This is a genomic window from Pseudomonas paracarnis (genome assembly GCF_904063055.1).
Lineage (GTDB): Bacteria > Pseudomonadota > Gammaproteobacteria > Pseudomonadales > Pseudomonadaceae > Aquipseudomonas > Aquipseudomonas paracarnis.
This window is the reverse complement of sequence record NZ_CAJFCN010000022.1, coordinates 1-55,536: the sequence shown is the minus strand read 5'-3', so window position 1 is coordinate 55,536 and position 55,536 is coordinate 1. Positions and strand designations below refer to the sequence as shown.

The following is a 55,536-nucleotide window of genomic DNA, read 5'->3' as shown; positions in this document are numbered from 1 at the left end:
TCTCGGCCACGCTCATTTCCGGCACCAGGTGCAGCTCTTGGTGAATCACCGCCACACCGCTGGCGATGCTGTCGGCGGCGCATTTGAAGGCCATGGTCTGCGCGCCGATCTGCACCGTGCCGCTGGACGGAATGTAGGCGCCGCCGAGGATTTTCAGCAGCGTCGACTTGCCTGCGCCGTTCTCGCCCATCAGCGCGTGCACCGAATGGGGCCGCGCTTCAAAGCTGATCTGCGCCAGGGCTTTCACACCGGGAAACTCCTTGCCGATGCCATTGAAACGCAGGGCTGCGCCGCTCATTTCCACAGGCCGATCTTGGTCAGTTCTTCTTGGAAATTGGCGCGGGTGATCAAGGTCACTTCGTCCATGGCGGTGTATTTGGCCGGTTCCTTGCCGGTGGTGACCCACTCGTACATCGCCAGCGCGGTGTTGTAGCCCTCGATATGCGGGCTGGGCAGCATGGAACCGAAGAAGCCGCTGTCGGCTTTCTTCAATTCGCCAATGGCGTCGGTGCCATTGATGCCGATGCCGATCACGTTGGCGGCCTTGAAGCCGGCGCTCTCAGTAGCGCGCACGCCGCCGAGTACGGTGTTGTCGTTCATGCCACCGATGATCAGGTTCTTCGCCCCGCTCGGCAACTTGACCAGGGCCGAGTTGGTGGCGTCCATGCTGCCGGGAACATCAAGGGTTTTCAGCGCAGCGGTGAGGATGTGGTCCTTGGGAATACCGGCCTCTTCCAGTGACTTGATCGAGCCGTCGGTGCGTTTCTTGCCGGTGTCGAGTTCGTTGAAGGTGTTGATCACCGCATAGGTGTCCTTCCAATCCCAACCGCGTTTTTTCGCTTCGGCGGCCATGGCGGCGCCCTGCTTCTGGCCCACCTCAAACGCGGCCATGCCCAGGTAAGGCACGTCTTCCATGAAGTTGCCCTTGGCATCGACAAAGCGGTCATCCACGGCCATCACTTTCAAGCCGTTGACCTTGGCCTTGGCGACAATCGCAGGGCCCAGGGACACGTCCGGCGGGCAGATCACGAAGCCTTTGGCGCCGTTGGCGGCCAGGCTGTCGATGGCCGACAAGGTCTTTTCGCCATCGGGCACGGCGATCTTGATCACGGTGAAACCATGCTCCTTGCCGGCTTTTTCCGCGAATGCCCACTCCGTTTGAAACCAGGGTTCCTCGGCCTGCTTGACCAGAAAACCGATCTTCACTTCTTCAGCCGATACCCAGCCGCAGAACGCCATCGCCAGTGCCACGGCACCGAGTGTTTGCTTGAACATGGACCACCTCCTTCTTGTTATTGAAAAACGCTTTAGTCGTGGTACATCACAGACCGCCCGCCATCGATCATCAGGCAAGTGGCGTTGATAAAGGGCGCCTCGTCGGTCGCCAGAAACAGTGCTGTCATGGCCACTTCGATGGGCTGGCCAATGCGTTTGGGCGGGTGCAGGTCGAACGCACGCTGGCGTTCGGCGTGGGGGTCAGGGAAACCGTTCCAGTAGTCGACGTTGAGCTGGGTTTCGATATAGCCGGGGGCGATGGCATTCACGCGGATGCCTTTGGGCGCGTACTCGATACCCAGGGCACGGGTGAGGCCGAGCAGGCCGTGCTTGGCGACAGGGTAAGGAAAGCAACCGGGAATGATGTGGCTGGAATGGGTGGACGCGATATTGATGATGTTGCCGATACCTTGCTCGATCATGTGCGGCAACACCGAGCGGCAGCCGTACCAGGCACCGTCGAGGTCGATGGCGAAACAGCGGCGCCAGTCCTCGTCGCTCATCTCCAGCGGGTCACGGAACACGTTGACGCCGGCACAGTTGACCAGCACATCCACACGGCCAAAGCGCTCGATGGCCAGGTTGACCAATGCCTGCCACTGATCCTTGGAAGTGATATCAACCGCGTGGGCGTAAACCTGCGCACCGTGTTCGCGCCAATGAGCGGCGATCTTCTCGACTTTGTCGCCCTGAATATCGGCAATGATCAACCGCGCCTGCTGGGCCTGGAAACAGGCAACGATGGCTTCGCCAATGCCTTGGGCGGCGCCAGTGACGATCACCACCTTGTTCTTCAGCCGCTCGCCGTAAGTCGGCTCGGGCACGGCGGGTAGGGACAACGGTTGCGCCTGCATCGCTTCACCTTTTTATTTTTTGTAGTGAGTGCTGATGCTGGCGACTATAAACCCATCGCCTGAAATATCTCAATATATAAATTATCGTCCCATATAATGGGCGGCGCTTGAAAAAATGTGGGAGCGGGCTTGCTCGCGAAGGCGGTCTGTCAGTTAAAGCATGTGCTGACTGATACACCGCATTCGCGAGCAAGCCCGCTCCCACATTCGATCTTTAGTGACTGTACGAAAGAAGTTTCAGCCCAGGGCGAAGTCGCGCAGGGCATCGCCTTCCATGCGATAACGTACCCATTCTTCCTGAGGCTGGGCGCCGATGGATTTGTAGAAGGCAATCGCTGGCTCGTTCCAGTCCAATACGCTCCATTCAAAACGCCCGCAACCATTGTCAAAGGCAATTTTGGCCAAGTGGCGCAGCAACTTCTTGCCGGCCCCGCCGCCGCGTTGCTCCGGGTTGATGTACAGGTCTTCGAGGTACAGGCAGTTACTGCCCAGCCACGTCGAGTAACTGAAAAAGAACACCGCAAAGCCAATCGGCAAGCCGTCGCGCAAGCAGATCAGGCCATGGGCCGTGGCGCCTTCGCTGAACAGGCTGCGCTCGATGTCCACCACGCTGGCGATCACTTCATGCCGGGCTTTCTCGTACTCGGCAAGTTCAGTGATAAAGGTCAGGATCTGCGCAGCATCGCTGGGCACGGCGGGGCGAATCTCGATGGTCATGGGCGAGCCTTGGGCAAATTCAAAGGCCACATACTAAGACGGTTTGATTGCCGTTTGCAGTGCAATTGATGCCAATAAGCGCGTTTCACTCCGGCGCGGGGTGATGCAAGCATCAGCAACCACAGAACAAAGCCTGCGCACGCCCATGGTAAACAATGAGCATAAATCCAACGATCAGAGACCTGCTCATGCACGTTACGCCACCCGTGGGCACGAAGACATTCGCGCTGTTCTGCCTCGCCAGTTTTCTGTTGTCGCTGTCTTACGGCTCGACCTTTTTGTTGTCACTGCTGATCCATGCCCGTGGCGGTAATGAACACGACGCGGGCAGTGTCATTGCCACGGCGATGCTCAGCACCTTTGTAGCGGTCGTGCTTTCCGGGCATCTGGCTGACGCGCTGGGCGCGGCGCGGGCCATTGCAAGCACCGGCGTATTGTTGGTGGTGGCCTGCCTGGGGTTTGCCCTGACGCCAGGGTTTGGCCAAGGCTTGATGCTGTTTGGATTGTCTCTTGGTTTGGGCTGGGGCGTGTTCTATACCCTGGGCCCGATCATCGTGACGCTGCTGGTGGAACCGCGCCAGCGGGCCAAATATTTCGCCTTGCTCTCGGGCAGTATGTTGAGCGGCATAGGTTCCGGCCCTTTGCTGGGACGCGCCGCCACTGCGCTGGACCTGCCCCTGACAACCGCGTTCTATATCGCCGGGCTCGCCAGCCTCGCCGGTGTGGTGATGTTCTGGCGCATGGGCACTCGGTTGCGACAGCACGCGAATGTGCCAACCGCCAGGATTTCCTGGCGCGCAAGCCGCCGCGTCCTGTCTTCCAAGGCGGCGTTCGCCATCCTGATGGTCGGACTGGGCGGCTGCGTATTCGGGGGGCTGTCTTCGTTCCAGACCAGCTATGCCGTGGCCCATAAGCTGGACTATTCACTGTTCTTCGCGGGTTTCCTGACAGCGGCTATTACCAGCCGCCTGCTGATCGCCGGTTTCGTGGTCAAGCGCGATGCGTACCAGGCTGCCTGCGTGTTATCCGGGGTAATGTTCGGCGCGATCGCGCTGTTCGCGTTTGGTGTCAGCGGCAACCTCAGTTATGTGCTCGCCGCCGCCACGCTAGGGATCGGGTATGGCCTGACGTATTCGGTGATCAACGGCCTGGTGGCCAACGAAGCGCCCAGCGGCACCACTTCCCAGGCGTTGTTGCTGTTCAGCCTGGCGTACTTTATCGGCGTCTTCGGGTTTCCCTGGCTCGCAGGCAAGATCATCGTCGACTTCGGCCTTGCGACAATGATGCTGAGCGTACTGGTGATCGCCGCACTCAATTGGGCGATCACGGTGGCGCGCTTGATAGCGCGTCGGGTATCGGCACACAAAGTGATACAGGTGAGCTGATACCGTTCGTCGCCATCCCGGCACGATCAGCAATCGCGGGCAGACCAATACAGGGTAAGGACATTAATTATATGGAGACACCCTGATGAAACATTCCAAATTTGCTGCCCTCGCCCTCACCGGCCTGTTGTCTGCCGCGTCCTTGAGCGCCTTCGCGGCTAGCTCGACCACTGGCCCCACCGATCCAACGCCGGACGCCACTACCGAATCGCAAAAATCGATGGGCACCGGCATGGACACCAACGGTGGCGCGATCATCGACAACAGCGCTGACCCGCGCACCAAAGGCAACGACACCCAGCGCCAGGCACCGGCGGCCGTGGGCAACGGCAAGATGGGCCCTGGCACGAGCAACAATGAGCCGAAGATCAACAAGGGCGACGACTCGAACATCCCCGGCGCGCAGAAACAACCAGCGCCTTGATGCCCCCTTGGTACGACCAACGCCCGACCATTTCCCCGTGAAGAGGTACGCATGAACGTCGATAGAAACCTTGAAAAAGAAGTCCTCACCCGCCTGCTGCACGCCCACCCGCAAGGCTTGGGCAAGGAGGTGCTGGACAATTACCGCGGTGAAAAAGAGGTCGCCAGTGTCTTGGCGTTCCTGCAGGACCGCGGGCTGATCAAGGATGGGCATGTGACCACCGACGACGCCGGCGAATACGCGTTGAACCTGCCGATCAAGCTCACCGCTTCGGGTGTGGATGAGGCGCGCAAGCTCGACGCTCAAAGCACTGAGTAATCCATTTCTGGCCTGGCCCCGCGACCGGGGCCAGAAGGAGTTTTAGCGATGCCTCGTGGAAGCAAAGCCAAATACACCGACGAACAGAAACGCAAGGCCGCTCATATCGAAGACAGTTATGAGCACAAGGGACTGCCCAAGGACGAGGCCGAAGCCCGCGCCTGGGCCACCGTGAATAAACAGTCTGGTGGTGGTGAAAGAGCCGGCGGATCAGGTCGAGGCAAGGCGCCGGCCAAGAAGGCCCAGGACCGGCAGGAATCGGCCAAGCGTGCCGCTGCCAGCCGTGAAGGCCACCCACGCAGCAGCCGTGCTTCGCTGAGTACGCAAACCAAGGAAAGCTTGATGAAAGAGGCGCGGGAAAAGAATATTCCGGGACGCTCGACCATGCGCAAAGATGAGTTGATCCAGGCCCTGAAAAAAGCCGGTTAAACGCAGGACCCATTGTGGGAGCGGGCTTGCTCGCGAATGCGGTGTATCAGTCAGCACATGCTTTAACTGACACACCGCATTCGCGAGCAAGCCCGCTCCCACATTTTTGGGCCTCGTTTATTCAGTCACTAATGCATCGACCTCAGCAGTGCCAGGTGAAGTGGCCGGTCCCCAGCGGGTTACCGCCAATGCCGCCGCTGCGTTCGCTCGACGCGCCGCCTCAACCGGTTTCAAGCCCTTCGCCAACCCGGCAATAAATACCCCTGCATGCGCATCCCCCGCACCATTGCTGTCCACCGCCTTAACCTTGAAGCCAGGTACATGCTCAGTCTGTGCCCCACGCCCTACCCAGCAACCATTTGGCCCATCACGCACAACCAGCAGTGCCTGCACGTGCTGACTCAGCATGGGCAGCGCCTGACTCATACCCGCCGCCCCGGTAAACGCGAGGGCTTCAGGGCCATTGCTGGTCCAGATGTCGATACGCGGCAACAACGCGCGCATCAACGCCGAGTCCGGCGCCTTGACCAGCGGACCTGGGTCGAACACCACCACGATCTCTCGCGGCAGCGCCAGCAGCCAGTCAAGCAACGGCTGTGCCTTACCTTCAAGCAGCAAGCTGTAGCCACTGACGTACACATAATCATCAACACGCGGGACGATCTGAGCCAAGTCGTCGGCGCTCAGCTCACCCTCGGCGCCGAGATGGGAAATGAAGGTGCGTTCGGTGCTCGCTTCAGTCAGCGACACGCACAACCCGGTATCTTTGCCAGCGCTGGCCGCCAAGGTCATTTCAATACCTTCGGCCTGCATCGCGGCGCGCGCCAGCTCGCCAAAGCGCCCTTCGCCATGGCGACCCAGGTAAACCACCGGCAACCCATTGCGCCGCGCCGCAGCCATTACGTTGAAACCGCCACCGACCTGGAAACTGGCGGAGTTGGCCAGCACGTCACCGCCGCTTGCCGGCAGGGTGTCGAGGCCCATGACCAGGTCGACAATGACCTGGCCGGTATGCAGCAATCTAGACATTGGCGCTCTCTGCTAAAGCAGGACGACGGTCAGCCGCGCCGCCCAGTACTGCATATAGTCCGCCGGCTACCAGGAAGGTCACGATCCAGCCCAGGCCGTTATGGCCCAGCCAGGAGTCGGACAACGGCCCGGCAAACCAGATGTTTTCGGCGGTGGTGCCGATGGTGGTGAAGCTGAACCCCAGCACAATGGCCACGGCCCAGGCGCCAAATGCACGCCACTCCACACCGCCGCGATACCAGTAGGCACTGCTGGGGCTGACGTCCAGCAGGTCGGTGGGGCTGTAGTAATGACGGTGAATCAAGTCGACCACGAAGATCCCGACCCACGCCGTAATCGGCACCGCCAGCAGCGAAATGAAGGTGATGAACGGGCCATAGAAGCTGTCGGCGATCAGCATGAAATAGATGGAGCCAGCAAAGATCGCGACGATATCGACAATCACCGCGTGCACGCGTTTGACCTTCAAGCCCAAGGTCAAGGTAGTGAGGCCGGCCGAATACACCGACAGGTTGTTTGACAGCAACAGCCCGCCGAACGCGGTGATCAGGTAAGGCACCGCCATCCAGGTCGGCAGCATGTCGCGGATTGCGATGATCGGATCGGTGGCCGACGCCAGGTCGTTGTTACCCACCGACAGCAGGCCGCCCAAGGTAATCAGCAACACCAGCGGAATACCCGCGCCAAAAGCGGCGCTGGCCACCAGGCGTACAGCCTTGACGCTGCGGTGCTGGTAGCGCGACATATCGGCACCGGCGTTGGCCCAACCAATGCCGGTGCCGGCGGCCATGGTGCCTACGCCAATGATCATCGCGCTCAACGGCGCCGGGGTGGCGTTGAACACCGCGCTCCAGTCGATGGTGGCACACAGAAAGCCGCCCACCAGAATGTTCAGGCCGCCGAATACGTAGGTGGCCCACTTCTGGATCACCAGCAACGTGGCGTGGCCCAGGCCCGATACGGCCAGGGTCAGCAGCACGAAGATGGCAATGAAGATCAGGGTGAGCAGCGGCGCGCTCTTGGCCTCCACTGCCGAGCCGAACAGGATAGAGCTCAACGACAACAACACGAAGGCTGCGGTGGTGGTGTTGACGGTTTCCCAACCCAGGCGCGACATCAGCGACACCAAGGTCGGGCCGATATTGCCGCGCACGCCGAAGATGGCGCGGGACAAGGTCAGGCTGGGCGCGCGACCACGGCGACCGGCAATGGAGATAATGCCAACCACGGCAAAGGAGCCAGCGGCGCCAAGAATCGCGACGATGATCGCCTGCCAGATGGCCAAGCCACGAAACGCCACCAGCGTTGCACCAAGGGGCAAACCGAGGATGCTGATATTGGCCGCGAACCACACCCAGAACAGTTGCAGCGGATGGCCGTTGCACTCACCTTCCGGGACCGGCTCGATGCCGCGTGTTTCCAGTTGCCCGGCGCTTTGGCCGGAAGAGGGACTGCTCATGAAAGGGTGCTCCTGGTGCCTGTATTGTTGTGGTTGTGGCAGCGAGTCGAATCTTTATCCAGTCTTCCTGACTCAACGCTTTTGAATGTGGGAGCTGGCTTGCCTGCGATTGCGGTGGGGGCAACCCGCCCAGCGGCCACTGGAAAACCGCTATCGCAGGCAAGCCAGCTCCCACATCAGATTTGTGTTTATCGCAAGGCCAACAACCCTTGGACCAAGGGTTGCACATCCAATCCATTGACCCGCTTGACCTGTTCAACCAACGCCTCAGGCCAGCACTGCATGCCCAGGCACGCCCCCAGCATGGCGCCGAGGATCGCGGCAATGGTGTCGGTGTCGCCGCCCAGGCTGGCCGCCAGGCACAGGGCTTCGAAGGCATTCATATCACCTGACGCCACTTGCTGGGCCAAGGCAAACGAGACCACCACCGATTCCTGGGAAGCCACCGAAGTACCGATCAACTCGTAAAGCAGGTCGGCAAACAACGCTTTGTCGCCGCTGCCGACGCTCAAGGTGCGAGCCCAACTGATGCGGGTAGAAATGCGTCCGCCCGCGATCCAGTGACCATGGCTTTCAGCCTGTCGGGCAATCTGGGTGCCGATATTCAGGGCTTCCCCCAGGTCCACGCCATTGATGCCTGCCGAGACCACCGCCGCCACGGCCGCAGCGCTGGAAATACCCAGGCTGGTGTTATGCGTGACCTGGCACGCCTGGATCACCGCCTGGACAAACCCCCCCGGGTCGCCAACATCGGCGGCGATGCCCACCGGGGTGATGCGCATGGCCGCGCCATTGGTAGTGCCGTAGCGCCCGGATTCTTCCGGGGTATGGCCGGCGAGGATCATGTCGATCGCGCGCTTGGTGGACGGCCCGAGCAAGTCCTGGGAACCCTTGGCGCGCATCCCCGCTTCCCAGTCGATCAGGCGCTGGGCAAGCACGGCGGGCTCGATCTGGCCCTGGCCTTGCACCAGTAACTCGGCAACCAGGATGGCTTGTTCGGTGTCATCGGTGATGGAACCGGCAGGCATGTTGGGCGCAATGGGCTGGTCCGCGTCGGCGTCTTCCAAGGCGGTGATAGCACCGAAGCGCTGTTGAACCTGTTCGCGGCTCAAGGATTGGGTGGGCATGCCCAAGGCATCGCCCAGGGCCAGGCCATAAAAGGCGCCAAGTGCGCGATTTTCTCGGGTCATTTTGGCGCTCCAAACTGCAGATGCAGGCGAAAGTGCAGCGGGTCGAGCAGGCTTTCGACATGTTCCATGAAACGCTCGCGACGATCATAGGTAGTGCGCGAGGCCTTGAGAAATACCGTGCCGCTGGGGCGCCCGAGTAATTCGGCGTCTTCATCACCCAGGGGTTCGGCACCGATCCACTGGTCGCCGTCGGCCCCGACATAGCCGTAGGCGGCCAGGGTGATGGTCAGGGAGTTGTCGATCAGGCCCATGCGCGGCAGGCTTTCCAGATCGCCAACGGCCGGCATCAGCGAGCGTTCCAGGGACACCGCTGTGCCGTCAGCCGTGCGCCGCAGGCGCTCGAGGGTAATGAACTGGTCGGTGCCGAAACGGCTGAACAGATCCGGGCGCGTGACGGCCTCGAAACGCAGGATGTCGGTGCTTACCTGGGCGCCCGTATCGGCCAAGGCCTGGGCCCAGCCGCTGCGTTGGTCGAGCACCATGCCGTCAAAGGTGACAATCGAGCCGACACCGCTCTGGGTGGCGATGTAGTTGCGACGCTTGAGCTCGGCCAGCGCCTCGCGCAGCGTGCCACGGCTGACCGCAAACTCCTCGGCCAGTTGATGCTCGCCCGGCAACAGGAGGCCGTCGGCCATGACCCCACCCTCGATACGGCGGATGAGTTCGTCGACGACGCGTTTTTTCTTATCAAATCGAACATGTCTAATCATGTACAAATTGATAACCGAAAGCCCGCGTTTACCGCAAGAGGATTATTTCAGGCTGAAGACAAAAACCGCCTCAGGGCTCCAGGCCGATGGGGAAAAACTCCCCGCCGCTCCAGACACCAAGCCAGTTCTGACCGTTGATCGGACGGCTCACCGCCAGCTCCACCAACTGGTAAAAAACGTTGCGATGCACGAGGGCTTCGAGGTTGGTGCGAACGCGCACATAGGGGGCGGGTTCCTGGGTGATGGGGTCGGTCACCACCCGCAGCGGGTGTTCGAGGCCTGCCTCGAGCTGTTCGTCGACGTTGGTGGTAAAGCGCAATACCTGGCTTTCGCCCTGCCCTTGCACATCCAGGGTCACTGCGACAAATGGCGCATCATCCACACGGATGCCGACCTTCTCCACGGGCGTCACCAGGAAATAATCATCGCCATCGCGGCGGATGATGTTGGAGAACAGCTTGACCATCGGCTTTCGCCCGATGGGTGTGCCTTGGTAGAACCAGGTGCCATCGCGGGCGATGCGCATGTCGATATTGCCGCAGAAATCCGGGTTCCACAGATGCACCGGTGCCGGCCCCTTGCCCTTGGGCAGTTGGGCCAATAAATCATTGGCCTTGGCGGAATCGGTCATGGCGGGCTCCTCTGTCTTACTGATCACTCATACCCAGTAAACCGCGGGCGTATTGCGCCAGGGGGCGGGCGATCAAATCTTGTGGCGATGTGTCGTGGAACGTCAGTAAACCGCCACGACTGCGAATACGTGCAGTATCAATCAAATACTGGGTGCTGGTCTCGATCAACATGACTTGGATCACCCCGCTGTCCAGGCCAAGGCGGTCCAGGGCTTGTTGGTCGGTCCACTCGTCGGCGTTGCCGATACGGTCATCGGCTGCCGCAAAGCGGCAATACAGCAGGTAATGAGCACCGGCGGCACGGGCTTCGGTCATGGCCTGTTCAAGACCTTCCGGCTGGCGGGCGCGACGCACCATGGGGAAATATTCGACGAAGCCATTGAAGGCTTCCTCGGCCACCACATTGGGCCGCGGGTAGGCGCTGCCCGGCGGCACGAAGGCGCCTTGGGCGATAAACACAAAGGAGTCCGGCTGTATGCGCACCGAGGCAGTACGGCGCGTATCGCTGTGATCGAGCAGTCCGGCATCGCTCATCTGATAGCGGGTGCCTTCGGCCATATCACTGACGGTCATGCAACCACCCAGGGCCAATGACGCCAGCAGCAAAACCAGACTACGCATCCTAATCCTCCAGAGGCCGGTGACAGGAAACCGGCGAATGGGGCGTGGGATGCAGAATCCGCGCCAGTCAGCTGCGCCACAAATCAAATGTGTGAACCCGCAATGTCTACCTTAGCCACCAATGATCTTCATGATCGTGGCACCGCCGGAGAACGCCACTTCCTGCTTGTCGGCCAAGGCTTTCATCAACAAGCCCTGCAACGCTGGCAACGCTTGATGGCGCGGCTGATCGAGCAAGTCACCGACATAATGGCGATTGCTGGACGACAGGCAGCCATGCAGCCAACCAGTAGAGGACAACCGCAACCGCGAACAGGTGCGGCAGAAAGGTACGCTCTCGTTGGCGATCACACCGAAGAAGCCCTTGCCTGGCACTTCGTAGCGTACCGCCGTCGCATCGACGGGTGCATTGGCTTGCAGGTATTCGTGTTGCTCGCCGATCAAGCTGAGCAGCTGTTGCAAGCTGACAAACTGTTGCAGGAACGCGTTGGAGTCTTTGGCCAGGTGCCCCATGCGCATCAGTTCGATAAAGCGCAGCTCGTAGCCTCGCGCCAGGCAGTAATCGAGCAGCGGCATCACCTGGTCCAGGTTCTGGCCGCGCAACGGCACCATATTGACCTTGATCTTGATCCCGGCAGCACTGGCCTGGTCCATGCCATCGAGCACGGTGGCCAGGTCGCCGCCACGGGCGATGCTGCGGAAAGCGTCGGCATCCAGCGTGTCGAGGGAGACATTGATGCGTCGTATACCAGCGGCCACCAGCAACGGCAGTTTACGCGCCAGCAGTTGGCCATTGGTGGTCAGACTGATGTCGCTCAGGCCCATCTGCCCTACCGCCCCCATGAAGGCTTCCAACTTGGGGCTGACCAACGGCTCACCGCCGGTAATGCGCAAGCGCTCGATACCCGCCGCTTCGATCAGGTAAGCCACGCCTCGGGCCATGGCCTCGGCCGACAGTTCATCCTGGGCAGCCACCAGCCGCTTGCCGTCAGGCACGCAATAGGTACACGCATAATTGCAGGCTGAAGTCAGGCTGATCCGCAAATTGCGAAAACGCCTGCCTTGACGATCAACGATCATGGATCACTCCGGCAGAGGATAATTCGGGCGCGCTAAAAGCTGACTCATAACTCAGCTTTTAGCAAGGTCCTTGCCTGAGTATATTCCTGGGTTACTGCGCCTGGCAGTAAATCATTGCGCCATCACTGTGGCGAATGACTTAGGTGGCAGGGGTTTCGCCGCTCTTCTCGGCGCCCGGCAGTTCAGGACTGTGCTTGCGCTTGTTGCCCATGCGCACGCCGATGTCCATCAGGAACTGGAAGAAACCTTCCTGGTCTTCCAGCACATTGCTCCAGAACGGCGAGTGGTACAGCGCCACAGCGCCATGCACCAAGGCCCAGGCGGCGCAGTAGTGGAAATACGGTGGCACGTCTTCAAGCTTGCCTTCGCTGATACGCCCCTTGATCAGCAGGGTCAGGCGTTCGAAGTTCGAGGCGCGGATCTTGTGCAATTCCTCGACCATCTCCGGCACCTGGTGACCTTTGACCACCTTCTCTTCCAGGCGGTCGAACAGGCGGTAGCGCTGCGGATCACGCATGCGGAACTCGAAGTAAGCGCGGGACAGGGCTTCCTTGTCTTTGTCGACATCCGCCGAGTGCAGCAACTCGTTCAAATCACGCTCGTAGTCGAGCATCAGGCGCAGGTAGATTTCGGCCTTGGATTTGAAGTGTTTGTAGATCGTGCCTTTGCCGATACCCACGGCATCCGCAATCATCTCGACGGTGACGCTGTCTTCACCTTGTTCGAGGAACAGCTTGAGCGCGGTGTCGAGAATTTCCTGCTCACGGCGGCGAAATTCACGGACCTTACGGGGTTCTTTGTGCATGAGGAAGAGTCTGCAAAGGTCGGAAATAGGGAGGGTTGCGCAGGGCCATGGATACGTGGCGATACGATTTACCCGGTGCGAGGGATTATCCCGACTGAACGGTCGTTGGGCAATGTCTATGTGAACCCGCCAGGCACATAACTTTCAATGCGCCAACGATTTCGCCGTTATCAGTCAGAAATAATACGCAACACCTGAACCTGCCCATCAGCGCAATGAGAACTCAAGCGAAGGCCGCGTATTCCAAATCTGTTTAAAAAACGATCAATCACGACTGGACTGAATAGGATAGTGGTCAATACTTCAACTGTCGGCGCGACATCTCCCCCAAGTGACGCGTCGACCTGGGTACCGACGGACTGCGTGCCCTTGTTTTACTCCTAATGGTCTTAGCCCGGATTCACCCCCCAGAACCCGGGTTTTTTTTGCCTGGAATTCGGCCGCTCTAACCGGCTAGGTGGGCCAGCGGGAACAGGCGCTTGAAGTTCTCGGTAGTCTGCTCGGCAAAGCGTTCGTACGACTCGCCGCGCAGCATCGCCAGGTAATCAGCCACATCACGTACATATTCGGGCAAGTTCGGTTTGCCGCGATGGGGGATGGGCGCCAGGTACGGCGAGTCGGTTTCCACCAGCAGGCGGTCGGCAGGCACCTGGCGGGCCACATCGCGCAGCGCGTCGGCATTGCGGAAGGTGACGATACCCGACAGGGAAATATAGAACCCCAGGTCCAGGGCCGCCTTGGCCATGTCCCAGTCTTCGGTAAAGCAATGCAACACGCCAGCCTGCGGCAACGCGGCTTCACGTAGCAAGGCCAGGGTATCGGCACGGGCACCTCGGGTGTGGACGATCACCGGCTTGCCCGTCTGCTGGGCGGCTTGCAGGTGCAAGCGGAACGAGGCCTGCTGCAACTCGGCAGCTTCAGGCTCGTAGTGATAGTCCAGGCCGGTTTCGCCAATGGCCACCACTCGCGGGTGGTTGAGTTCGCCCAGTAGCCAGTCCAGAGCCGGCGCTTCGCCAGGCTTGAGGTCCAACGGGTGAATACCCACCGAGCAGTCTACGTCGGCATAGCGATCAGCCAGGGCTTTGACGTCGGCGGCGTTGTCGGCGCTGACGCCAATGCACAGGAAGTGCCCTACCCCACGCTGGCGGGCAGCTTCAAGGGCGGCGTCGAGGGAGCCACCGTGCTGGGCAAGGTCGAGGCGATCAAGGTGGCAATGAGAATCTACGAGCATAGGAATCTGAGCTTAAGTCACAAAAGAGGTAGGGCCAACGATACACCCGTCAGCCACGGAATTTAACGGCGCCCGAGCAGGCCGACCCACTGCACCAACAATGCCTCGAGCAACAGCACGCGGTTGAGGTTGGCCTTGCCGAGGACTTTCTGGCGCTGGGCGAGGATCCAGTCCTGGACGTTCAGCACTTTGTCCTGGGCACTTTTTTGCGCCAGGTATTGCACGACCTTGCGCATATCCGCCGGGCCCAGGCCTTGCTCATCCTGGGTAAGCTGGTAGCGCAGGATCAGGCTGGACCAGTCGCAAAACCAGTCGAACAGCAGCAATAGCGGAATGTCCTTCCAGGCGCTTTCGGCCAGTTGCGTGGCGGACAATTCCTGCTTGAGCAGTTTCTTCACGCCATCCACGACCAGTGCACGCTGTCCGCGCACGCCCTGAGCCTGCAGCTTCACTGCCGCCAAAGGCGAACCGGCCGCCAGGGTCAGCAACTCGCCTCGTTCTTCTGCGCTGCATTCCGGCAACGCCTGCGCCAGCCATTGCAGGCTCATGTCCTCGCTGGGCAACGGGCAAGCCTGCTGCACGCAACGGCTGCGAATGGTCGGCAACAAGCGGCTGGACTGGTGGCTCACCAGCAACAGCACGGTATCGCCGGACGGCTCTTCAAGGCTTTTGAGCAAGGCGTTGGCCGCGTTGATGTTCATCGCCTCGACCGGCTCGATCAGCACCACTTTGCGCCCGCCCATTTGCGCAGTCTGCACCACGAAGCTCACCAGGTCGCGCACCTGGTCGACCTTGATGGCCTTGTCCGCTTCCTCGGGTTCCAGCACATAATTGTCCGGGTGACTGCCAGCCTTGAGCAACAGGCAGGACTTGCACTCGCCACACGCCTCCAAGTTGACTGGGCGTTGGCACAACAGGCTGCCCATCAGGCGTTCGGCGAGGTGGCGTTTACCGATGCCCACCGGCCCATGCAGCAGATAGGCGTGGGCGTGCTGGGCGCGCCCTGCCAGTTGCTGCCAGAGGCCGTCCTGCCACGGGTAGGACTCAGCCACGGCTACGCTCCAACAGAGTGGGCAGCAGCGCGTCGATAGCCTGTTGCACCTGACTCAGCGGCTGGGCGGCGTCCAATAGGTAATAACGTGTGGGCTCAGCCTTGGCGCGCTGCAGGAAAGCGCTGCGCACTGCATCAAAGAAGGCTTGGCCTTCCAACTCGAAACGATCCAGACGACCTCGCGCACTGGCGCGGGCCATGCCCACTTCCACCGGCAGGTCGAACAACAGGGTCAGGTCGGGGCGCAGATCGCCTTGCACGAAGGTTTCCAGGGTGGCGATGCGCTCCAGGGACAAACCCCGCCCGCCACCCTGGTAGGCGTAGGTGGAGTCGGTAAACCGGTCGCAGATCACCACCGCACCCCGCGCCAGGGCCGGGCGAATCACTTCGGCCAGGTGCTGGGCACGGGCAGCAAACACCAGGAGCAACTCGGTGTCCGGGTTCATCGGCTCGTCACCCGGGGCCAGCAGGACTTCACGGATGCGCTCAGCCAAAGGCGTACCGCCCGGCTCACGGGTCAGCACCACCTCGATGCCCTGCGCACGCAGGCGCTCGGCCAAGTAGTCACGGTTAGTGCTTTTGCCGGCGCCTTCCGGGCCTTCCAGGGTAATAAACAAGCCAGTCACAGGCAGTCCTTAGTCAGAGTCATTGCGGGCTTTGCGGCGCGGTAGTGTCCGGCGCGGGCTCGATCGGTGCGTCGGGGGTGGGTGCATCACTGGCAGGTGCCGAATCTTCCAGCGGTTTCACCACAGGCGTCGGACTGGAACGGTAATCGGCACGGCGCTTGAGCTGGAACTCACGCACGGCGGCATTATGCGCATCCAGGTCATCCGAGAATATATGGCTGCCATCACCACGGGCGACGAAATACAGGCTGCTGCCCGGTACCGGGTTCAGCGCTGCATGGATTGCCTCGCGACCGACCATTGCGATGGGCGTGGGCGGCAGGCCGGCGACCATATAGGTGTTGTAGGGGTTGGCTTCCTTGAGATGGGCACGGGTCAATTTACCGTTGTAGCGCTCACCCAGGCCGTAGATCACGGTGGGGTCGGTCTGCAGCAGCATACCGATCTTCAGGCGACGCACAAACACACCGGCAATCTGCCCGCGCTCCTGAGGCACACCGGTCTCCTTTTCTACCAGCGACGCCATTATCAGTGCTTGGTAAGGGTCGGTGTAGGGCGCGTCGGCGGCACGCTTGCTCCACTCCTGGGCGAGTACATCGTCCAGGCGGTTGTAGGCTTTTTTCAGGAACTCGACATCCGTCATGCCGCGGACAAAACGGTAGGTGTCGGGGAAGAACCGCCCTTCAGGAAACACACCTGGGTGGCCGAGCTTATCCATCACTTCGCTGTCAGTCAGGCCCGCGAGGGTCTGCACGATCTTTTCATGCTTGGCCAGGGCGGTGCGCACCTGACGGAAATTCCAGCCCTCCACCAAGGTCAGGCTGTACTGCACCACTTCGCCGCGCTGCCACAGGCCGATCAAACCCTCGGCGGTAAGGCCCGGGCTCATGCGGTACTCGCCGCTGTGCAATGGCTGGCCTTCGAGGTTGAAGCGCCAGTACAGACGCAACCAGAATGCATCGTCGAGCACGCCGTCGGCTTCCAGACGGTTGAAGGTGCCCGTCGGCGTAGCGCCAGCAGGTACGTCGAGCAACTGCTCCTGAGGCAGCTTCAGGGGCTGCTTGAGGGCAGAGTCGAGTTTCCAGGCCGAAAAGCCCACGAGCAAAGCCGCCGAGACCAGGCTGATCTGCAGCAGTAACACCAGTTTTCGTATCAACTCAAATATCCAATAGCGCGCGAACAATGCTTTGCAGTTTACGGGTGAGCGGCCCAACCGGCCAGCTCATCGCAGCGCAACCACGCACCGGCCAAATGCCATATACGCTGTTGCAGACGAAGACTTCATCGGCCTGTTGCAACTGCTCAACACTGATGTCGGCCACGGCCACCGGGACGCCCAGCGCTTGTGCCTGGGCCAGCACTTCGGCGCGCATTACGCCGGCAACGCCACAACGGCTCAGATCAGCGGTTAGTAACAAGCCGTTGCGTACCAGGAAAAGGTTGCTGAATATGCCTTCGATCACCCGACCAGACATGTCCAGCATCAGGCCTTCGGCATGTTCGGTATCTTGCCATTCGGCACGCGCGATCACCTGCTCCAGGCGATTGAGGTGCTTGATACCGGCCAGCAACGGCTGCTGCGCCAAGCGCGTGGCACACGCGAACAGGCGCACGCCTTCGACTTCATGGATGGGTGGGTAAACAGCGGGCGCACTGCCCTGCAAGATGCGGCGCACCGGGGCGCCAGGGTTGATGCCGTAACCGCGCAAGCTGTCGCCACGGGTGAGGATCAATTTGAGAATACCGTCGCCAAGGGCGGCGGCGAAGCTCAGCACTTCGTGGCGAATCAACCCGTGATCCACTACCAATGCCAAACGCCTGCAACCCTCTTCCAGGCGTTGCAGGTGACGGTCGAGCAGCAACGGCTGCCCGGCCTTGACGGCGATGGTCTCGAACACCCCATCGCCATAGGCCAGGCCGCGATCTTTCAGGGGCACGCTGTCCGCTGGCTGACCGTCGACCCAGCTGTGCATCACTCGGCGAACCGGCGGAACACCAGGGAACCGTTGGTGCCACCGAAACCGAACGAGTTGGAAATCGCCACGTCGATCGGCATGGGCTGCGCTTCGTGGGGCACGAAGTTCAGGTCGCAGCCTTCGTCCGGCTCATCAAGGTTGATAGTCGGCGGAGCGACCTGATCCCTGATTGCCATCACACTGAAGATCGCCTCGACCGCGCCCGCCGCACCCAACAGGTGGCCGGTCATGGACTTGGTGGAGCTGACCGCCAGCTTATAGGCGTGCTCGCCGAACACCGACTTGATGGCCTCTGCTTCCGCCAGGTCGCCGGTCGGGGTCGAAGTGCCATGGGCGTTGATGTACTGCACCTGGTTGGGGTTGACCTTCGCATCGCGCAGGGCATTGGTGATGCAACGCGCAGCACCCGCTCCGTCGGACGGCGGTGAAGTCATGTGGTACGCGTCACCGCTCATGCCGAACCCGATCAGCTCGGCGTAGATGGTGGCGCCACGCGCCTTGGCGTGCTCCAACTCTTCAAGCACCAGCGCACCGGCACCGTCGGACAGCACGAAGCCGTCACGGCCTTTGTCCCACGGACGGCTGGCACGGGTCGGCTCGTCATTGCGGGTCGACAGCGCACGGGACGCGCCGAAGCCGCCCATGCCCAGGCCGCACGCGGCCATTTCGGCGCCGCCGGCGATCATCACATCGGCTTCGTCGTAGGCAATGTTGCGCGCCGCCATACCGATGCAGTGGGTGCCTGTGGTGCACGCCGTTGAAATCGCGTAGTTAGGCCCCTGTGCCCCCAGATGGATGGACAGGAAGCCGGAAATCATATTGATGATCGAGCCCGGTACGAAGAACGGTGAAATTCGACGTGGGCCAGTCTCATGCAGCGTGCGGCTGGTTTCTTCGATATTGGTCAGACCGCCAATACCCGAACCCATGGCCACACCGATGCGGTCACGGTTGGCGTCGGTGACTTCCAGGCCGGCGTTACGCACTGCCTGAAAACCGGCAGCCAGGCCGTACTGAATGAACAGGTCGAGCTTGCGGGACTCTTTGATCGAGAGATATTCCTCGACATTGAAGCCCTTTACCGAGCCGCCAAAACGGGTGGAATAGGCAGAAAGGTCCGTATGTTCGATCAGACCAATACCACTGCGGCCAGCCAGAATGCCCTGCCAACTGCTCGGCACATCCGTACCCAGTGGCGACAACATACCCATACCGGTGACTACGACGCGTCTACGCGACACAGCACTCTCCTTTTTCTAATGACGACACTTTTTCATCGCCGCTAAAGAAAAAACCGCACGCCTTTACAGCAGTGCGGTTTTTCCCTGACAGCAAGCGACGACTACAAACTATTACGCCTGGTGGCTAGTAACGTAGTCGATGGCAGCTTGAACAGTAGTGATTTTTTCAGCTTCTTCGTCCGGGATTTCGGTCTCGAATTCCTCTTCCAGAGCCATCACCAGCTCAACGGTGTCAAGGGAATCGGCACCCAGGTCTTCTACGAAGGAAGCAGTGTTGACCACTTCTTCTTCCTTAACGCCCAGTTGCTCGGCGACGATTTTCTTGACGCGCTCTTCGATGGTGCTCATACCTTGTTTAACTCCTAATGGACAAATTCAGGCAGCTGGCCAGTGGGTAAGTGTATAGAAAGCCATTTCAGCTTTTCAACTGAAAGCTTCACCCTGTACCCGGTCGGCCACCTGCCTATAAATTAAGTTGCAGCTTTATAACGGATTTTAGACAGCTCGTATGACATTTTTTTGAAGCGATCCGTCACAATTTAACTCATGTACATCCCGCCGTTCACCGGGATTGTAGCCCCAGTCACGTATGCCGCACCGTCGGATGCCAGGAAAGTGACCACATTCGCGATCTCTTGGGCCTGACCCAGACGGCCCAGCGGAATCTGCGTCAGCAAGGCTTCGCGCTGTGCTTCCGGCAATTCGCGGGTCATATCGGTGTCGATGAACCCAGGGGCCACCGAGTTGACCGTAATCGACCGCGAGCCGACTTCACGCGCCAATGCGCGGCTGAAACCTTCCAGGCCGGCCTTGGCAGAGGCATAGTTTACTTGGCCTGCGTTGCCCATGGCACCCACTACGGAGCCAATATTGATAATTCGGCCCCAACGCGCCTTGGTCATGCCGCGCAAAACGCCCTTGGACAGGCGAAACAGACTGTTCAGGTTGGTATCGACCACGTCGTACCACTCGTCGTCTTTCATGCGCATCATCAGGTTGTCACGGGTGATCCCGGCGTTGTTCACCAGAATTGCCGGCGCGCCGAACTGTGCAGTGATCTCGGCCAATACGGCAGCTACGGACTCATCGCTGGTTACATTCAGTTCCAGGCCGGTGCCCTGCACGCCGTTTTCCTTCAAGGTCGCGGCGATACGCTCGGCGCCCGAGGCAGAGGTGGCGGTGCCAATCACAACGGCGCCCTGACGGCCCAGCTCCAGGGCGATCGCTTGGCCAATGCCACGGCTTGCGCCGGTAACCAGTGCAACTTTACCTTGCAGACTCATGCAGGCTTCTCCTAAGTACGGGATTCAGGCCAGTGCCGCGCGAGCGGCAGCGAAGGCTTCTGGGGTATTGAGGTTGGCGGTCGACACACCGTCGGCGCAGCGCTTGTTCAAGCCGGCCAGGACTTTGCCCGGGCCGCACTCGACCAGCTCGGTGGCGCCGTTGGCGGCCAGGGTCTGGACCGATTCAACCCAGCGCACTGGCTTGTACAGTTGCTCCAGCAGGTCGCGCTTGAGGGTGTCGAGGTCGGCGGCCACGGCCGCACTGACGTTCTGCACCAGCGGGATCTGCGGCGCTTGCCAGTTGATGGCAGCGATAGACTCGGCAAACCGCTCTGCCGCCGGGCGCATCAGCTCACAATGGGATGGTACGCTCACCGGCAATGGCAGGGCACGCTTGGCGCCACGGGCCTTGCAACCCTCGATGGCACGCTCGACAGCTGCCTTGGCGCCGGCGATCACCACCTGGCCTGGGGAGTTGAAGTTCACCGCACTGACCACTTCGCCTTGCGCCGCTTCGGCGCAGGCCTCGATCACCACCGCGTCGTCCAGGCCCAGGATAGCGGCCATGCCGCCCTGCCCGGCCGGAACGGCTTCTTGCATCAGTTGACCACGACGCTCGACCAGCTTGACCGCTTCAGCCAAGGTCAGGCTGCCCGCGGCCACCAGGGCGCTGTATTCGCCCAGGCTGTGACCCGCGACGAATGCAGGGCGCGCGCCGCCTTCTGCCAACCACAAGCGCCACAGGGCGATCGAGGCGGTCAGGATGGCCGGCTGGGTTTTATCGGTTTGGTTGAGCAGCGCTTCCGGCCCTTGCTGGGTCAGTGCCCACAGGTCGTAACCCAGGGCGTCAGAAGCTTCCTTGAAGGTGTCCAGGATCAGCGGGTATTGCGCGCCCAGCTCGGCCAACATACCGAGGGACTGCGAACCCTGCCCTGGAAAGACGAATGCGAGGGATGTAGACATGTAACAAGCCCCTAATGATCTGGTCGTCAAAAATGCTCGCGCCTACGGTGGGAGCGAACGAAACTGACAGATTGGATGGTCAATTGAACTGGCCGGTCACATTTAAGCACTCCCGGGCCAATTCGCCTAAGGCAACAGATCCTCGAGACGGCCGTGCAAGCGTTGCGGCAGGTTCTCTTGAATCTCGATCAAGGCCCGTGCAATTGCACTTTGAAAGCCCAGCACCCCGGCCGAACCGTGGCTTTTCACCACAATGCCCTGCAAGCCAAGAAAGCTTGCACCGTTGTGCCGTGCGGGCGCCAGGTCGGCCTGCAAGCGTCGCATCAGGGGCAGCGCCAAGGCCCCCACTATACGTGACGCCAGGTTGCGCTTGAACAAAGCTTCGATACGCGTGGCGATCATGGTCGCCAGGCCTTCGCTGGACTTGAGCAGAATATTGCCGACAAAGCCGTCGCACACCACCACGTCAGCTTCGCCACGGTACAAACCATCACCTTCAACAAAGCCGATGTAGTTCAAACCCCGCGCGCTTTGTAGCAAGGTAGCGGCAAGCTTGACTTGCTGGTTGCCCTTGATGTCCTCAGTGCCGATATTCAGCAGGGCAACCCGGGGTCGGGGCACGCCCAGCGCCTCGGCGGCCACCGAGCCCATTACGGCAAATTGCAACAGGTGCTCGGCACTGCAATCGACATTGGCGCCCAGGTCCAGCAACTGGCAATAGCCCTTCTGCGTCGGGATCGCCGCCACCATCGCCGGCCGATCAATACCTGGCAAGGTTTTGAGCACATGCCGTGACAAGGCCATCAACGCGCCCGTGTTGCCGGCGCTGACACAGGCTTGCACCTTGCCATCACGCAATAGCTCAAGGGCCACCCGCATTGAAGAATCGGGCTTGCCACGCAGGGCAACCGCCGGCTTTTCATCCATGCTGATGGTTTCGCTGGCTGGCGTAATCGTCAGGCGCGCGCGATCCACCGCCGGATGGCTGGCAATCAGTTCTTCAAGTAGGGAGGGTTGACCGACGAGGGTCAGGTGCAGCGAGGGCGTGGCAGACAGGCTGGCAATGCAGGCCTGAACAATGCTGCGGGGACCGAAGTCCCCGCCCATTGCGTCAATCGCGATGACTTGAGCAGACAAGTGATTACTCGTCAGCGCCCTTGTCGATCACTTTACGGCCACGGTATACGCCTTCTGGCGATACGTGGTGACGCAGGTGAACTTCACCAGTGGTCTTTTCCACGGACAGGGTGCTAGCCTCGAGAGCGTCGTGCGAACGGCGCATGTCACGGGCGGAGCGGGATTTTTTGTTCTGCTGAACAGCCATAATTGATTAACTCCTAAACGTTTGGGTCACGCTTTAACTGCGCCAATACACTGAACGGGTTGGACCGCGTTACCTCGTCCTCGCTCGGCTCGGCCTCGTCATCGAGACCCTCCGGCTGCTGGCATTCTTCCGGATGATGAGCAGGCACAATGGGCAAGGCGAGCAAAAGCTCCTCCTCGATCAGTGCATGCAGATCCAATGGATCTTCGCCCAGTTCCAGCACGTCATAACCTTTCGGCAACGACTGGGTATTCGCACCCTCTTTCACCACAGCATAACTGCATTCGCTGTGGATCGGCAGGGTGACCAGCTCAAGACAACGCTGGCAAACCATTTTGACTTCGGTGTCGATAACGCTGTGGATTACCACAGATTTACGTTCATCTCGTTCAAAAACGAATTTCGCCTGCACCGTACCGACAGTGTCGGAAAGCGGGTCGCAGAGTCTCTCCAAATCGGCCAGCAGCACTTCACCTTGAAGGGTGGTGCCACGATCAGCCAATTTGCGCGGGTCAACGTGAGGTGGAATCGGGTCATTCAACATAGGCGCAGCATTATAGGGATGCACCCGGCCATGTCAAAGGAAATTCAGCCCTGTGCGTCAGCCGGTCACGTCGATAGAATCGGCGACTGCCTTGAGGAGACGTATATGCTGCCTTTATTACTCGCGTCCAGCTCGGTTTATCGCCGGGAATTACTGAGTCGCCTGCACCTGCCGTTCACCTGCAGCTCGCCGGATATCGACGAAAGCCACCGCCCGGATGAACCCGCCATCGAACTGGTCAAGCGCCTGGCCGAACAAAAGGCCCGCGCCCTCGCCGCCAGCCATCCCGGCCATTTAATCATTGGCTCGGATCAGGTCGCCGTACTGGAAGGCCGGATCATCGGCAAGCCGCACACCTTCGAAAATGCTCGCGAGCAACTGCTGGCTGCCAGCGGCAAGCGTGTGAGCTTCCTCACGGGCCTGGCACTGCTCAACAGCGAAACCGGGCACTGCCAGGTCGACTGCGTGACGTTTACCGTACACATGCGCGAACTGGATGCAGAACGTATCGAGCGCTATCTGCGGATCGAGCAGCCTTATGATTGTGCGGGCAGCTTCAAAGCAGAAGGGCTCGGTGTGAGCTTGTTCCGGAGCACCGAGGGACCGGATGCGACCAGCCTGGTTGGGCTGCCACTGATTCGACTGGTGGACATGCTGCTGACCGAAGGCGTACAGATCCCTTGAAACCTTCGTAAAGCAATGTGGGAGCGGGCTTGCCTGCGATAGCGATGTACCAGGCGACACTAACATCGACTGATCCATCGCTATCGCGGGCAAGCCCGCTCCCACAGTTGATCTACACCTAGCTTGGAATTTCAGCGCAGGGACGGCCCCTGGAAGCCCATGTACAGCGCCAATTTCTCCGCCACACTGGCACCGAGTTTCTTGGAGAAGCGATCAAACGGCGATTCCTCGACCGTAAAATCCACCAACTCCTTCTCGCCAATCACATCCCGTGCCACCGAGCTGGCACTGCCCAAGCCGTCAATCAGGCCCAGCGGCAATGCCTGCTCGCCCGACCAGACCAGGCCGGAGAACAGCTCCGGATGCTCCTTATCCTTCAACCGGTCACCACGGCCCTGCTTGACGCTGGCAATGAACTGACGATGGGTAGTGTCGAGCACGCCTTGCCAGAACGCGGTTTCATCCGCCTTCTGCGGCTGGAAAGGATCGAGGAACGACTTATGCTCGCCCGAGGTGTAGGTGCGACGCTCCACCCCCAGCTTCTCCATGGCACCCACAAAACCGTAACCGGCCGCTGTGACACCAATAGAGCCCACCAGGCTGGCCTTGTCGGCATAGATCTGGTCTGCGGCGCTGGCAATGTAATAGGCGCCCGAGGCACCCAGGTCGGAGATCACGGCATAGAGCTTGGTATCCGGATGCAAGGTGCGCAGACGACGAATTTCGTCATACACATAACCCGACTGCACCGGGCTACCGCCTGGGCTATTGATGCGCAGGACCACGCCTTTGACCTTGGGGTCCTCAAACGCCGCGCGCAGGCTGGTGACGATATTGTCGGCACTGGCGGGCTCCTTGTCGGCAATCACGCCGCGCACCTCGATCAAGGCAGTGTAATGACTGCCACGGGCGGCGCTCTTTTCCATGTCCATCAGCGGACTGAACAGCGCCAGCATCCCAAGCAGGTATACAAAGGTCAGCAGCTTGAAGAAAATCCCCCAGCGCCGCGAACGTCGCTGCTCCTGGACGCTGGCCAGGAGGGTCTTCTCCAAAAGCTTCCAGCTTTTATCATCACTGCTCTGTGCCTTTTCAGGCGCCTTCCACTCGTCACTCATGCCATTAACCCCAGCAAAGACTTACAGGGCCCGGCTGAGCCAGGCCTGCAGTTCAGAAAAATGATCAATCGTCAGCCTCGGCTCGTATTGCTGCAACGCCTCGGCAGACTGGGCGCCATAGCTGACAGCGACGCTGTCCATGCCCGCGTTGCGTGCCATCATCAGGTCGAAAGACGCATCACCCACCATCAATGCCTCGCGTGGCGTTACGCCACAGTGCGCAAGGATCTGCTCCAGCATCAAGGGATGAGGCTTGCTGGCGGTTTCATCCGCAGCGCGGGTGATATCAAAGTAATCCTCCCAGCCATGGGCCTTGAGTACACGGTCCAGGCCGCGACGAGCCTTGCCGGTGGCGACCGCCAGGTGATAACCCTGGGCACGAAACGCTTCCAGCGATTGCACCACGCCTTCAAACAGCGGCGAAGGCGTAGCTTCCAGCGCAATGTAGTGGTCGGCATAGTGCTCGCGAAACGCCACCAGCTCGGCGTCGCTGATGTCGGGGTACAGGGTGCGAATGGCTTCAGGCAAACCCAGGCCGATAATGCCCTTCACCGCCAGGTCCGTGCACAATTCAAAGCCCGAGCGGGTCGACGCCATGTGCATGGACTCGACGATGCGGCCAATGGAATTGGCCAGCGTCCCGTCCCAATCGAAGATCAGCAGCTTGTAGTCAAGGTGCGACACTCAAACGCTCCACGGTCTTGGCCCACATCTCATCGACCGGCGCCTGCAACTTCAGCTCGCCGCCATCGGGCAGCGGCACGGTGAGCATGTAGGCGTGCAGGAACAGGCGCTTGCCGCCCAGATCGCGAATTTCCTTGGAGAAATCCTCGTCGCCGTACTTGGTGTCACCCGCAATGCAGTGGCCCGCATGCAGGGTGTGCACACGAATCTGGTGAGTGCGACCAGTGACCGGCTTGGCCTCGACCATGGTGGCGAAGTCACCGAAGCGACGTAGCACCTTGAACAGGGTCAGGGCCTCTTTGCCCTCCTCGTCCACTTCGACCATGCGCTCGCCGGAGCGCAGATTGCTCTTCTGCAGCGGCGCACGCACGCTCTTGATCGAGCTGGCCCAGTTGCCGCGCACCAGCGCCATATAGCGTTTGTCCACACCATCACCACGCAAGGCGGTGTGCAAGTGGCGCAACATGCTGCGCTTCTTGGCGATCATCAACAGGCCGGAGGTGTCACGGTCCAGGCGATGCACCAGTTCCAGTTCCTTGGCATCCGGGCGCAACTGACGAAAGGCTTCGATCACGCCGAAGTTCAAGCCACTGCCACCATGAACCGCAATGCCACAGGGCTTGTTGATCACGATCAGCTTGTTGTCTTCGAACACGATCGACGCTTCCAGACGCTGCAACAACCCCTGGGCCAGCGGTACCGGTTCGTCGCGTTCAGGCACGCGCACTGGCGGCACACGGACGATATCGCCCGCCTGCAGCTTGTACTCAGGCTTGATGCGCCCCTTGTTCACGCGCACTTCGCCTTTACGCAAAATGCGATAAATCAAGGTCTTGGGCACGCCTTTGAGCCTGGCCAAAAGAAAGTTGTCGATGCGTTGGCCGGCATATTCCGGCGAGACCTCAAGCAGCTGGACGCTGGGGGTCGGGGGGGTGGTAGTCGTCATGGCGGCGATGATAACAATTTTTTATGGAATTGAAGCACTTAATCATTACTGCTATAGTCGCGAACGCCGCCAAAAGCGGCCTGGACAGAGGACATGCGGCAAACTGCCGGCCCTGACCATCGCAATTCATCAGGACGCGAGGCCGTCCTACGGGGCTTTCGCCACCCAGGAAGGCTCAAGATTGTAACAAGCGCAGGTGACATGAGGCCTGAAGCGAGTGCAGAAAGCAGAGTGAATACTCGCCTTTTGCGCCGATATTTACGGCCAGTTCACAAAGTGCAGTCAGTTTTGAGCCAGACCATGGCGAATGCTTCGGAAACAACGCCTGTTAAGAGCTGAGTGAGAGCGCAACCGCCCACACCTAGTCTTGTTTAGCCATGAGCGTGTTCTCCCCATTGGAGAACACGGTAAATGCCAACCCGCTGCGGATTCTGCGCGCGGCAGCACCCGAATTATCAGGGATACGTGTAGGGTGGAGATGCACAACCGTCGGACTGTGTAGCACTAGGCTTGTTTTAGACGCTTCATCTCGTCCACAGTCGCCGGTTGATTCCTCCTCCTGACCTTAGCTTTTGTTGAAGTGGTGCCTTTGTCACCACCGCTAACGAGCAGGACGCGTCCGTCGCGATACCGGCCCAATTGGCCGATTTTGCTGGACACTGGAGTGGCCAACCACTCTTGACGCACCTGACACCGACCGTGAGAAGTCGTGTGTGCCGAACGCCGTTTCCGGCAGCCCGGAAACCGACGGTACAACATGAAAAGAATGCTGATTAACGCAACTCAACCCGAAGAGTTGCGTGTTGCACTGGTAGATGGCCAACGCCTCTACGACCTGGACATCGAATCCGGTGCACGCGAGCAGAAAAAGGCCAACATCTATAAAGGCCGTATCACTCGCATCGAACCAAGCCTTGAGGCTGCCTTTGTCGATTTCGGCTCCGAGCGCCACGGCTTCCTGCCCCTCAAAGAAATCTCCCGCGAATACTTCAAGAAAGCCCCTGAAGGCCGCGTGAACATCAAGGACGTCCTGAGCGAAGGCCAGGAAGTCATCGTCCAGGTCGAAAAAGAAGAACGTGGCAACAAGGGCGCAGCCCTGACCACCTTCATCAGCCTCGCCGGTCGTTACCTGGTGCTGATGCCGAACAACCCACGTGCCGGCGGTATTTCCCGTCGCATCGAAGGCGAAGAGCGTAACGAACTGCGTGAAGCGCTGAACGGCCTGATCGCACCGGCCGACATGGGCCTGATCGTGCGCACTGCCGGCCTTGGCCGCAGCAGCGAAGAAATGCAGTGGGACCTCGACTACCTGCTGCAACTGTGGACCGCTATCAAAGAAGCGTCCCTGGATCGTTCCGCGCCGTTCCTGATCTACCAGGAAAGCAACGTGATCATCCGCGCCATCCGCGACTACCTGCGCCAGGACATCGGCGAAGTGCTGATCGACAGCGTTGAAGCCCAGGACGAAGCCCTGACCTTCATCCGCCAGGTGATGCCGCAGTACGCCAGCAAGATCAAGCTGTACGAAGACAGCGTGCCGCTGTTCAACCGTTTCCAGATCGAAAGCCAGATCGAGACCGCCTTCCAGCGCGTGGTCGAACTGCCTTCCGGCGGCTCCATCGTGATCGACCCGACCGAAGCCCTGGTGTCCATCGACATCAACTCGGCACGTGCGACCAAAGGCAGCGACATCGAAGAAACCGCCCTGCAGACCAACCTGGAAGCGGCTGAAGAAATCGCCCGCCAGCTGCGCCTGCGTGACATCGGCGGCCTGATCGTGATCGACTTCATCGACATGACCCCTGCCAAGAACCAGCGCGCCGTGGAAGAGAAAGTCCGCGAGTGCCTGGAAGCTGACCGCGCTCGCGTGCAAGTCGGCCGCATCTCGCGCTTCGGCCTGCTGGAAATGTCCCGTCAGCGCCTGCGTCCATCCCTGGGCGAGAGCAGCGGCATCGTCTGCCCGCGTTGCAACGGCACCGGCATCATCCGTGACGTTGAATCGCTGTCCCTGGCGATCCTGCGCCTGATCGAAGAAGAAGCCCTGAAAGACCGTACCGCCGAAGTTCGCGCCCAAGTGCCGATTCCGGTTGCCGCCTTCCTGCTCAATGAAAAACGCAACTCGATCACCAAGATCGAACTGCGCACCCGTGCCCGTATCGTCATCCTGCCGAACGATCACCTCGAAACGCCGCACTTCGAAGTCCAGCGCCTGCGTGACGACAGCCCGGAAGCCCATAGCGGGCAGTCCAGCTATGAAATCGCCGCGGCTGCCGCCGAAGTCGAAGAAGTCCAGCCAGCCGCTGCGACCCGCACCCTGGTTCGCCAGGAAGCCGCGGTGAAGACTGCACCGGCCCGTGCCAACGCACCGGTACCGACCGAAGCTGCCGCCCCGGTTGCCGCGCCGGCCGCCCTGCCTGAGCCAAGCCTGTTCAAGGGCCTGGTGAAGTCGCTGGTCAGCCTGTTCGCCACCAAGGAAGAGCCTGCTGCCCCGGTTGTGGTTGAAAAACCTGCCACCGAGCGCCCGGCGCGCAACGAAGAGCGTCGCAACGGTCGCCAGCAGAGCCGTAACCGCAACGGCCGCCGTGACGAAGAGCGCAAGCCTCGCGAAGAACGCGCCCCGCGTGAAGAACGCGCACCACGTGAAGAGCGTGCGCCTCGCGAAGCCCGCGAAGAAACCCCGACCGTCGCCCGTGAAGAACGTGCACCGCGTGAAGAGCGCGCCCCACGTACCCCACGCGCTCCACGTGAAGACCGCAAGCCACGTGGCGAGCGTGAAGAACGCGTGCGTGAACTGCGCGAGCCTCTGGACGCGGCACCTGCCGTTGCCGCTGCCGCAGCCGTTAGCACCGAAGATCGCCCGGCCCGCCAGCCGCGTGAAGAACGCGCACCACGCGAAGAGCGCCAACCGCGCCCGCCACGTGAAGAGCGTCAACCACGCGCCGAGCAAGCCGCTGCTGCCACCGAAGAAGAAGTACTGACCGGCGAAGAGCAGTTGCAGGAAGACGGCCAGGACAACGCCGAAGGCGATCGTCCACGCCGCCGCTCCCGCGGCCAGCGTCGTCGCAGCAACCGTCGTGAGCGTCAGCGTGATGCCAACGGCAACGTAATCGAAGGTTCGGAAGAAACCGGCGAGAACGCAGAAGCTGCCAACAACGCGCCAACAGGCGCCGAACTGGCTGCCGGCTTGGCCGTTACCGCTGCCGTTGCCAGTTCGGTCATCAGCGCCCCTGCTGAAGCCCAGGCTCACGAGCAAGCCGAACGTGCTACCGCTGCCGTCGAAGACACTGTTGCCGTAGAAGCGCCAGCCGCCGAAACCCCAGCGGTTGAAGCGCCGGTTGTTGAAGCGCCAGTCGTTGAAGCCACAACCCCTGTCGAAGCCCCAGTGGTTCCGGAAGTGGAAGTTGCCCCGGTTCGCGACGCACAGCCAGAAACTGAAGCGGTTGCCGTTGAACCGGCTCCAGTGGTTGAGCCTCAGCCAGTAGTCGAAGCGGCTGTAGAAGCTCCGGCGGTCGAAGAAGCTGCCCCGGCTGTGCGTGAAGTTCGCGAAGAACAGACCGCCTTCCAGTGGACTGCCGAACCGGCTGCACCGGTTGAAGCGCCAACGCCTGCCCCAGTGGTAGAAGAAGCACCGGCACCGGTTGCTGAAGTCGTCGCCGAGCCAGCCCCAGTGGTTGAGCCGACGCCGGTTGTGGAGCCTGCGGCCGTGGTTGAAGTTGAAGCCCCGGTGGTTGCCGAAGTGGCCGCCCCTGTGGTTGAAGCTGCGCCTGCAAGCGCCCTCACCGAAAACGGCCGTGCGCCGAATGACCCACGTGAAGTGCGTCGCCGCCGCAAGGAAGCCGAAGCTGCTGCTGCCGCTGCCGCTGCCCAGGCGGTAGAGCACAAGGCCCAGGAAGCAGAGCACGAGCCTAAACCCCTCGTCTGATTCCATAAGCCACTAAAAAGCCCCGCCTGAGTGATCAGGCGGGGCTTTTTTATGACGATCAACTTGAGCCTTGTGGCGCCCCAAATGTGGGAGCGGGCTTGCTCGCGAATACGGAGTGTCAGTCAGTGAATAGGGCGACTGATGTATTGCATTCGCGAGCAAGCCCGCTCCCACATTCAGCCTGCGTTGAAACTTAATAGCCGGGGTGTATCTACATCCCACAAGACTCCAGGATCAAGTACAGGCACCTCCCTCAAGGCGGCATCCGCAAACAACGATCTGGCCCCACGGTCGCCGACCAAAGCCAGCAAACCTGGGCCAAACGCACGGTCAAACGCCACAGGATGTCCATATTCCCCCGCCTGTACGGGGACGCTGATGGCACCCTCCTCCAGCGCATCAATCACCCGTTCGATACTCGATGACTGAATAAACGGCATATCCCCCAACACCACCAGCCACCCATCCGCTGCACCGCTGGCCTTGACCGCCGCCGCAATGCTGTCGCCCATACCGCTCGAATCCAGCAGTACCACCTGACAGCCATAAGCCTCTGCCAGGCGGATAACCTCCCCGCGCTCCGGCGACGTCACTAGCCAGCGCGTTACAACACGCTCAGGCAAGTTGCGCAACACCTGCTCGATGACCGGCCGGCTAACACCATCCAGCCCCACACACGCGGCGAGCAATTTGTCGTGATCAGCTCCAGCTTCAGCACGAAAACGACTGCCCTGCCCCGCCGCCAGCACAATCGCCGTCACCGTCACTCGGCCACCACTGCCATCGGTTTTTTCTGCATCGGTGCCACACCGTTCTTGATCGCAACAATTTCCGCCATCAGCGACAGCGCAATTTCCGCCGGCGTATGGCTGCCGATGTGCAGGCCGATCGGCCCGTGCAAGCGCGCAATGGCCTCCGCCGACAGGCCTAGCGCGGCCAGGTTCTCCCGACGCTTCTGGGTATTGACCCGAGAACCCAGGGCGCCAATATAGAACGCCGTGGAGTTCAGCGCCGTCAGCAACGCCATGTCATCCAGACGTGGATCGTGGGTCAGGCACACAATAGCCGTGCGTTCATCGGTATGAATATTCAACACCGCCTCGTCGGGCATGCCCGGCACAAAGCGGCCATGCTGGTCTTCCCAGCCGTAGACGAACTCTTCGCGGGGGTCGCAGATCAGCACTTCGAAATCCAGCAGGCGTGCCATTTCCGCTACGTAGCGCGACAGCTGCCCGGCGCCGATCAACAGCAGGCGCCAGCGCGGGCCATAGATGGCGCGCAAGCGTTCGCCGTCGAAGCTCACCACGTCGGTCTTGCTGGCGGCGCTCAAGATCACTTCGCCGGTGGCCAGGTTCAGCTCGCGAGCGACAATCTGGTGATCTTCACAACGCGCCAGCAGCGCTTGGACCCAACCCCACTCCTCCACGCGCTCCTCGGTGAGCCTCAGGGTGCCGCCGCAGGGCAGGCCAAAACGCGCCGCCTCGTCGCGAGTGACGCCGTAGGTCACCAACTGCACGGGCGGGCCGTCAGCAGGCAAGCGGCCGTCTTGCAGGCGCGCGATCAAGTCATCCTCGATGCAACCGCCCGACACCGAGCCAATCACCACACCATCACCGCGCAGGGCCAGCATTGCGCCTGGCGGGCGCGGCGCGCTGCCCCAGGTTTGCACCACGCTGTACAACATCACGCGCTGCCCGGCGCGGCGCCATTGCAGCACGCTGCGCAGGACGTTCAGATCCACACTGTCCATCAGGCCTCCGGTAAGTACTGTCGCGCTCACTGTAAACCAAAAATATCCGTTGCATCCCGCCAGAAATGCAAACGCCCCGAACCAGTCGGGGCGTTTGCGGATAGCGTTGGCGTCAGTTCACGCCAGCAGCCACTTACTTGACGACAGGCGCCGGGCCTTCTGCCACGCCCAGGTCATCGAGCTCGCGGGTTTCGGAAATACCGGTACCGCCAGACGCCAGTTCGCTTTGCAGCTTGTCGGTGTCCAGTTCCTTGACCCACTTGGCCACAACGATGGTGGCAACTGCGTTACCCACCAGGTTGGTCAGGGCACGGGCTTCGGACATGAAGCGGTCGATACCCAGGATCAGCGCCAGGCCGGCAACCGGCAAGTGGCCGACAGCCGACAGGGTGGCGGCCAGTACGATGAAGCCCGAACCGGTCACGCCAGCCGCGCCTTTGGACGACAGCAGCAGCACCAGCAGCAGGGTGATCTGGTGAGTGATGTCCATGTGGGTGTCGGTCGCCTGGGCGATGAACACGGCCGCCATGGTCAGGTAGATCGAAGTACCGTCGAGGTTGAAGGAGTAACCGGTTGGAATCACCAGGCCGACCACGGACTTCTTCGCGCCCAGGCGTTCCATCTTGATCAGCATACGCGGCAGTGCGGATTCCGACGACGAGGTGCCCAGTACGATCAGCAGTTCTTCACGGATGTAGCGGATCAGCTTCAACACGCTGAAACCGTGAGCGCGGCAGATAGCGCCCAGCACCAGCACCACGAACAGGATGCAGGTGATGTAGAAGCAGATCATCAACTGGCCCAACTGCACCAGGGAACCGACACCGTAGGCGCCAATGGTGAATGCCATCGCACCCAGGGCACCGATTGGCGCGAGCTTCATGATCATGTTGATGATGTTGAACATCACATGGGCGAAGCGATCGATGAAGTCCAGCACGGGCTTGCCGTAGGCACCCAGGCGATGCAGGGCGAAACCGAAAATCACCGAGAACATCAGCACTTGCAGGATGTCGCCATTGGCGAAGGCGCCGACGATGGTGTTCGGGATGACGTTGAGGATAAAGCCGACTATGCTCTGGTCTTTACCAGCGGTGACGTAGGCCGCCACTTTGGAAGCATCCAGGGTCGCGACGTCGATGTGCATGCCGGCGCCCGGCTGCACCACGTTGACCACGACCAGGCCAATCAGCAGGGCGATGGTGGAAACAATTTCGAAGTACAGCAGCGCGTAGCCGCCGGTCTTGCCCACCGACTTCATGCTTTGCATGCCGGCGATGCCGCTGACCACGGTACAGAAAATGATCGGGGCGATGACCATTTTGATCAGCTTGATAAAGCCGTCACCCAGTGGCTTGAGGGCCACGCCGGTCTGCGGGTAGAAATGGCCGAGCAAGATACCGATAACGATTGCAACGATCACCTGGAAATACAGGGATTTGTAGATTGGCTGACGAGTCGTCATTGCAAAGTTCCTCAATCGTCCCGTGTGGCAAATATCCGCCATTGCCCACGGCACTTGAATTGCGAACCCTCCTGCACTGGAGGGATTTGTTGTTTGCGAAGCCTGTAGGAGCAAGCCTGCGCTGTAATCCTTATCGCAAACAGCGTGCCACTTTGCTTAAACGCGCTGAAGGCCTTTAGACATCAGGGCTTGGGGTTCACAGGCGACTCCGGAGAATGCAACAGGGTGGCGGATTTCCGCCCACTCATCCTGTCTCGTCCTACAATTTGGCGGATATCCGCCTTGTCGCCCCGCCGGGTGATGGCTACCATCCGCCCCTCCATGGATGAGGCCCTTGCATGCGTGAACGTACCATCGCCAGCCATTACGCCCGAGCGGCCCTCGGCGGTGCGCGCCGGGCCGGTTTTGACTACTCGGGGGTATTGCAGCAGGTGGGCATCACCCCGGAACTGCTGACCGAACCCCGCGCACGCATCGCTCCAGAGCAATTTACCCGCTTGCTGCAAATGCTCTGGCTGGGGTTGGATGACGAATACCTGGGGTTTGCAGAAGGGCCGAGCAAACGTGGCACTTTCGCCATGATGTGCCATGCGCTGATTCATTGCCGCACGCTGGAGAAGGCGCTGGAGCGCGGCTTATTGTTTTATAGCCTGTTCCCCCAAGGCCCACGCTGGCAACTGACCAAAGAAGGCGACATGGCGCGTCTGAGCCTGGACGACTCACAGCTATGGGACCCGGACCACTTCCTCAGTGAATGCCTGCTGGTGATCTGGCATCGCCTGGGCAGTTGGTTGATCGGCCAGCGTATCCGGCTGCAGCAGGCCACCTTCAGTTACCCGATGCCGGCCCATGCCGGTGAATACGACCTGCTGTTCCCCTGCCCCCAGGTGTTCGGCGCGCCGACCAGCAGCCTGGTGTTTCCCAGCCGCTACCTGAGCCTGCCGCTGTTGCAGGACGAACGCACCCTCAAGCACTTCTTGCAGCGCTCGCCTGCCGACTTGCTGTCGCGGCCGGATGAAGGCGACAGCCTGAGCAGCCAGTTGCGTCGCTTGCTGAGCCGCGACCGCACGCCCTGGCCAGACCTGGAAGCCGTTGCCCAGCACCTGCACATCAGCCCACAGACCCTGCGCCGCCACCTGCGCGAAGAAGGCACGAGTTTTCAGGCATTGAAGGATGAGCTACGCCGGGATATCGCCATTTACCACCTGGGGCGGGCGGATTTGTCTTTGCAGGAGATCGCCGAGCAGTTGGGGTTTTCCGAACCGTCGGCGTTTCATCGGGCGTTCAAGAAGTGGACGGGGCTGACGCCGGGGGCCTACAGAGCGCAGGAGAGTTAGAGGCGTATTGGCTGGGAAGGCCTCATCGCAGGCAAGCCAGCTCCCACACTTGAATGTATTCACACATCAAAATTTGTAAACCCTATCAACTGTGGGAGCTGGCTTGCCTGCGATGAGGCCAGTGCAGATCACAAGGCAGGAAAGTGAATCCTGAACGCCGCCCCACCCAACGCTGAATCCCCCAATGTCAACCGCGCGTGATAGCTTTCGATGATGTCTTTGACCACCGCCAGCCCGATCCCCTGCCCCGGGTGCTGGCGATCTAGCCGTTCGCCGCGCTGCAGGATCCGTGCACGCTGGTCCGGTGGTACGCCGGGGCCGTCGTCTTCGATACACAGCTCAATGCCATCGAGGTTTTCCACCAGGCTGATACGCACTTGCTTGAGGCACAGGCGGTAGGCGTTTTCCAGCAGGTTGCCGAGCATTTCGAGCAACGCGCCCTTTTCGATGGGTACCTCGCAGGCCTGCGGCAAATCAAAGGTCACGGTGACCCGCTTGTCGCGATAAACCTTTTCCAATGTATCGCACAGGCTTTGCACCACCGGTTCCAGGCGGACCTGGTGGCGCACCAGGCCACTTTTACGCAGGCTGGCACGCTGCAACTGGTAACCGATCTGCTGGCTCATGCGTTCGATCTGCGATTGCAGCACCCACGCCTGGCTACGTTCTTCGGGGCGCTGGGCCATGTCTTCGCTCACGCCCTGCAACACCGCCAGTGGCGTTTTCAGGCTGTGAGCCAAGTCATCGAGGGAGTCGCGGTAGCGCGCACGCTGTTCGCGCTCGCTGTGCAGCAAGCGGTTCAGGGAGCCGGTCAGGCGCAGCAGTTCGCGGGGGTGTTCTTCGCTGAGGCTTTCGCGGGTGCCACCTTCGATCTGGTCGAGTTCATGGCTCAGGCGTCGCAGGGCTTGCAGGCCCCAGGTCAGGCCCAGCCACAACAGCGTCAACAACACCAGCAAGGCCGCGCCGAACCCGAGGTAGAGGTTCTCGCGCAGGCCTTCGAGGGTCAGTTGGTATTCGCGTACCGGCTGCAGGGCGACAATGCTGAACGCCGCGCTCTTGCCTCCCAGCAGCCGGACCTCGACGTCATACACGAAAAATTCCTGGCCATTGGCCTCGCGAATGCGCGCAAACTCGTTGCCGCGCCCGTCGTAGCGCGGTTTGTAGTTGATGTTTTCTTCCTGGGTCGCCCGCGAGCGCCATACCAGATGGCCTTCACGGTCGTAGATATAGCCCAACAGCCGACTGTCGGTGAGGTTGAAACGCTCATCGGGCAACTGCGCCGGCATCAGCAGGCGGTTATTGTCGACCCGCGCCGCGGAAATCAGGGTGGTCACATCCGACGCCAGGCGCTGTTCGATGGAATCCTGCAGCGCCAGGCTGAACGCGCCTTGCATGGCCGGCAACAAGCCGAGCATAAACAGCACGGCCAGGGTGGCGGCCGCCAGCATCAGGCGCACACGTAGCGAACGAATCAACGGCAGCGCTCATTGAACAGGTAGCCCAGGCCACGCACGGTATCGATTGGCTTGAACCCGGCCGGGCCTTCCAGCTTGCGGCGCAGGCGGCCGACCAGCACTTCGATCACGTTTGGATCGCGCTCGTCGTCATCCGGGTACAGTTGCTCCATCAAACGGTCTTTGGCGACCACTTGCTGATGATGACGCATCAAGTATTCGAGGATCCGATACTCGTAGGCGGTCAGCGCCAGGGGTTGCTCGTCAAGGGAGGCTTGCTTGCGGTTGAGGTCCAGCAGCAGCGGCCCGGCAACGATAGTCGACTGGGTAAAACCGCTGGAGCGACGCAGCAAGGCGTTCATGCGCGCCTCCAGCTCTTCGAACTGGAACGGCTTGACCACGTAGTCGTCGGCCCCGGCCGCCAAGCCTTCAACCTTGTCCTGCCAGTTGCCGCGGGCGGTGAGGATCAGGATCGGGAAGGTCTTGGTCTGGGTGCGCAACTGGCGAATCAGGTCCAGGCCGCCCATGCCGGGCAGGCCAAGGTCGATGATCGCCAGGTCATGGTTGAATTGGCCGGTCTGGTACAGGGCTTCTTCGGCATTGGCCACGGCTTCGACCACATGCCCGCTGTCGGTAAGGCGGGTAAACAGGTGATGACGCAGCAGCGCCTCATCTTCCACCACCAGCAATTTCATAAGGTTCTCCACTGCAATTCAACTAGCCGACAGGGGGATATCATAGCGGCCCTGCAGCTCTTGGGGGCGCAGTTTTATGCCATTGTAGTGGCCGGTCAGGTGCGCGTAGCCGCTGCGATAGTCGGGTTGCGCAGGGGTAGCGCCCAGGGCCTGGCCCCACGGCGCAGCCTGAGTGCCAGCGTCTTCGAAGCTGACACGATGGATCAGGTTGCTGGATTTCTTGGTTTTCTCGCTGCCAAAGGCCGCAAAGGCGCCATCGGACGCCTGCACGCCGGCAGTGGCGCCAAGCATGGTCAAGGCCAACATCAGCTTTTTGATCGCAGTCATGGTGGTTACCTCATACGCGTTTGGGCTGTGGGGTCCAGACTACGCAGGCGCCCCTGAACTCCCCCTGAACAGGCTCTGAACCGCAGCTGAACCGCACCGGGCTATCCACTGGCCCGCCAACTCGGCAAAATACCGCGCATGACGCCCCTACCCGCTTGCTGCACCCCACTCGATGATCATTGGCCGTTGCCGGCTTCTTTGCCGGGCACGGTGTTTTTGAGCACGCGATTCGACCCGGCTTTATTGAGCCCGGGCGATTTCCAGCGCTGCGATGTGCCACCGCCGGCTAGCATCCAGCGCTCCGTCGCCAAGCGCCAGGCGGAATTTCTCGCCGGGCGCCTGTGCGCGCGCGAAGCGCTGCAACGACTCGATCATCTGCGCTGCGTCCCGGCCATCGGCGAAGACCGCGCCCCGGTCTGGCCAGGGCATATCAGTGGCTCCATCACCCACAGCACCGGGCACGCTGCGGCGATTGTCGGGCACAAGGCGCAATGGCGCGGGCTGGGCATGGACCTGGAGCATCTGCTGTCACTGGAGCGGGCCGAACGCCTGGCCGGGGAAATCCTGACGGCCGATGAATTACAGCGCATGGCCACCCTGCCCCGTGAGCAACACGCCTTGCTGGTGACGCTGACGTTTTCGGTCAAGGAAAGCCTGTTCAAGGCGCTCTATCCGATCGTGCACAAGCGCTTTTATTTCGAGCATGCCGAGGTGCTGGAGTGGTCAGCGGCTGGGAGGGTGCGGTTGCGGTTGCTGACCGATCTTTCGCAAGAGTGGGGCCATGGCAAAGAGCTGGAAGGGCAGTTTGTGGTGCAAGGGGAGCAGTTGTTGAGCCTGGTGGCTATCAGCGCCTGGTAGACCACCATCGCGGGCACGCCCGGCTCCCACATTGGGAATGCATTCGCCTGTGGGAACTGGCTTGCCTGCGACAGCGGTGTCAGGGCTTATCCTGATCCCTGGGCCAGCTCAGGCTGAAGCACGCCCCGCCCAGGTTGTTGCTCTTGCTGATCAACGCCCGCCCGCCGTGCCAATAGATAATCCGCCGCACGATCGACAAACCCAGGCCATGCCCGCCAGAGGCGCGGGTACGGCTGTCATCCAGGCGCAGGAACGGCGTGAAGATCCGCTCCCAGGCGCTTTCCGGCACGCCGGGGCCGTCGTCTTCCACATCGATGCGGCAGCGTACCTGCCCCACCTGATAACTGATCAACACTTGGCCTTTGGCGTGGCGCATGGCATTGCTCACCAGGTTTTGCAGGGCGCGGTGCAGGTAGCGCGGTTCAGCGTCGACCCAGGCGTCATCCCAATGCGCCGATGACAGGCAAATACCCCGGGTGACGGTGACCTGGGGGCGCAATGGCGATAATTCGCCAATCACCTGGTCGAGCAATGCATCAAGGTCCACGCGCTGGAAATTCAGTTCCGGCGCACCCTGTTCCAAGCGGGCATAAGTGAGCATCTCATCCACCAGGCCATCAAGGTCCTGGATATCGCCATCCATACCCTCCAGGTACTTGCGCCGCGCTTCGGGCGTGGCGGCGTCACCGATCATCTCCAGGCCAAAACGCAGGCGCGCGACGGGTGTGCGCAGCTCGTGGGAGACCGCGCGCACCAGTTCGCGCTGAATCGCCAGCAATTGCTGCAAGTGCTCGGCCATACCATTGAAGGCTGCCGCCAGGCGCCCGACCGAGTCCGCGCCGCGAGCGGGTACGCGCACTTCCAGGTTGCCCTTGGCGATACGCGTGGCCGCCGCCTCCAGGCCTTTGAGCCGACGCTCAAGTTGTCGCACCAGCAGATAGACGATCAAGCCGATCAGGGTCAGGCCAATCAAGGTGATCAGGATCAGCCATTGCGCCGGGTATGGGTTCATCTGGTACAGCGGGCCGATCTCCAGTACCCACGGGGTGCCGACCATGCCGGCAAACACGCGAATCGAATCGCCGCCCTTGCCCAGCGCCATCACCGTATCGCCCTCCGCCACGCGACGACGCTGGTCCTCGTCCATGTCGGCCTGGTCAAGGGCCGTCAAGTGCATTTCAAAACCAAAACCCTTGGCGTGCTTGATGTCGGCCAGGCGCTGGGGCTGTTCGGCCACCGGGAAGCGCACCAGTTCGTCGGCCAGCAGGTAAATGGTTGCGCGGGCCAATTGCTCGCTGATCTGCTGCACTTCGCCGGTAAGCACCAATTGCTCTTGCTCGCTGACCAACCGCAGCACCCGCGCCGCATGAGGCCCGGTCTGTTCCACCAGGACCTGGCCGCGTTGCAGGCGGTTGCGCTGGCCAAGGTCCAATTGCGCATCGGTGAACGTGCGCAGTTCCAGCGGAATACCGAGCAAACGCTCCCACACCGCCAAGGCGCGCTGTCGTTCAATGGCGCTCATGGGCTGCAGGTTATCGCCCATCAACGCAAAAGTGCCGTGGGCCAGGCGCTCACGGTACTGGCCGCTGCGCACGTCATTAAGCAGGTGCAGTGCCAGGGCGCCGAGCAACGCCACCAGGATCAGCGCCGCGCACATGCCGCCGTAGATGCGCAGGAAGATCGAGTTCACAGCGGCATATCGGCAGCAGCTTCGGGGACGAACAGGTAGCCTTTGCTGCGAATGGTCTTGATCAGGCGTGGGTGGATCGGATCGTCGCCGATCTTTGGCCGAATGCGCGAGATACGCACATCAATGGAGCGATCCTGGCCGTCATAACCAATACCGCGCAGAGCTATGAAGATTTCTTCGCGGGACAGAATGCGTCCGGCGTTTGCAACCAGCAGCCACAACAGGTCGAATTCAGCGCTGGTCAGTTCGATGCTGCCCTCATGCAACCAGGCTTCGCGCAAGGCATTGTCCACCACCAACGGACCAAACTGGAGGCGGCGCTGGTTTTCCACTGCAACGGGCAACACCGGTTCGCTGCGGCGCAGCAGCGCCTGGATACGTGCCAGCAACAAACGCGGGCGCACGGGCTTGCACACATAGTCATCGGCGCCCATGTCCAAGCCCTGCACCTGGTCCATGTCGTCGGTGCGCGCGGTGAGCATCAGGATCACGCCGTCATAACGCTCGCGCACCTTGCGGCAGATGGTCAGGCCGTCTTCGCCGGGCAGCATCAGGTCGAGGATCACCAGGTCGGGCTGTTCGGCGATGATGCGCGCCGTGGCCTTGGCACCATCGCTTTCCACCGACACACGCAGGCCGTTGCTTTCCAGGTACTCACGGGTCAACTCGGCGAGTCGCTCGTCGTCCTCGACGATCAGTATCTGCCAGGCTTCTTGCTCCATGCATTGTCCTCGTTTTTATAAGAAGTTCTTCTGGCCGACACAATCGAATGTGAAATACGGTCGGTGTGGAGCTGGCTTGCCTGCGATGAGGGTGGGTCAGCGCGCCTGTTGGTGGCCGATACACCGCCATCGCAGGCAAGCCAGCTCCCACCTATTGATCTTCCGCAGGCATAGCCTGTTTGTCATGTTTTGAAGGCATAACAAAGGCCGATTGTAGCCATGCAACGGCCCTTGAACACAAGCCGCGAAATCCATTCGGTCATGGCGATTTTTTGTGGTAGGGTTCGCGCCCTCAAAATTCCCGCCGGCAGTTTCTAGCCGGGAATATTCGGTGACAAACGGTGTAATCCAGTAGTAATGCGGCCTACACGGGTGTTCCATGATTCATACACATTTTACCCACAGCGTTATCCACAGGTAGTGCGTTGCTAAGCCCCCGAAAACGCATTATCTTGTACCTCGGCGCTAAAAAAACCCTACATGTAGGGTTTTCAGCGAAAAGACCAAACACAGATCAGACAAGAAACTCAAGCGCTTTCTTGCTCGTGCTTGGTTGAACCAAAGCATTTTTTGAAAGCCCAAACCGCGCACGCGGATGGCAACCGTTTTCCAGCCCGATTGGCAGAAAACGGTACGGGTGTTGCAGGGCTTGAATGGGGCCACTGTCACCCACCAGGAATACGGCTAAGGGCTCCCCGGCCCCGAACCAAAGACTTCGGCATGGAAGCGGCGCGATGAGCTCCCTTCCTCCTGTCCCGAAGTTGTTATGCCAGGCCCAGGCCTGCTGTAAGTGCTTCAGGACGGAACGGTGGGCACCGTGATGGTGCCCAAATAAATATAGAATGTGGAGACACCCCCTCATGCAAACCGACACAACTCGCGAGAACCCGCAGGGCTCCGTGCCGCAGGCCGCTGATTCGAATCTGGATCTGTCCGCCACTGCACCTGGCCAACTGCGTGTGATCAAGCGTAACGGCACTGTCGTTCCTTATACCGATGACAAAATCACCGTCGCCATCACCAAAGCGTTTCTTGCAGTTGAAGGCGGCACCGCTGCCGCTTCGTCGCGCATCCACGACACCGTTGCCCGTCTGACCGAACAGGTCACCGCGACCTTCAAGCGTCGCATGCCATCGGGCGGCACTATCCACATCGAAGAAATCCAGGACCAGGTCGAACTGGCCCTGATGCGTGCCGGCGAGCAGAAAGTGGCCCGCGACTACGTGATCTACCGTGATTCGCGCGCCAAGGAACGTGCCGTACGTTCCCCGGCCGAAGAAGCCGCCGTACAAGCGCACCCGTCGATCCGCATCACCCTGGCTGACGGCAGCTTTGCCCCGTTGGACCTGGGCCGCCTGAACACCATCATCACCGAGGCCTGCGAAGGTCTGGAAGAAGTCGACGGTGACCTGATCCAGCGCGAAACCCTGAAGAACCTGTACGACGGCGTCGCCCTGACCGACGTCAACACCGCCCTGGTGATGACCGCCCGTACCCTGGTTGAACGCGAGCCGAACTACTCGTTCGTGACCGCGCGCCTGTTGATGGACACCCTGCGTGCCGAAGGCCTGGGCTTCCTGAAAGTCGCCGACAGCGCCACTCACCACGAGATGGCCGACCTGTACGCCAAGGCCCTGCCGGCCTATATCGCCAAAGGTATCGAATTCGAATTGCTGAACCCGATACTGGCCACCTTCGACCTGGAAAAACTCGGCAAGGCAATCAACCACGAGCGTGACCAGCAGTTCACCTACCTGGGCCTGCAAACCCTGTACGACCGTTACTTCATCCACAAGGACGGCATCCGCTTCGAACTGCCGCAAGTGTTCTTCATGCGCGTGGCCATGGGCCTGGCGATCGAAGAGAAGAACAAGGAAGACCGCGCGATCGAGTTCTACAACCTGCTGTCGTCCTTCGACTACATGTCGTCGACTCCGACCCTGTTCAACGCCGGTACCCTGCGTCCTCAGCTGTCGAGCTGCTACCTGACCACCGTGCCGGATGACCTGTCGGGCATCTACCACGCGATCCACGACAACGCCATGTTGTCCAAATTCGCCGGCGGCCTGGGCAACGACTGGACACCGGTGCGCGCACTGGGTTCGTACATCAAGGGCACCAACGGCAAGTCCCAGGGCGTCGTACCGTTCCTGAAAGTGGTGAACGACACCGCCGTCGCCGTGAACCAGGGTGGCAAGCGCAAAGGCGCTGTATGTGCCTACCTGGAAACCTGGCACATGGACATTGAAGAGTTCATCGAGCTGCGCAAGAACACCGGTGATGACCGTCGTCGTACCCACGACATGAACACCGCCAACTGGATCCCTGACCTGTTCATGAAGCGCGTCTTCGATGACGGCAAGTGGACCCTGTTCTCGCCATCCGAAGTGCCGGACCTGCACGACCTGACCGGCAAGGCCTTCGAAGAGCGCTACGAGTACTACGAAGCCCTCACCGAGTACCCAGGCAAGGTCAAGCTGTTCAAGACCATCCAGGCCAAAGACCTGTGGCGCAAAATGCTGTCCATGCTGTTCGAAACCGGCCACCCATGGTTGACCTTCAAAGACCCATGCAACCTGCGCAGCCCGCAGCAGCACGTGGGCGTGGTGCACAGCTCGAACCTGTGCACCGAGATCACCTTGAACACCAACAAGGACGAGATCGCCGTTTGCAACCTGGGCTCGATCAACCTGCCGAACCACATCGTCAACGGCAAGCTGGACACCGTAAAGCTTGCACGCACCGTCAACACCGCCGTACGCATGCTCGATAACGTGATCGACATCAACTACTACTCGGTGCCACAGGCGCAGAACTCCAACTTCAAGCACCGTCCGGTTGGCTTGGGCATCATGGGCTTCCAGGACGCCTTGTACCTGCAGCACATCCCTTACGGTTCCGACGCTGCGGTCGAATTCGCCGACAAGTCCATGGAAGCGGTCAGCTACTACGCGATCCAGGCTTCCTGCGACCTGGCCGACGAGCGTGGCGCCTACGAGACGTTCCAGGGTTCGCTGTGGTCCAAGGGCATCCTGCCGCTGGATTCGCAACAGATCCTGATCGAAGCCCGTGGCCAGAAGTACATCGACGTTGACCTGAACGAAACCCTGGACTGGGCGCCGGTACGTGCCCGTGTGCAGAAAGGTATTCGTAACTCCAACATCATGGCCATCGCACCGACCGCCACCATCGCCAACATCACTGGCGTGTCGCAGTCGATCGAACCGACCTACCAGAACCTGTATGTGAAATCGAACCTGTCGGGCGAATTCACCGTGATCAACCCGTACCTGGTTCGCGACCTGAAGGCCCGTGGCCTGTGGGACTCGGTCATGATCAACGACCTGAAGTACTACGACGGTTCCGTGCAGCAGATCGAACGCATCCCGCAAGAACTCAAAGAGCTCTACGCGACCGCTTTCGAAGTGGACACCAAGTGGATCGTTGACGCCGCCAGCCGTCGTCAGAAGTGGATCGACCAGGCCCAGTCCCTGAACCTGTACATCGCCGGCGCCTCGGGCAAGAAGCTGGACGTGACCTACCGCATGGCGTGGTACCGTGGCCTGAAAACCACTTACTATCTCCGTGCCCTGGCTGCGACCAGCACCGAGAAGTCGACCATCAACACCGGCAAGCTGAACGCAGTGTCCAGCGGCAACCACGGTGATGACTCGGTACTCGCAGCACCCGCCGGCCCAGCACCGGTGCCAAAAGCCTGCGCGATTGACGAGCCGGATTGCGAAGCTTGCCAATAAGCTGAGCCAGTCCAGGGATATTGTCCCCCTGGATTGAAAAAGCCCGATAGACCCCGACTGCATAGGGTTTATCGGGCTTTTTGCTGACTGCCTTAGAGAAACGCGTACGCAATACCCTGCTTTGGCGCGCCACCTCGGCGCCCCCACAACTCCACGCGCCCGTCGATGACCACCATCGAATGGCGATCGTAGGCCACGACGCCGAGCTTGCCGCTCGCCAGCTCACTGCTTGAGGACTGCCTGTAAAGCCCTTTCAAACCCAGACGATCCAATGCTTCGCGGGGCATTTCGCCGTTATTCAAACTTTGCATCGCATGGGCGAAGCTTCTTTTTGATTGGCTAGGGTTGTCGTCCAAGCCATTCCCTTCCATCTGTGCCCGCTTGGCGCTCGCTGCAAACATGAAGTTGGCATCGGTCAGCATGCCCGGATTGTCACCCTTGAACTGCGCATACCTGGCCGCCTGCTTTAACTCATCCTTGGATAGATTAAGTTCGAAGCCGTCGCGCATCTTCACGTGATAACCGTCTGCCGTCTCTTTTACCTCCTTGAACACGTCAGTGGGTTTCTGACCAAACTTCATCATTGCGCCCTTTATCGCTGAAACCGTGACGCAATTGCCATCGGGGCCCTGGCTGAATCCACTCCAGATGTTGTCCGGTTTTTTTCCTGGGTTACTTTGATCAGGCTTGTAGTTGAAGTGCTTGGAGCCTTCCGTAATCGGCAGATTACTCATGGGCTCGCTGGGCCCAAAATTACCGGGGCTTGGCCTGCCACCACCGCCCCCACCGCCCCCACCTGGCGACGGGCCAGGAGAAGGCGGCGAAGGTGTGGGTGATGTATCGTCCGTTTCCGGAAACCATTCTTTCATCAGGCGCCGCAGCATCTCCAGCCAGGAGACGTCTGCCTTCTCCATCAACTCCTGCATGATCTCCTTGAACTTTTCATCACCCAGTTCTTCGCGCTTCTCGTTCAACTTGTCACGAAGGTCCTGGACGGTTTGGCTCTTGGATGTTTTCTCGGCATCTCTCAACTCATTGAGCAGTTGCCTCACTGATTCTGCATCAGAGGACTTGCCTCCCCCGGGTTCATCCGACTGACTTTTGCGTCTGTATAGACCGGCGCTGTAGTTATTCAGAACAAACCAATGGCTGCCTGCTGGCATCCCTTCCCACTGCTTGTAGATCGCCATGCCACTCTCCCGATGGTCCATGGGCGACATGCGCCCGTGTCCCGTGCGTGGCGCAAGGGGCGTTGGGCGTTCCAGCAGCAAGGCGAGATGAAACAGGCAGTAAACTAGCAACGCGCGCGCACAAAAAAGCCCCTCGATTGAGGGGCCTTTTTGTGTGCAGGTATTTTTTGAGCAGGGGTATCAGGTCATCTGAATGATGGTCTGCATGATGGTGCTTTGGGTGGAGATGGTCTTGGCGTTCGCCTGGTAGTTGCTCTGGGCCTTGATCAGGTCCACCAGTTCGTTGGTCAGGTTAACGTTGGAGTTCTCCAGGGAGTTGGCCACGATCGAACCCAGGGTGCCGGCTTGCGGGTTGTCATAACCCGGCTGGCCCGAGGCGAAGGTCTCTTTCCAGGTGGTCGCACCGGCTGGCTGCAGGCCCTGCTCGTTGTTGAAGCTGGCCAGGGAGATCTGGCCGATGGCCTTGCTCTGCTGGTTGCTGAAGGTGGCGAACAGGACGCCGCTGCCGTCGATTTTCAGGCCGGTGATCTGGCCGGTGGCATAGCCGTCGGTGACCGGAGGGTTACGGTAGGTAGCCGAGTTGTACTGGGTAATGTTGGCCATGTTGATGGCGATGCCGCCCGGGTTGGCATCCGCACCGTTAGCCTTCCACACGCCGTCAGTCACCTTGCCTGGAACCCACCCGGCAACGGTCAGGGTCTTGTCGGACACACCATTGGTGACGACAGTAGTCAGATTGCCAGCGCCATCGAAGGTCAATGTCGACGGCACGGGTGGCGTCGAAGGGGTGCCAGTCGGGGCCGAACCATCAGGGTTGCGACCGTCAATCAGGGTATAGGCATTCCACTTGTTGCCGTCGGTTTTCACCAGGTACTGCACCATCGGGTGCGCGTTCCCCTGAGAGTCGTACAAGGTGGTGCTGTATTGGGTGGTGAAGGTCTCGGTCTTGGTCGGGTCAAACGGCTTGGCCGCCTGGTCAATCACCGGCTCCGAGGAATTCAGGTTACTGGTGGAGTCGACCTTGGTGGATGCCTTGGGCGGCAGATTCGCCAGGTTCAGTTGCAGATCGACCAAGCCGCCCTTGGTGATCTTGCCATTATCGTCCGCGGCATATCCTTGCAGGCGCGAAGTGCCGGTGTTGTTGGTGATGTAGCCGTCCTTGTCCGCACGGAACGCACCACTACGGGTGTACTCCAGCGAACCGTCGCTGCCCTTCTGCACGAAGAAGCCACCGCCCTGAATCGCCATGTCGAGGATGCCGCCGCTACCGTTGACATCGCCCTGGGTGAACTGCTGGGACACCGCCGCCAGGTTCACACCGTTGCCGATGCTGTTCTGGCCGGTGCCCAGCTTGGAAGCCGCGTAGATATCGGCGAATTCCGCACGGGATGACTTGAAGCCAGTGGTCGCGACGTTGGCGATGTTGTTGCCGGTCACGTCCAGTTGTTTGTTGGCCGCATAGAGGCCGCTAAGGCCGATATTAAAAGACATGTTTCTCTCCTTCTGCCGTATTTAGCCGGCTCTATGTACCGATAGTCTGAATTTGCGACAGCTTGACGCTGCCCATGCCGCCTGCAAGGTTGAGCAGCATTTCGCCGCCAGTCTTGCTCAGGGTCACACTGGTGACCGTGGCGGGCAGCGAAGTGGCCAAGGCCACTGCGTCGCCTTTGTCGTTCTTGGTGGTGGCGTTGAAGGTGTAGGTGCCAGCTGGGGCGACCTCGCCCTTGTCGTTCTTGCCGTCCCAGATAAAGCTTTGGGTGCCGGCACTCTGGGCGCCCATGTCAACGGTGCGCACCACATTGCCGTCTTTGTCGGTGATCTTGACGGAGACATTGCCCACCGCCGAGGTCACTGCCACCGAACCGGTCATGCTCTTGCTGGTATCCACCATGGCCTTGTCGGTCTGGATGATGATCGAACGCCCCACCAGCGACGAAGCCTGCAGCGCCTGCGAGGAGCTGAAGTTGCTGGAGATGTTGTTCACCGAGTCATTCAGGGTGTTGATGCCTTCCAGGCTGCTGAACTGGGCAAGCTGCGCGACGAACGCGCCGTTGTCCTGAGGCGACAGCGGGTTCTGGTTTTTCAGTTGAGTGACGAGCAGTTGCAGGAAAGCATCCTTGCCCAGCGACTGGTTGCCCGTCGCCGTCTTGGAAGCGTCACTGACGCTGCTGTTATTCGTCGCGGTCTTGACCTTGGAATTGAAAAGGTCCTGAACCGCCGTGTTGTTAGACGTATCAACGATGGCCATTATTTGGCGCCCCTTATCACTGACCCAGGGTCAGAACCTTCTGCATCATGGTTTTGGCGGTGTTCATCATTTCCGCGTTGGTCTGGAACGAGCGACTGGCGGAGATCATGTCAGCCATTTCCTCGACCACGTTGACGTTGGGGTAGTAGACGTAACCCTTTTCGTTCGCGGCCGGATGGTTGGGCTCGTAACGGGCCTCCAGGTTGCTCTGGTCTTCGACCACGCCCAACACCTGCACGCCTGAGCCGGCGGCGTCCTGGTTCTGGAACAACGAATCGCTGCCGTTTGCCTGACCACCCTGGAACATGGTGGCAAACACCGGATGGCGGGCGCGATACGTCTGGTCAATGCTCGACGAGACAGTCTCGGCGTTGGCGATGTTACTGGCGACGGTGTTCAAACGCGTGGTCTGCGCGCTCATGCCACTGCCGGCAATATTGAAAACACTGGACAGAGACATGGCTTACTCTCCACGCAGGGCTGACATCAGCCCTTTGAATTTGCTGTTGAGCAGGGTGAAGCTGGCCTGGAAGTTCACCGAGTTTTCGGCGTAGTTCGATTGCTCCAGCTGGGCGTCGACGGTGTTCTGGTCGATCGACGGCTGCATCGGCGTGCGATACAGCAGCGACTCGTCACCCTTGCTCAGGCCTTGCGCTTCGATATGACGGCTGTTGGTCATGTTCAAGGCGAAGGTGCCGTTCTTGGTCTTGTCCTGCTGTGCGGCGAGCACGGCGGAGAAGTCCAGGTCCCGAGCCTTGTAGTTCGGGGTGTCGGCGTTGGCAATATTGTTGGCCAGGACTTCGGCACGCTGGGCGCGGAAGCCCAGGGCTTGTTCGTGGATACCGAGCGCTTTATCGAAGCTGATGCTCATGGCGGAAACCTTTAGGCTGACCTGCTGTTCGTTAGCAGGGTTATAGCAAGGTGCATGCCAATCTTGCGAGAGCCCCTATATCAAGGGTTTGGAGGGGAGTCGACGGCGGCTATGCCAGAAAAGCGGCAAGCGATTTCCGCGTAGCGCCATTAAAGCGGCAATGGGCAGTTGCCGCTTTACGCCAGCTTGCCGAGAAAAAAATGTGGGAGCTGGCTTGCCTGCGATGGCGGGGCCGACCAATTCATCGACTGACACAACGCCATCGCGGGCAAGCCCGGCTCCCACAGTTTTATTGCATACCCCAGGCTACTTGGCCTGGTAGATGATCCCCGGGCTGCATTGCACCATCTGGAAGTGATCCGGCAGCCCATTGAGCGCCTCGGAAGCACCGAGGAACAGATAACCTCCGCGCTTGAGCGTGCCGTGGATGCGCAACAGGATGTCTTTCTTCACTTCAGCCGAGAAATAGATCAGCACGTTGCGGCAGAACACCATGTCGAACTTGCCCAGGCTGGCGTAGCTGTCGAGCAGGTTGAAAGAGCGAAATTCGACGCGGTTCTTGATCGGCGCCTTGATCGCCCAACGCCCTGCCCCTTTGGGGTCGAAGTAGCGTTGCAGGCGTTCCTGGGACAAACCTCGGCCCAGGGCCAGGCTGTCGTACTCACCGGTCTTGCAGTTGGTGAGCATGGTGCCGGACAAGTCCGTGGCCACAATTTGCGCACCGGCTTTCAACTGGCCCATGTTGGTCCGCTCGAACTCATCGATGGACATCGAGATCGAGTACGGCTCCTGCCCCGAAGAACAGGCCGCCGACCAGATACGCAGGCGCTGGCCCGGGCTGGCCTTGATGGCTTCGGGCAACACTTTGTTCTTGAGCACTTCAAAGGGATAGGTATCGCGAAACCATAAGGTTTCGTTGGTGGTCATGGCATCGACCACCATTTCCTTGAGCCCACTGCGCGGCTGCCCCTGGATCCGCTGGACCAACTCACCCAGGGACTTGATGCCCTGCTGTTCCATCAGCTTGTTGAGACGGCTGGATACCAGGTACTGCTTGTTTTCACCGAGCAATATGCCACAGGCTTTTTCCAGGAAGACCCGGAACTGTTCGAAATCCAAATTACCCGTAGACAATGATGCCGCCTCTTAAATCGTGTGACCGCCGGGGGACATCCCCTAGCCGTGATCTGCTGCCTTGATCCGGTCGACTACCCGGGATGCGAGGTCATCAGGACGGAATTTGGCCAGAAAGTCATCCGCACCGACCTTCTTGACCATTGCCTGATTGAATACCCCCGACAACGAAGTATGCAGGATGATATGCAATTTTTGCATGCGTGGATCGTTACGTATCTCGGCCGTGAGCGTATAGCCATCCATTTCCGGCATCTCGATGTCAGAGATCATCATCAAGAATTCTTCTTCGGGCTTCTTGCCTTCGTCCGCCAGCTTGCGCAGGTAATCCAGGGCTTGGCGTCCGTCATTGAGGGCCACCACCTCCACCCCGACGGTTTGCAGGCAACGCGTGACCTGCTTGCGCGCCACCGAAGAGTCGTCCACGGTCAACACGCGCAGCGAAACCGCCTTGTGTGCCGTTTCGGCATCCACCACTCCGACGGAGATGGTTTCCGAGGTGGGGGCCACTTCGGCGAGGATCTTCTCCACGTCGATGATTTCCACCAACTGGTTATCGACCCGCGTCACCGCCGTCAGGTAGTGATCGCGCCCCGTGCCCTTGGGCGGCGGATGGATCTCTTCCCAGTTCATATTGACGATGCGCTCCACCGAGCGCACCAGGAAACCCTGGGTCTTGGTGTTGTACTCGGTGATGATCACGAAAGGGTTCTGGCGGTCTTGCAAACCCGCGGCCCCCGTGGCCATGGCCAGGTCAAGAATCGGAATGGTCGCGCCCCGGATGTTGGCCACGCCACACACCACCGGACTGGACTTGGGCATGATCGTCAACTTGGGACATTGCAGCACTTCACGCACTTTAAACACGTTGATGCCATACAACTGATTGCCATCCAGGCGGAAAAGCAACAACTCCAGGCGATTCTGCCCTACCAGCTGTGTGCGCTGGTTTACTGAATCCATTACACCTGCCATGCCCAGACTCCTAAATCCTAGGGGTACGACGCGTACCCAACACTAAACGGCACGAGCTTTGCTATTTACTGAGTATGGATATTAAAACGACAGTTTCCCGACACCCTGGCCGCTCACGCTACCGCAGACTGCTCTGCGCCGCGATGGCGCTGCTTGTCTCGGGCCTGGGCGTCACGGCCCGCGCCGACAACGTTACCCTGCCTGATCTACTTATCGGCGTCACCCAAGGCTTTCTTGAGTTCACTGTAGAAGATTATCTGGCGACCACCCAGACGCCGGGGCGTTATGAAATTCAGGTCAACCAGTTGGACCCACGTTTGCGCATGCCAATGTGCGACAAGGAATTGACAGCCACCCTGGAAAGCCCCGCCCAGCCTATCGGCCGTGTGACCGTGAAGGTGCGCTGTGAGGGCGCCTCGCCCTGGACGGTATTTGTGCCGGCGCAGGTCAAGCTGTTTCGCGACGTAGTGGTAGTGGCGCGGCCATTGAAGCGCACCGGCATCATCGGCTACGACGATGTGGCGCTGCGCGAGAGGGACATCAGCTTGATCAACCAGGGCTACCTGACGTCACTGGACCAGGCCGTCGGGCAAAAACTCACCCGCCCCGTGGTCACTGACCAAGTCCTCACACTGGTTCATCTGGAACAGGCGGAGGTGATTCGCAAGGGTGACCAAGTGGTGATTTCCGCCAGCAGTGGCGGCCTGAACGTCAGGATGCCGGGCGAGGCGTTGTCCAACGGCGGCATGAGCGAACAGATCCGTGTCAAGAACCTCAACTCCAATCGCGTGATCAAGGCGCGGGTCACGGCGCCAGGCCAAGTCGAGGTGGCGCTATAGATGACTGGAATCAAATGCCAGCTTTTCCTACACTGTGTGCTGGATATTGAGCCGAACAGGTTTATTGTCAATCGAGCCTAAAGTTTGCCCGGGTATGGCCGAAAACATGGCAAGCGTCCAAATACCCAGAGGTTTTTCAACATGGTCATTGATTTCAGTCGTTTGAATAACACCCCGGCCTTGCCCGGCAATACGCGCACCGGCGGTGCCAAGGACAGCGTAGAAGCCAAGCCGCAGCCCTTGCCTGCCAAAGCAGAGCAGGCCGCCGCCAGCCAGAGTGGGGAATCGGTACACCTGAGCAATGAGGCTCAACAGTTGCAAAAGGTCACTGACTCGCTGCGCGATCAACCCGTCGTCAACAAAGCCCGCGTGGCCGAGTTGAAACAGGCTATCGCCGATGGCAGCTATAAAGTCGACAGCAACCGTGTAGCCAGCAAGCTGCTCAACTTCGAAGCCGAGCGCTAGGCAAAGGCCTGCGCAGGGCTTTTGGACGCTTAAAACCCAAGGCCAGCCATGCACCACGACGAACATTTGCTCCAACTGATCATTGATGATCTGGCGCCGACGCAACAATTGCTCGAGCTGCTCAAGGAAGAATCCCTGGCCTTGTACGGCCGGGACATGCCCTTGCTGGAAGAAATCCTGGCGCGCAAACAGTCGCTGATTGTCTTGCTCGAACAGCACGGCAAGAAGCGCAGCGAGATTCTGATCAGCCTGGGCCTGCCTGCCGACCACGATGGCCTGGCACAACTGGCCAGCCACTCTTCAGTCGGCGATCAACTGCTGGCACAGAGCAAAGAACTCAATCATTTGCTCGCACAGTGCCAGGAAGCCAACCTGCTCAACGGTCAGTCGATCCAGCTTCAGCAAGCCACGACCGCCAATCAGCTGCGCATACTGCACGGCGGAGAGCCTCCGGCCCTGTATAACGCCCAAGGCTCCACCTCACGCCTGGTCAAGCCAAGCACCCGCAGCCAAGCCTGACACCGGTTTACAGCGCGACCTATCCAAGGCGCGCTACATACTGGCAAAATGCCGGTTCTTGCGTGTAGTCGTATTTTGCCTGGAGATGGAAGAACCGTGTTCAACGCCCTTAATGCGGAAGATGCACCGCAGCCACCCAAGGTGCTCACCACGCCTCTGGAAATCGCCAGCACGTTGCGGATGCTGCAAGAAAGCCATGACCCGCTGATCATCACTTTCCACGAACGCAGCCAGCGGTTCCAGAGCTACCTGGTGGACATTGACCGCGACAGCAAGACGCTGGTACTGGACGAAATGATTCCCCGTGACGGTGAACGCTATCTTGAGAATGGCGAAGCCTTCCGTATCGAAGGTTTCCATGAGGGCGTGCGGGTTGCCTGGGAAAGCAACGGCACCTTGACCATCAGCGAAAAAGGCGGCCACCGCATCTATAGCGGCAGCCTGCCCGGCGAAGTGGTTTACCATCAACGACGCAATGCCTTCCGCGCCGCACTCAAGCTTGCGCAGCTGGTGGACATTCAGTTGGGTGGCGAGAAGCTCAAGGCACCTATCAGCGGTAAGCTGCTGGATATCTCGGCAACCGGCTGCAAATTGCGCTTTGAAGGCGATATCTCCGAACGTCTGCAGTTGGGCCAGGTCTATGATCGCTTTATTGCTGCCCTGCCCTTCGGCAGCATGACCACCTCCGTGGAACTGCGCTACCTGCACTTCGAAGACAAGATCAACACCACCTTTGCCGGCGTGCGCTTTCACAACATGAGTGGTTTGGTGCAGCGACAAGTGGAACGCTTTGTCTACCAATTGCAGCGAGAAGCTCGGCGCTTCGATAAAGACGACGATCTTTAAGCGTTAGACGCTGAGATAAAAAAACGGGCAGATCCTGATGGGATCTGCCCGTTTTTTCGTTCAGGGGCGCGCCCTGCTTAAGTCATGGGGATGTTCGTCCGGGTCTGGTGGCTCGTGCGGTTCTTCGCTCGTTGGCTCCTCGGTATCAGGGACGGGCTCTGGGTCAGGAACAGTGACTTGCATCTGCTCCTGCACCACCTGCTCATCCACCCGCGGGTCAAGGGCAGCCACCAAAGGCGAACTGGACATGCTGTCGGGCATCGCCACGTGATGCAGTGGTGCGTCGTCGACCTGATGCAGGTTGGTTACCGCCTTGGGTCGAATGCGCCACACCAGGATCAGCGCGCACAGGCTGAAAAACGCGTAGAGCATCTGGCTGCCGAATAGCTTCATCACCACACCGGCCAACAGCGGCCCCACGCTGGCGCCGATCCCGTAGGTAACGAGCAACATGGCCGTCAGTGACACCCGGCGATCGCCTTCCACATGGTCGTTGGAAAAGGCCACCGCCAAGGGGTAAAGGCAGAACTGCACCAGCGAACAGAAGAAGCCCGCCACGAACAACACCTCCAGCGGTACCTGCGTCATGATGGCCAACGGTAAGGCCGTTATCGCCAGGCACAAGGCAAAGCAGCGAATCAGCAGCGCGCGGTCATAGCGGTCCGACAACCAGCCCAGTGGCCACTGCACGACCAATCCAGCAAAAATGCAGCTACCCATGAACAAGCCGACTTGCTCAGTCGTCAGGCCCTGCTGAGAGGCGTAGAGCGGCGCCAAGCCGTAGAACGAACCGACGATCAACCCAGCGCCCAACACGGTGCTGAGCGATTGCGGCACGCGCTTGATAAAGAAGCGCGGCTCCATCGGAGCCGGGTGCAGTGGGGCCGGGTGAATGCGTCGGGTCATCGCCACAGGGACCAGGCACAGCGCAAAGCACAGCGCTACGAGCATCAACAGTTCAAGCCCGAGATGGGGGTGCATGACCAGGATCAATTGGCCCAGCACCAACCCAAGGTAGGACGCAATCATGTAACCGCTGAACACTACGCCGCGCTGCTTGGCGTCTGCCTGCTCATTGAGCCAACTCTCGATGACCATGTACTGGCACATCATCCCCAGGCCCACGATCATCCGCAGCACAATCCAGGCTGGCAGCCAATCAATCAAACCGTGACCCAGCACTGCTGCGCCGACGATCCCGGCGCAGGTAGCGTAGGCACGAATATGCCCGACCCGGGCAATCAAGCGGTGCCCGAGCTTGCCGCCCAGCACCAAGCCAAAATAGTTGGCAGCCATCAGCGCACCCACCCACAGGCTGTCGACGTTGTCTGCTGCCAGACGCAAAGCCAGATAAGTACTAAGCAGGCCGGAGCCGATCAGCATCATCAAAGAGGCGAAATAAAGGGCTCGAAAAGATTTCCAGATCTGGCGCATCGGCGTTCCGAGCGGCTCCTTGCGGTGAGGGGTAGGGCTATCAGCATGATAGTCCGGGGCGGTTGAGTCCGGACAGACGGTAGGGTCTGTTTCCGGGGATTATTTTGTTTCACAGCTCAGACGATACGTGGGTGTCTGTGAGGTACATAACCGTGGAGATAAATACACGGCGCACCACCTGTGAACCTTGATAACACGCAAGGTTCGACTGGTATTGGGGTATCTGTACAAAAGGCGTCAATGGAACGCTGTGCAGGCTTTGGAAGTTGGCGTTCTTTTCGAGCGCCCAAAACAAAACCCCAACTGCTTTCGCAATTGGGGTTTCGGAATTTAATCTTGACGATGACCTACTCTCACATGGGGAAACCCCACACTACCATCGGCGATGCATCGTTTCACTGCTGAGTTCGGGATGGGATCAGGTGGTTCCAATGCTCTATGGTC

At 60.1% G+C, this 55,536-nt stretch carries 56 protein-coding genes and 1 rRNA gene; 13 read left to right on the top strand and 44 right to left on the bottom strand.

What is annotated here, in order from left to right:
* The 4 genes from JMV15_RS26725 to JMV15_RS26710 form a co-directional block, all read right to left on the bottom strand.
* The coding region (locus JMV15_RS26725; protein ID WP_201491963.1) for an ATP-binding cassette domain-containing protein at positions 1-298 on the bottom strand (298 nt) is incomplete at its 3' end.
* Complete coding sequence (locus JMV15_RS26720) at positions 295-1,275, bottom strand: substrate-binding domain-containing protein (RefSeq protein WP_014719544.1); 981 nt, start codon at positions 1,273-1,275, stop codon at positions 295-297. The genes JMV15_RS26725 and JMV15_RS26720, both read right to left, overlap by 4 nt.
* Before the next feature lie 32 nt (positions 1,276-1,307).
* Positions 1,308-2,129 carry an SDR family oxidoreductase gene (locus JMV15_RS26715; protein WP_014719545.1) on the bottom strand — a complete coding sequence of 274 codons (822 nt, stop codon included), beginning with the start codon at positions 2,127-2,129 and terminating at the stop codon, positions 1,308-1,310.
* Between the two features lie 237 nt (positions 2,130-2,366).
* Positions 2,367-2,846: a GNAT family N-acetyltransferase gene (locus JMV15_RS26710; protein WP_010208407.1), complete on the bottom strand. Its 480-nt coding sequence runs from the start codon at positions 2,844-2,846 to the stop codon at positions 2,367-2,369.
* Between the two features lie 188 nt (positions 2,847-3,034).
* Here JMV15_RS26710 and JMV15_RS26705 point away from each other — a divergent pair, with 188 nt between their 5' ends.
* The 4 genes from JMV15_RS26705 to JMV15_RS26690 all read left to right on the top strand — a co-directional run bounded on the left by JMV15_RS26705 (position 3,035) and on the right by JMV15_RS26690 (position 5,402).
* Entirely contained in the window at positions 3,035-4,231 is a 1,197-nt protein-coding gene (locus tag JMV15_RS26705) for an MFS transporter (protein ID WP_038451225.1), read from the top strand.
* 85 nt (positions 4,232-4,316) lie between these two features.
* Positions 4,317-4,655: a hypothetical protein gene (locus tag JMV15_RS26700; protein WP_020301899.1), complete on the top strand. Its 339-nt coding sequence runs from the start codon at positions 4,317-4,319 to the stop codon at positions 4,653-4,655.
* A 51-nt stretch (positions 4,656-4,706) separates the two neighbouring features.
* On the top strand, positions 4,707-4,973 hold the full coding sequence (locus JMV15_RS26695; RefSeq protein WP_014719548.1) for a hypothetical protein: 267 nt from the start codon (positions 4,707-4,709) through the stop codon (positions 4,971-4,973).
* 48 nt (positions 4,974-5,021) lie between these two features.
* Positions 5,022-5,402 carry a Rho termination factor N-terminal domain-containing protein gene (locus tag JMV15_RS26690; RefSeq protein ID WP_038451227.1) on the top strand — a complete coding sequence of 127 codons (381 nt, stop codon included), beginning with the start codon at positions 5,022-5,024 and terminating at the stop codon, positions 5,400-5,402.
* Positions 5,403-5,519: 117 nt separating this feature from the next.
* Here JMV15_RS26690 and JMV15_RS26685 read toward each other — a convergent pair whose 3' ends face one another.
* The 20 genes from JMV15_RS26685 to JMV15_RS26590 all read right to left on the bottom strand — a co-directional run bounded on the left by JMV15_RS26685 (position 5,520) and on the right by JMV15_RS26590 (position 23,167).
* Entirely contained in the window at positions 5,520-6,431 is a 912-nt protein-coding gene (locus tag JMV15_RS26685) for a PfkB family carbohydrate kinase (RefSeq protein WP_038451229.1), read from the bottom strand.
* Complete coding sequence (locus JMV15_RS26680) at positions 6,424-7,890, bottom strand: purine-cytosine permease family protein (RefSeq protein WP_014719551.1); 1,467 nt, start codon at positions 7,888-7,890, stop codon at positions 6,424-6,426. Before JMV15_RS26680 ends, JMV15_RS26685 begins: the two co-directional genes overlap by 8 nt.
* Positions 7,891-8,078: 188 nt before the next feature.
* Complete coding sequence (locus tag JMV15_RS26675) at positions 8,079-9,080, bottom strand: ADP-ribosylglycohydrolase family protein (RefSeq protein ID WP_038451231.1); 1,002 nt, start codon at positions 9,078-9,080, stop codon at positions 8,079-8,081.
* Positions 9,077-9,790 (bottom strand): GntR family transcriptional regulator, encoded by a 714-nt coding sequence (locus JMV15_RS26670; RefSeq protein WP_038451233.1) that lies wholly within the window; start codon positions 9,788-9,790, stop codon positions 9,077-9,079. Before JMV15_RS26670 ends, JMV15_RS26675 begins: the two co-directional genes overlap by 4 nt.
* Before the next feature lie 70 nt (positions 9,791-9,860).
* Positions 9,861-10,421: a DUF1285 domain-containing protein gene (locus JMV15_RS26665; protein WP_014719554.1), complete on the bottom strand. Its 561-nt coding sequence runs from the start codon at positions 10,419-10,421 to the stop codon at positions 9,861-9,863.
* Between the two features lie 16 nt (positions 10,422-10,437).
* Positions 10,438-11,043: a DUF4823 domain-containing protein gene (locus tag JMV15_RS26660; protein ID WP_019817202.1), complete on the bottom strand. Its 606-nt coding sequence runs from the start codon at positions 11,041-11,043 to the stop codon at positions 10,438-10,440.
* A gap of 111 nt (positions 11,044-11,154) precedes the next feature.
* The gene (locus JMV15_RS26655; RefSeq protein ID WP_019817203.1) at positions 11,155-12,123 is read right to left on the bottom strand and encodes a GTP 3',8-cyclase MoaA; all 969 of its coding nucleotides are present in this window, start codon (positions 12,121-12,123) and stop codon (positions 11,155-11,157) included.
* Positions 12,124-12,262: 139 nt separating this feature from the next.
* Positions 12,263-12,928 carry a TetR/AcrR family transcriptional regulator gene (locus JMV15_RS26650; RefSeq protein WP_003189287.1) on the bottom strand — a complete coding sequence of 222 codons (666 nt, stop codon included), beginning with the start codon at positions 12,926-12,928 and terminating at the stop codon, positions 12,263-12,265.
* 445 nt (positions 12,929-13,373) lie between these two features.
* Entirely contained in the window at positions 13,374-14,159 is a 786-nt protein-coding gene (locus tag JMV15_RS26645) for a TatD family hydrolase (protein ID WP_014719557.1), read from the bottom strand.
* A gap of 62 nt (positions 14,160-14,221) precedes the next feature.
* Positions 14,222-15,211 carry a DNA polymerase III subunit delta' gene (locus JMV15_RS26640; RefSeq protein ID WP_038451235.1) on the bottom strand — a complete coding sequence of 330 codons (990 nt, stop codon included), beginning with the start codon at positions 15,209-15,211 and terminating at the stop codon, positions 14,222-14,224.
* Positions 15,204-15,836, bottom strand: a complete 633-nt coding sequence (tmk, locus tag JMV15_RS26635; RefSeq protein ID WP_014719559.1) for a dTMP kinase — start codon at positions 15,834-15,836, stop codon at positions 15,204-15,206. Before tmk ends, JMV15_RS26640 begins: the two co-directional genes overlap by 8 nt.
* A gap of 19 nt (positions 15,837-15,855) precedes the next feature.
* A complete protein-coding gene (mltG, locus tag JMV15_RS26630; protein ID WP_014719560.1) occupies positions 15,856-16,992 on the bottom strand; it encodes an endolytic transglycosylase MltG in 1,137 nt (378 codons plus the stop codon).
* 1 nt (position 16,993) lies between these two features.
* Positions 16,994-17,809, bottom strand: coding sequence for an aminodeoxychorismate lyase (gene pabC / locus JMV15_RS26625; protein ID WP_038451237.1), 816 nt, complete (start codon positions 17,807-17,809; stop codon positions 16,994-16,996).
* Complete coding sequence (gene fabF / locus JMV15_RS26620) at positions 17,809-19,053, bottom strand: beta-ketoacyl-ACP synthase II (RefSeq protein WP_038451239.1); 1,245 nt, start codon at positions 19,051-19,053, stop codon at positions 17,809-17,811. The genes pabC and fabF overlap by 1 nt, the downstream gene beginning before the upstream one ends.
* A 111-nt stretch (positions 19,054-19,164) precedes the next feature.
* Complete coding sequence (acpP, locus tag JMV15_RS26615) at positions 19,165-19,401, bottom strand: acyl carrier protein (RefSeq protein WP_003175607.1); 237 nt, start codon at positions 19,399-19,401, stop codon at positions 19,165-19,167.
* Between the two features lie 191 nt (positions 19,402-19,592).
* A complete protein-coding gene (gene fabG / locus JMV15_RS26610) occupies positions 19,593-20,336 on the bottom strand; it encodes a 3-oxoacyl-ACP reductase FabG (protein WP_005790544.1) in 744 nt (247 codons plus the stop codon).
* Between the two features lie 24 nt (positions 20,337-20,360).
* Positions 20,361-21,299, bottom strand: a complete 939-nt coding sequence (gene fabD / locus JMV15_RS26605) for an ACP S-malonyltransferase (protein WP_014719563.1) — start codon at positions 21,297-21,299, stop codon at positions 20,361-20,363.
* A 126-nt stretch (positions 21,300-21,425) separates the two neighbouring features.
* A complete protein-coding gene (gene plsX, locus JMV15_RS26600; RefSeq protein WP_073454171.1) occupies positions 21,426-22,436 on the bottom strand; it encodes a phosphate acyltransferase PlsX in 1,011 nt (336 codons plus the stop codon).
* A 4-nt stretch (positions 22,437-22,440) separates the two neighbouring features.
* A complete protein-coding gene (rpmF, locus tag JMV15_RS26595) occupies positions 22,441-22,623 on the bottom strand; it encodes a 50S ribosomal protein L32 (protein ID WP_003179396.1) in 183 nt (60 codons plus the stop codon).
* 13 nt (positions 22,624-22,636) lie between these two features.
* Positions 22,637-23,167 carry a YceD family protein gene (locus JMV15_RS26590; protein ID WP_003175611.1) on the bottom strand — a complete coding sequence of 177 codons (531 nt, stop codon included), beginning with the start codon at positions 23,165-23,167 and terminating at the stop codon, positions 22,637-22,639.
* A 105-nt stretch (positions 23,168-23,272) separates the two neighbouring features.
* Between JMV15_RS26590 and JMV15_RS26585 the strand changes: the two genes are divergently transcribed.
* Positions 23,273-23,851 (top strand): Maf family protein, encoded by a 579-nt coding sequence (locus tag JMV15_RS26585; RefSeq protein ID WP_038451245.1) that lies wholly within the window; start codon positions 23,273-23,275, stop codon positions 23,849-23,851.
* 131 nt (positions 23,852-23,982) lie between these two features.
* On the opposite strand, the gene JMV15_RS26580 is transcribed toward JMV15_RS26585, so the two are convergent.
* The 3 genes from JMV15_RS26580 to rluC are packed head-to-tail and all read right to left on the bottom strand — an operon-like array spanning position 23,983 to position 26,596.
* Positions 23,983-24,966 (bottom strand): S49 family peptidase, encoded by a 984-nt coding sequence (locus tag JMV15_RS26580; RefSeq protein ID WP_014719566.1) that lies wholly within the window; start codon positions 24,964-24,966, stop codon positions 23,983-23,985.
* Positions 24,967-24,987: 21 nt separating this feature from the next.
* Positions 24,988-25,650 (bottom strand): HAD-IA family hydrolase, encoded by a 663-nt coding sequence (locus tag JMV15_RS26575; RefSeq protein WP_014719567.1) that lies wholly within the window; start codon positions 25,648-25,650, stop codon positions 24,988-24,990.
* Complete coding sequence (gene rluC, locus JMV15_RS26570; RefSeq protein ID WP_034128444.1) at positions 25,637-26,596, bottom strand: 23S rRNA pseudouridine(955/2504/2580) synthase RluC; 960 nt, start codon at positions 26,594-26,596, stop codon at positions 25,637-25,639. The genes JMV15_RS26575 and rluC overlap by 14 nt, the downstream gene beginning before the upstream one ends.
* Before the next feature lie 757 nt (positions 26,597-27,353).
* Here rluC and rne point away from each other — a divergent pair.
* Positions 27,354-30,518, top strand: a complete 3,165-nt coding sequence (gene rne / locus JMV15_RS26565) for a ribonuclease E (protein WP_442965737.1) — start codon at positions 27,354-27,356, stop codon at positions 30,516-30,518.
* 176 nt (positions 30,519-30,694) lie between these two features.
* Here rne and JMV15_RS26560 read toward each other — a convergent pair whose 3' ends face one another.
* The 3 genes from JMV15_RS26560 to JMV15_RS26550 all read right to left on the bottom strand — a co-directional run bounded on the left by JMV15_RS26560 (position 30,695) and on the right by JMV15_RS26550 (position 33,733).
* Entirely contained in the window at positions 30,695-31,285 is a 591-nt protein-coding gene (locus JMV15_RS26560; protein WP_038451251.1) for a nucleotidyltransferase family protein, read from the bottom strand.
* Entirely contained in the window at positions 31,282-32,268 is a 987-nt protein-coding gene (locus JMV15_RS26555) for an XdhC family protein (RefSeq protein ID WP_014719571.1), read from the bottom strand. The genes JMV15_RS26560 and JMV15_RS26555 overlap by 4 nt, the downstream gene beginning before the upstream one ends.
* A 133-nt stretch (positions 32,269-32,401) precedes the next feature.
* Complete coding sequence (locus JMV15_RS26550) at positions 32,402-33,733, bottom strand: dicarboxylate/amino acid:cation symporter (RefSeq protein WP_003189258.1); 1,332 nt, start codon at positions 33,731-33,733, stop codon at positions 32,402-32,404.
* 338 nt (positions 33,734-34,071) lie between these two features.
* On the opposite strand from JMV15_RS26550, the gene JMV15_RS26545 reads away from it, so the two are divergent.
* Entirely contained in the window at positions 34,072-35,070 is a 999-nt protein-coding gene (locus tag JMV15_RS26545; protein ID WP_014719572.1) for an AraC family transcriptional regulator, read from the top strand.
* 128 nt (positions 35,071-35,198) lie between these two features.
* On the opposite strand, the gene JMV15_RS26540 is transcribed toward JMV15_RS26545, so the two are convergent.
* The 3 genes from JMV15_RS26540 to JMV15_RS26530 are packed head-to-tail and all read right to left on the bottom strand — an operon-like array spanning position 35,199 to position 37,546.
* Entirely contained in the window at positions 35,199-36,545 is a 1,347-nt protein-coding gene (locus tag JMV15_RS26540; protein WP_019817208.1) for an ATP-binding protein, read from the bottom strand.
* Entirely contained in the window at positions 36,542-37,219 is a 678-nt protein-coding gene (locus JMV15_RS26535; protein ID WP_003193559.1) for a response regulator, read from the bottom strand. Before JMV15_RS26535 ends, JMV15_RS26540 begins: the two co-directional genes overlap by 4 nt.
* A gap of 18 nt (positions 37,220-37,237) precedes the next feature.
* Positions 37,238-37,546, bottom strand: coding sequence for a hypothetical protein (locus JMV15_RS26530; RefSeq protein ID WP_003193560.1), 309 nt, complete (start codon positions 37,544-37,546; stop codon positions 37,238-37,240).
* 138 nt (positions 37,547-37,684) lie between these two features.
* On the opposite strand from JMV15_RS26530, the gene JMV15_RS26525 reads away from it, so the two are divergent.
* A complete protein-coding gene (locus tag JMV15_RS26525; protein WP_014719574.1) occupies positions 37,685-38,404 on the top strand; it encodes a 4'-phosphopantetheinyl transferase family protein in 720 nt (239 codons plus the stop codon).
* Between the two features lie 79 nt (positions 38,405-38,483).
* Here the strand turns inward: JMV15_RS26525 and JMV15_RS26520 are convergent, their stop codons facing one another.
* A complete protein-coding gene (locus JMV15_RS26520; RefSeq protein ID WP_020301728.1) occupies positions 38,484-40,094 on the bottom strand; it encodes an ATP-binding protein in 1,611 nt (536 codons plus the stop codon).
* Positions 40,091-40,816, bottom strand: coding sequence for a response regulator (locus tag JMV15_RS26515; protein WP_014719576.1), 726 nt, complete (start codon positions 40,814-40,816; stop codon positions 40,091-40,093). Before JMV15_RS26515 ends, JMV15_RS26520 begins: the two co-directional genes overlap by 4 nt.
* 860 nt (positions 40,817-41,676) lie before the next feature.
* Between JMV15_RS26515 and JMV15_RS26510 the strand changes: the two genes are divergently transcribed.
* A complete protein-coding gene (locus tag JMV15_RS26510; RefSeq protein WP_003193565.1) occupies positions 41,677-44,571 on the top strand; it encodes a ribonucleoside-diphosphate reductase subunit alpha in 2,895 nt (964 codons plus the stop codon).
* A 92-nt stretch (positions 44,572-44,663) separates the two neighbouring features.
* Here the strand turns inward: JMV15_RS26510 and JMV15_RS26505 are convergent, their stop codons facing one another.
* From JMV15_RS26505 to JMV15_RS26475, 7 genes are all read right to left on the bottom strand, one after another.
* Positions 44,664-45,761 carry a hypothetical protein gene (locus JMV15_RS26505; protein WP_172832660.1) on the bottom strand — a complete coding sequence of 366 codons (1,098 nt, stop codon included), beginning with the start codon at positions 45,759-45,761 and terminating at the stop codon, positions 44,664-44,666.
* Positions 45,762-45,941: 180 nt separating this feature from the next.
* The gene (gene flgE / locus JMV15_RS26500; protein WP_014719578.1) at positions 45,942-47,252 is read right to left on the bottom strand and encodes a flagellar hook protein FlgE; all 1,311 of its coding nucleotides are present in this window, start codon (positions 47,250-47,252) and stop codon (positions 45,942-45,944) included.
* 31 nt (positions 47,253-47,283) lie between these two features.
* The gene (gene flgD / locus JMV15_RS26495) at positions 47,284-48,009 is read right to left on the bottom strand and encodes a flagellar hook assembly protein FlgD (protein WP_014719579.1); all 726 of its coding nucleotides are present in this window, start codon (positions 48,007-48,009) and stop codon (positions 47,284-47,286) included.
* Positions 48,010-48,025: 16 nt separating this feature from the next.
* A complete protein-coding gene (gene flgC, locus JMV15_RS26490) occupies positions 48,026-48,469 on the bottom strand; it encodes a flagellar basal body rod protein FlgC (RefSeq protein ID WP_014719580.1) in 444 nt (147 codons plus the stop codon).
* A 3-nt stretch (positions 48,470-48,472) separates the two neighbouring features.
* Positions 48,473-48,880, bottom strand: a complete 408-nt coding sequence (flgB, locus tag JMV15_RS26485; protein WP_003193573.1) for a flagellar basal body rod protein FlgB — start codon at positions 48,878-48,880, stop codon at positions 48,473-48,475.
* 306 nt (positions 48,881-49,186) lie between these two features.
* Entirely contained in the window at positions 49,187-50,014 is an 828-nt protein-coding gene (gene cheR / locus JMV15_RS26480; protein ID WP_014719581.1) for a protein-glutamate O-methyltransferase CheR, read from the bottom strand.
* A gap of 42 nt (positions 50,015-50,056) precedes the next feature.
* Positions 50,057-50,989, bottom strand: a complete 933-nt coding sequence (locus JMV15_RS26475) for a chemotaxis protein CheV (protein WP_003193578.1) — start codon at positions 50,987-50,989, stop codon at positions 50,057-50,059.
* Between the two features lie 74 nt (positions 50,990-51,063).
* On the opposite strand from JMV15_RS26475, the gene flgA reads away from it, so the two are divergent.
* From flgA to JMV15_RS26455, 4 genes are all read left to right on the top strand, one after another.
* Positions 51,064-51,828 carry a flagellar basal body P-ring formation chaperone FlgA gene (gene flgA, locus JMV15_RS26470; protein WP_014719582.1) on the top strand — a complete coding sequence of 255 codons (765 nt, stop codon included), beginning with the start codon at positions 51,064-51,066 and terminating at the stop codon, positions 51,826-51,828.
* Positions 51,829-51,969: 141 nt separating this feature from the next.
* Positions 51,970-52,293, top strand: a complete 324-nt coding sequence (gene flgM, locus JMV15_RS26465; RefSeq protein WP_019817214.1) for a flagellar biosynthesis anti-sigma factor FlgM — start codon at positions 51,970-51,972, stop codon at positions 52,291-52,293.
* 48 nt (positions 52,294-52,341) lie between these two features.
* Entirely contained in the window at positions 52,342-52,812 is a 471-nt protein-coding gene (locus tag JMV15_RS26460) for a flagella synthesis protein FlgN (protein WP_014719584.1), read from the top strand.
* A 96-nt stretch (positions 52,813-52,908) separates the two neighbouring features.
* Positions 52,909-53,658, top strand: coding sequence for a flagellar brake protein (locus JMV15_RS26455; protein ID WP_014719585.1), 750 nt, complete (start codon positions 52,909-52,911; stop codon positions 53,656-53,658).
* A gap of 60 nt (positions 53,659-53,718) precedes the next feature.
* Here the strand turns inward: JMV15_RS26455 and JMV15_RS26450 are convergent, their stop codons facing one another.
* Together JMV15_RS26450 and rrf are read right to left on the bottom strand one after the other, a co-directional pair.
* On the bottom strand, positions 53,719-55,092 hold the full coding sequence (locus JMV15_RS26450) for an MFS transporter (RefSeq protein WP_014719586.1): 1,374 nt from the start codon (positions 55,090-55,092) through the stop codon (positions 53,719-53,721).
* A gap of 334 nt (positions 55,093-55,426) precedes the next feature.
* Positions 55,427-55,536, bottom strand: a 5S ribosomal RNA gene (gene rrf, locus JMV15_RS26445); the annotation flags it as partial.

Coding starts and splice junctions, on each gene's coding strand:
- JMV15_RS26665 (WP_014719554.1), bottom strand. CDS start 10,421: ATGACCGATTCCGCCAAGGCCAATGATTTATTGGCCCAACTGCCCAAG.
- fabG (WP_005790544.1), bottom strand. CDS start 20,336: ATGAGTCTGCAAGGTAAAGTTGCACTGGTTACCGGCGCAAGCCGTGGC.
- JMV15_RS26650 (WP_003189287.1), bottom strand. CDS start 12,928: ATGCACAAAGAACCCCGTAAGGTCCGTGAATTTCGCCGCCGTGAGCAG.
- JMV15_RS26715 (WP_014719545.1), bottom strand. CDS start 2,129: ATGCAGGCGCAACCGTTGTCCCTACCCGCCGTGCCCGAGCCGACTTAC.
- JMV15_RS26515 (WP_014719576.1), bottom strand. CDS start 40,816: ATGGAGCAAGAAGCCTGGCAGATACTGATCGTCGAGGACGACGAGCGA.
- JMV15_RS26655 (WP_019817203.1), bottom strand. CDS start 12,123: ATGATCGTTGATCGTCAAGGCAGGCGTTTTCGCAATTTGCGGATCAGC.
- JMV15_RS26660 (WP_019817202.1), bottom strand. CDS start 11,043: ATGCGTAGTCTGGTTTTGCTGCTGGCGTCATTGGCCCTGGGTGGTTGC.
- JMV15_RS26580 (WP_014719566.1), bottom strand. CDS start 24,966: ATGAGTGACGAGTGGAAGGCGCCTGAAAAGGCACAGAGCAGTGATGAT.
- JMV15_RS26700 (WP_020301899.1), top strand. CDS start 4,317: ATGAAACATTCCAAATTTGCTGCCCTCGCCCTCACCGGCCTGTTGTCT.
- rne (WP_442965737.1), top strand. CDS start 27,354: ATGAAAAGAATGCTGATTAACGCAACTCAACCCGAAGAGTTGCGTGTT.
- JMV15_RS26475 (WP_003193578.1), bottom strand. CDS start 50,989: ATGGCAGGTGTAATGGATTCAGTAAACCAGCGCACACAGCTGGTAGGG.
- JMV15_RS26645 (WP_014719557.1), bottom strand. CDS start 14,159: ATGCTCGTAGATTCTCATTGCCACCTTGATCGCCTCGACCTTGCCCAG.
- flgA (WP_014719582.1), top strand. CDS start 51,064: ATGGATATTAAAACGACAGTTTCCCGACACCCTGGCCGCTCACGCTAC.
- flgB (WP_003193573.1), bottom strand. CDS start 48,880: ATGAGCATCAGCTTCGATAAAGCGCTCGGTATCCACGAACAAGCCCTG.
- pabC (WP_038451237.1), bottom strand. CDS start 17,809: ATGCACAGCTGGGTCGACGGTCAGCCAGCGGACAGCGTGCCCCTGAAA.
- JMV15_RS26710 (WP_010208407.1), bottom strand. CDS start 2,846: ATGACCATCGAGATTCGCCCCGCCGTGCCCAGCGATGCTGCGCAGATC.
- JMV15_RS26670 (WP_038451233.1), bottom strand. CDS start 9,790: ATGATTAGACATGTTCGATTTGATAAGAAAAAACGCGTCGTCGACGAA.
- JMV15_RS26525 (WP_014719574.1), top strand. CDS start 37,685: ATGACGCCCCTACCCGCTTGCTGCACCCCACTCGATGATCATTGGCCG.
- rpmF (WP_003179396.1), bottom strand. CDS start 22,623: ATGGCTGTTCAGCAGAACAAAAAATCCCGCTCCGCCCGTGACATGCGC.
- JMV15_RS26545 (WP_014719572.1), top strand. CDS start 34,072: ATGCGTGAACGTACCATCGCCAGCCATTACGCCCGAGCGGCCCTCGGC.
- JMV15_RS26555 (WP_014719571.1), bottom strand. CDS start 32,268: ATGGACAGTGTGGATCTGAACGTCCTGCGCAGCGTGCTGCAATGGCGC.
- JMV15_RS26720 (WP_014719544.1), bottom strand. CDS start 1,275: ATGTTCAAGCAAACACTCGGTGCCGTGGCACTGGCGATGGCGTTCTGC.
- rluC (WP_034128444.1), bottom strand. CDS start 26,596: ATGACGACTACCACCCCCCCGACCCCCAGCGTCCAGCTGCTTGAGGTC.
- JMV15_RS26535 (WP_003193559.1), bottom strand. CDS start 37,219: ATGAAATTGCTGGTGGTGGAAGATGAGGCGCTGCTGCGTCATCACCTG.
- JMV15_RS26510 (WP_003193565.1), top strand. CDS start 41,677: ATGCAAACCGACACAACTCGCGAGAACCCGCAGGGCTCCGTGCCGCAG.
- JMV15_RS26590 (WP_003175611.1), bottom strand. CDS start 23,167: ATGTTGAATGACCCGATTCCACCTCACGTTGACCCGCGCAAATTGGCT.
- JMV15_RS26675 (WP_038451231.1), bottom strand. CDS start 9,080: ATGACCCGAGAAAATCGCGCACTTGGCGCCTTTTATGGCCTGGCCCTG.
- acpP (WP_003175607.1), bottom strand. CDS start 19,401: ATGAGCACCATCGAAGAGCGCGTCAAGAAAATCGTCGCCGAGCAACTG.
- JMV15_RS26695 (WP_014719548.1), top strand. CDS start 4,707: ATGAACGTCGATAGAAACCTTGAAAAAGAAGTCCTCACCCGCCTGCTG.
- JMV15_RS26585 (WP_038451245.1), top strand. CDS start 23,273: ATGCTGCCTTTATTACTCGCGTCCAGCTCGGTTTATCGCCGGGAATTA.
- JMV15_RS26550 (WP_003189258.1), bottom strand. CDS start 33,733: ATGACGACTCGTCAGCCAATCTACAAATCCCTGTATTTCCAGGTGATC.
- JMV15_RS26680 (WP_014719551.1), bottom strand. CDS start 7,890: ATGAGCAGTCCCTCTTCCGGCCAAAGCGCCGGGCAACTGGAAACACGC.
- JMV15_RS26685 (WP_038451229.1), bottom strand. CDS start 6,431: ATGTCTAGATTGCTGCATACCGGCCAGGTCATTGTCGACCTGGTCATG.
- JMV15_RS26705 (WP_038451225.1), top strand. CDS start 3,035: ATGCACGTTACGCCACCCGTGGGCACGAAGACATTCGCGCTGTTCTGC.
- JMV15_RS26690 (WP_038451227.1), top strand. CDS start 5,022: ATGCCTCGTGGAAGCAAAGCCAAATACACCGACGAACAGAAACGCAAG.
- flgE (WP_014719578.1), bottom strand. CDS start 47,252: ATGTCTTTTAATATCGGCCTTAGCGGCCTCTATGCGGCCAACAAACAA.
- JMV15_RS26450 (WP_014719586.1), bottom strand. CDS start 55,092: ATGCGCCAGATCTGGAAATCTTTTCGAGCCCTTTATTTCGCCTCTTTG.
- JMV15_RS26505 (WP_172832660.1), bottom strand. CDS start 45,761: ATGGCGATCTACAAGCAGTGGGAAGGGATGCCAGCAGGCAGCCATTGG.
- JMV15_RS26460 (WP_014719584.1), top strand. CDS start 52,342: ATGCACCACGACGAACATTTGCTCCAACTGATCATTGATGATCTGGCG.
- JMV15_RS26530 (WP_003193560.1), bottom strand. CDS start 37,546: ATGACTGCGATCAAAAAGCTGATGTTGGCCTTGACCATGCTTGGCGCC.
- flgC (WP_014719580.1), bottom strand. CDS start 48,469: ATGTCTCTGTCCAGTGTTTTCAATATTGCCGGCAGTGGCATGAGCGCG.
- flgM (WP_019817214.1), top strand. CDS start 51,970: ATGGTCATTGATTTCAGTCGTTTGAATAACACCCCGGCCTTGCCCGGC.
- fabD (WP_014719563.1), bottom strand. CDS start 21,299: ATGTCTACATCCCTCGCATTCGTCTTTCCAGGGCAGGGTTCGCAGTCC.
- flgD (WP_014719579.1), bottom strand. CDS start 48,009: ATGGCCATCGTTGATACGTCTAACAACACGGCGGTTCAGGACCTTTTC.